This is a genomic window from Cryobacterium sp. Hb1 (genome assembly GCF_004403585.1).
In the GTDB taxonomy this organism is placed as follows: domain Bacteria; phylum Actinomycetota; class Actinomycetes; order Actinomycetales; family Microbacteriaceae; genus Cryobacterium; species Cryobacterium lyxosi.
In genome coordinates this window covers 1-57,671 of sequence record NZ_SOHI01000032.1, presented here as the reverse complement: position 1 = coordinate 57,671, position 57,671 = coordinate 1, and the positions used below count along the sequence as shown (strand labels likewise).

The 57,671-nt window shown below is 63.1% G+C and carries 48 protein-coding genes and 2 tRNA genes (1 of these 50 running past the window's edge); 43 read left to right on the top strand and 7 right to left on the bottom strand.

Features of this window, described 5'->3' with window-relative positions:
* Window positions 1-191: the 5' portion of a 30S ribosomal protein S20 gene (gene rpsT / locus E3T38_RS14175; protein ID WP_092339797.1), read on the bottom strand. The gene continues 73 nt to the left of window position 1, outside the view; only the first 191 of its 264 coding nucleotides appear in the window; its start codon is at window positions 189-191; its stop codon lies beyond the left edge, outside the window.
* A gap of 244 nt (window positions 192-435) precedes the next feature.
* On the bottom strand, window positions 436-1,173 hold the full coding sequence (locus E3T38_RS14170) for an alpha/beta fold hydrolase (RefSeq protein WP_198417359.1): 738 nt from the start codon (window positions 1,171-1,173) through the stop codon (window positions 436-438).
* A gap of 235 nt (window positions 1,174-1,408) precedes the next feature.
* On the opposite strand from E3T38_RS14170, the gene lepA reads away from it, so the two are divergent.
* Genes lepA through hemW form a run of 3 tightly spaced genes read left to right on the top strand, consistent with a single transcriptional unit; the run spans window position 1,409 to window position 5,189 of the window.
* Window positions 1,409-3,259 (top strand): translation elongation factor 4, encoded by a 1,851-nt coding sequence (lepA, locus tag E3T38_RS14165; protein WP_104196351.1) that lies wholly within the window; start codon window positions 1,409-1,411, stop codon window positions 3,257-3,259.
* A gap of 5 nt (window positions 3,260-3,264) precedes the next feature.
* The gene (locus E3T38_RS14160) at window positions 3,265-3,915 is read left to right on the top strand and encodes a DUF1990 family protein (RefSeq protein ID WP_134548781.1); all 651 of its coding nucleotides are present in this window, start codon (window positions 3,265-3,267) and stop codon (window positions 3,913-3,915) included.
* A 50-nt stretch (window positions 3,916-3,965) separates the two neighbouring features.
* The gene (hemW, locus tag E3T38_RS14155; protein WP_134548780.1) at window positions 3,966-5,189 is read left to right on the top strand and encodes a radical SAM family heme chaperone HemW; all 1,224 of its coding nucleotides are present in this window, start codon (window positions 3,966-3,968) and stop codon (window positions 5,187-5,189) included.
* Here the strand turns inward: hemW and E3T38_RS14150 are convergent.
* Window positions 5,186-5,593, bottom strand: coding sequence for a DUF4870 domain-containing protein (locus tag E3T38_RS14150; RefSeq protein ID WP_241984493.1), 408 nt, complete (start codon window positions 5,591-5,593; stop codon window positions 5,186-5,188). The two genes, hemW and E3T38_RS14150, sit on opposite strands and share 4 nt — an antisense overlap.
* A 463-nt stretch (window positions 5,594-6,056) precedes the next feature.
* Here E3T38_RS14150 and hrcA point away from each other — a divergent pair, with 463 nt between their 5' ends.
* From hrcA to E3T38_RS14105, 9 genes are all read left to right on the top strand, one after another.
* Window positions 6,057-7,076 carry a heat-inducible transcriptional repressor HrcA gene (gene hrcA, locus E3T38_RS14145; RefSeq protein WP_134548779.1) on the top strand — a complete coding sequence of 340 codons (1,020 nt, stop codon included), beginning with the start codon at window positions 6,057-6,059 and terminating at the stop codon, window positions 7,074-7,076.
* A 79-nt stretch (window positions 7,077-7,155) separates the two neighbouring features.
* Window positions 7,156-8,262: a molecular chaperone DnaJ gene (dnaJ, locus tag E3T38_RS14140; RefSeq protein ID WP_134548778.1), complete on the top strand. Its 1,107-nt coding sequence runs from the start codon at window positions 7,156-7,158 to the stop codon at window positions 8,260-8,262.
* A gap of 1 nt (window position 8,263) precedes the next feature.
* Window positions 8,264-9,004: a 16S rRNA (uracil(1498)-N(3))-methyltransferase gene (locus tag E3T38_RS14135; RefSeq protein ID WP_134548777.1), complete on the top strand. Its 741-nt coding sequence runs from the start codon at window positions 8,264-8,266 to the stop codon at window positions 9,002-9,004.
* A 19-nt stretch (window positions 9,005-9,023) separates the two neighbouring features.
* Window positions 9,024-9,401 carry an HIT domain-containing protein gene (locus E3T38_RS14130; protein WP_134548776.1) on the top strand — a complete coding sequence of 126 codons (378 nt, stop codon included), beginning with the start codon at window positions 9,024-9,026 and terminating at the stop codon, window positions 9,399-9,401.
* Entirely contained in the window at window positions 9,388-10,491 is a 1,104-nt protein-coding gene (locus tag E3T38_RS14125; RefSeq protein ID WP_370449043.1) for a PhoH family protein, read from the top strand. Before E3T38_RS14130 ends, E3T38_RS14125 begins: the two co-directional genes overlap by 14 nt.
* Complete coding sequence (gene ybeY, locus E3T38_RS14120; RefSeq protein WP_134548775.1) at window positions 10,488-10,952, top strand: rRNA maturation RNase YbeY; 465 nt, start codon at window positions 10,488-10,490, stop codon at window positions 10,950-10,952. Before E3T38_RS14125 ends, ybeY begins: the two co-directional genes overlap by 4 nt.
* The gene (locus tag E3T38_RS14115) at window positions 10,952-12,283 is read left to right on the top strand and encodes a hemolysin family protein (RefSeq protein WP_174775250.1); all 1,332 of its coding nucleotides are present in this window, start codon (window positions 10,952-10,954) and stop codon (window positions 12,281-12,283) included. Before ybeY ends, E3T38_RS14115 begins: the two co-directional genes overlap by 1 nt.
* On the top strand, window positions 12,280-13,197 hold the full coding sequence (gene era, locus E3T38_RS14110; RefSeq protein ID WP_134548773.1) for a GTPase Era: 918 nt from the start codon (window positions 12,280-12,282) through the stop codon (window positions 13,195-13,197). The genes E3T38_RS14115 and era overlap by 4 nt, the downstream gene beginning before the upstream one ends.
* 426 nt (window positions 13,198-13,623) lie before the next feature.
* Window positions 13,624-14,505 carry a universal stress protein gene (locus tag E3T38_RS14105; protein WP_134548772.1) on the top strand — a complete coding sequence of 294 codons (882 nt, stop codon included), beginning with the start codon at window positions 13,624-13,626 and terminating at the stop codon, window positions 14,503-14,505.
* A gap of 1,085 nt (window positions 14,506-15,590) precedes the next feature.
* Here E3T38_RS14105 and E3T38_RS14100 read toward each other — a convergent pair.
* Window positions 15,591-15,878, bottom strand: coding sequence for a PadR family transcriptional regulator (locus tag E3T38_RS14100; RefSeq protein ID WP_134548771.1), 288 nt, complete (start codon window positions 15,876-15,878; stop codon window positions 15,591-15,593).
* A 243-nt stretch (window positions 15,879-16,121) separates the two neighbouring features.
* On the opposite strand from E3T38_RS14100, the gene E3T38_RS14095 reads away from it, so the two are divergent.
* From E3T38_RS14095 to leuA, 4 genes are all read left to right on the top strand, one after another.
* The gene (locus E3T38_RS14095; RefSeq protein ID WP_134548770.1) at window positions 16,122-17,342 is read left to right on the top strand and encodes a calcium:proton antiporter; all 1,221 of its coding nucleotides are present in this window, start codon (window positions 16,122-16,124) and stop codon (window positions 17,340-17,342) included.
* Between the two features lie 378 nt (window positions 17,343-17,720).
* Window positions 17,721-19,073: an esterase family protein gene (locus E3T38_RS14090; RefSeq protein WP_134548769.1), complete on the top strand. Its 1,353-nt coding sequence runs from the start codon at window positions 17,721-17,723 to the stop codon at window positions 19,071-19,073.
* A 14-nt stretch (window positions 19,074-19,087) separates the two neighbouring features.
* Window positions 19,088-21,619 carry a DUF2156 domain-containing protein gene (locus E3T38_RS14085; RefSeq protein WP_134548768.1) on the top strand — a complete coding sequence of 844 codons (2,532 nt, stop codon included), beginning with the start codon at window positions 19,088-19,090 and terminating at the stop codon, window positions 21,617-21,619.
* A 173-nt stretch (window positions 21,620-21,792) separates the two neighbouring features.
* Window positions 21,793-23,559 carry a 2-isopropylmalate synthase gene (gene leuA, locus E3T38_RS14080; protein WP_134548767.1) on the top strand — a complete coding sequence of 589 codons (1,767 nt, stop codon included), beginning with the start codon at window positions 21,793-21,795 and terminating at the stop codon, window positions 23,557-23,559.
* 100 nt (window positions 23,560-23,659) lie between these two features.
* Here the strand turns inward: leuA and E3T38_RS14075 are convergent, their stop codons facing one another.
* Window positions 23,660-24,337 carry a hypothetical protein gene (locus tag E3T38_RS14075; protein WP_198417358.1) on the bottom strand — a complete coding sequence of 226 codons (678 nt, stop codon included), beginning with the start codon at window positions 24,335-24,337 and terminating at the stop codon, window positions 23,660-23,662.
* Window positions 24,338-24,778: 441 nt separating this feature from the next.
* On the opposite strand from E3T38_RS14075, the gene E3T38_RS14070 reads away from it, so the two are divergent.
* The 4 genes from E3T38_RS14070 (at window position 24,779) to E3T38_RS14055 (ending at window position 30,324) form a co-directional block, all read left to right on the top strand.
* Window positions 24,779-25,102, top strand: coding sequence for a hypothetical protein (locus tag E3T38_RS14070; RefSeq protein WP_134548766.1), 324 nt, complete (start codon window positions 24,779-24,781; stop codon window positions 25,100-25,102).
* 128 nt (window positions 25,103-25,230) lie between these two features.
* Window positions 25,231-26,208, top strand: a complete 978-nt coding sequence (locus E3T38_RS14065) for a beta-1,6-N-acetylglucosaminyltransferase (RefSeq protein WP_134548765.1) — start codon at window positions 25,231-25,233, stop codon at window positions 26,206-26,208.
* Complete coding sequence (locus E3T38_RS14060) at window positions 26,205-29,150, top strand: oligosaccharide flippase family protein (protein ID WP_134548764.1); 2,946 nt, start codon at window positions 26,205-26,207, stop codon at window positions 29,148-29,150. Before E3T38_RS14065 ends, E3T38_RS14060 begins: the two co-directional genes overlap by 4 nt.
* A 1-nt stretch (window position 29,151) precedes the next feature.
* A complete protein-coding gene (locus E3T38_RS14055) occupies window positions 29,152-30,324 on the top strand; it encodes a glycosyltransferase family 4 protein (protein ID WP_166805527.1) in 1,173 nt (390 codons plus the stop codon).
* Window position 30,325: 1 nt separating this feature from the next.
* Here E3T38_RS14055 and E3T38_RS14050 read toward each other — a convergent pair whose 3' ends face one another.
* Window positions 30,326-31,417, bottom strand: a complete 1,092-nt coding sequence (locus E3T38_RS14050; protein WP_134548762.1) for a glycoside hydrolase family 16 protein — start codon at window positions 31,415-31,417, stop codon at window positions 30,326-30,328.
* A gap of 380 nt (window positions 31,418-31,797) precedes the next feature.
* Here E3T38_RS14050 and E3T38_RS14045 point away from each other — a divergent pair, with 380 nt between their 5' ends.
* The 18 genes from E3T38_RS14045 to E3T38_RS13965 all read left to right on the top strand — a co-directional run bounded on the left by E3T38_RS14045 (window position 31,798) and on the right by E3T38_RS13965 (window position 52,842).
* A complete protein-coding gene (locus E3T38_RS14045) occupies window positions 31,798-34,086 on the top strand; it encodes a hypothetical protein (RefSeq protein ID WP_134548761.1) in 2,289 nt (762 codons plus the stop codon).
* Between the two features lie 425 nt (window positions 34,087-34,511).
* On the top strand, window positions 34,512-35,363 hold the full coding sequence (locus E3T38_RS14040; RefSeq protein ID WP_198417357.1) for a glycosyltransferase family 2 protein: 852 nt from the start codon (window positions 34,512-34,514) through the stop codon (window positions 35,361-35,363).
* Window positions 35,360-36,406, top strand: coding sequence for a glycosyltransferase family 2 protein (locus tag E3T38_RS14035; protein ID WP_134548760.1), 1,047 nt, complete (start codon window positions 35,360-35,362; stop codon window positions 36,404-36,406). Before E3T38_RS14040 ends, E3T38_RS14035 begins: the two co-directional genes overlap by 4 nt.
* Window positions 36,403-37,737 carry a glycosyltransferase family 2 protein gene (locus tag E3T38_RS14030; RefSeq protein ID WP_134548759.1) on the top strand — a complete coding sequence of 445 codons (1,335 nt, stop codon included), beginning with the start codon at window positions 36,403-36,405 and terminating at the stop codon, window positions 37,735-37,737. The genes E3T38_RS14035 and E3T38_RS14030 overlap by 4 nt, the downstream gene beginning before the upstream one ends.
* A gap of 6 nt (window positions 37,738-37,743) precedes the next feature.
* Entirely contained in the window at window positions 37,744-38,484 is a 741-nt protein-coding gene (recO, locus tag E3T38_RS14025; protein WP_134548758.1) for a DNA repair protein RecO, read from the top strand.
* Window positions 38,481-39,314, top strand: coding sequence for an isoprenyl transferase (locus E3T38_RS14020; protein WP_241984492.1), 834 nt, complete (start codon window positions 38,481-38,483; stop codon window positions 39,312-39,314). The genes recO and E3T38_RS14020 overlap by 4 nt, the downstream gene beginning before the upstream one ends.
* A 51-nt stretch (window positions 39,315-39,365) precedes the next feature.
* Window positions 39,366-40,088: a DsbA family protein gene (locus tag E3T38_RS14015; protein ID WP_370449042.1), complete on the top strand. Its 723-nt coding sequence runs from the start codon at window positions 39,366-39,368 to the stop codon at window positions 40,086-40,088.
* Window positions 40,085-40,225: a hypothetical protein gene (locus tag E3T38_RS16785; RefSeq protein WP_166805526.1), complete on the top strand. Its 141-nt coding sequence runs from the start codon at window positions 40,085-40,087 to the stop codon at window positions 40,223-40,225. Before E3T38_RS14015 ends, E3T38_RS16785 begins: the two co-directional genes overlap by 4 nt.
* 132 nt (window positions 40,226-40,357) lie before the next feature.
* Complete coding sequence (dusB, locus tag E3T38_RS14010; protein WP_134548756.1) at window positions 40,358-41,536, top strand: tRNA dihydrouridine synthase DusB; 1,179 nt, start codon at window positions 40,358-40,360, stop codon at window positions 41,534-41,536.
* A complete protein-coding gene (locus E3T38_RS14005; RefSeq protein ID WP_134548755.1) occupies window positions 41,529-42,779 on the top strand; it encodes a deoxyguanosinetriphosphate triphosphohydrolase in 1,251 nt (416 codons plus the stop codon). The genes dusB and E3T38_RS14005 overlap by 8 nt, the downstream gene beginning before the upstream one ends.
* A gap of 167 nt (window positions 42,780-42,946) precedes the next feature.
* Window positions 42,947-44,812 (top strand): DNA primase, encoded by a 1,866-nt coding sequence (gene dnaG, locus E3T38_RS14000; RefSeq protein WP_134548754.1) that lies wholly within the window; start codon window positions 42,947-42,949, stop codon window positions 44,810-44,812.
* A 220-nt stretch (window positions 44,813-45,032) separates the two neighbouring features.
* Window positions 45,033-46,661 (top strand): ABC transporter substrate-binding protein, encoded by a 1,629-nt coding sequence (locus E3T38_RS13995; protein ID WP_134548753.1) that lies wholly within the window; start codon window positions 45,033-45,035, stop codon window positions 46,659-46,661.
* 96 nt (window positions 46,662-46,757) lie between these two features.
* Entirely contained in the window at window positions 46,758-47,849 is a 1,092-nt protein-coding gene (locus E3T38_RS13990) for an ABC transporter permease (RefSeq protein WP_134548752.1), read from the top strand.
* A 2-nt stretch (window positions 47,850-47,851) separates the two neighbouring features.
* On the top strand, window positions 47,852-48,934 hold the full coding sequence (locus tag E3T38_RS13985) for an ABC transporter permease (protein ID WP_134548751.1): 1,083 nt from the start codon (window positions 47,852-47,854) through the stop codon (window positions 48,932-48,934).
* A complete protein-coding gene (locus tag E3T38_RS13980) occupies window positions 48,934-50,631 on the top strand; it encodes an ABC transporter ATP-binding protein (protein ID WP_174775249.1) in 1,698 nt (565 codons plus the stop codon). The genes E3T38_RS13985 and E3T38_RS13980 overlap by 1 nt, the downstream gene beginning before the upstream one ends.
* A gap of 5 nt (window positions 50,632-50,636) precedes the next feature.
* Entirely contained in the window at window positions 50,637-51,539 is a 903-nt protein-coding gene (locus tag E3T38_RS13975; RefSeq protein ID WP_134548750.1) for an ATP-binding cassette domain-containing protein, read from the top strand.
* 230 nt (window positions 51,540-51,769) lie between these two features.
* A tRNA-Asn gene (locus E3T38_RS13970) sits at window positions 51,770-51,842 on the top strand.
* Window positions 51,843-51,966: 124 nt separating this feature from the next.
* Window positions 51,967-52,842 (top strand): sensor histidine kinase, encoded by an 876-nt coding sequence (locus tag E3T38_RS13965; RefSeq protein WP_134548749.1) that lies wholly within the window; start codon window positions 51,967-51,969, stop codon window positions 52,840-52,842.
* A gap of 41 nt (window positions 52,843-52,883) precedes the next feature.
* On the opposite strand, the gene def is transcribed toward E3T38_RS13965, so the two are convergent.
* Window positions 52,884-53,456, bottom strand: coding sequence for a peptide deformylase (gene def, locus E3T38_RS13960; RefSeq protein ID WP_134548748.1), 573 nt, complete (start codon window positions 53,454-53,456; stop codon window positions 52,884-52,886).
* A gap of 40 nt (window positions 53,457-53,496) precedes the next feature.
* Here def and E3T38_RS13955 point away from each other — a divergent pair, with 40 nt between their 5' ends.
* The 5 genes from E3T38_RS13955 (at window position 53,497) to E3T38_RS13935 (ending at window position 57,555) form a co-directional block, all read left to right on the top strand.
* Window positions 53,497-54,411, top strand: a complete 915-nt coding sequence (locus E3T38_RS13955; protein WP_134548747.1) for a DMT family transporter — start codon at window positions 53,497-53,499, stop codon at window positions 54,409-54,411.
* A gap of 155 nt (window positions 54,412-54,566) precedes the next feature.
* Window positions 54,567-55,847: a glycosyltransferase gene (locus tag E3T38_RS13950; RefSeq protein ID WP_370449041.1), complete on the top strand. Its 1,281-nt coding sequence runs from the start codon at window positions 54,567-54,569 to the stop codon at window positions 55,845-55,847.
* A 39-nt stretch (window positions 55,848-55,886) separates the two neighbouring features.
* Window positions 55,887-55,960 (top strand) — tRNA-Ile (locus tag E3T38_RS13945).
* Between the two features lie 171 nt (window positions 55,961-56,131).
* Window positions 56,132-56,368 (top strand): AlpA family transcriptional regulator, encoded by a 237-nt coding sequence (locus E3T38_RS13940; RefSeq protein WP_134548746.1) that lies wholly within the window; start codon window positions 56,132-56,134, stop codon window positions 56,366-56,368.
* A complete protein-coding gene (locus E3T38_RS13935; protein WP_134548745.1) occupies window positions 56,368-57,555 on the top strand; it encodes a site-specific integrase in 1,188 nt (395 codons plus the stop codon). The genes E3T38_RS13940 and E3T38_RS13935 overlap by 1 nt, the downstream gene beginning before the upstream one ends.
* Window positions 57,556-57,671: the final 116 nt, after the last annotated feature.

Genomic DNA, 57,671 nt, shown 5'->3' with positions numbered 1-57,671 from the left:
TTGCTGACGGCCTTGTCGAGCTTCTTGGAAGCAAAGGCGAGACCGACGACGGCCTTGTCCTTGTCGCCGGCGGCAATCGCGGTACGAGTCGCGCGAATCGCGGACTTGAACTCGCTCTTGACGGCCTTGTTGCGCTCCTGGGCCTTCTTGTTGGTGCCAATTCGCTTGATCTGCGACTTGATATTTGCCACGTTGTTTACGCTTTCGTTAGGTTCTAGTACGGACAGCCGCTCAGCGGGTAGAGGGCGCTCGAGCGGCGAAAATCGTGCGGGGTGGGACCCGACACGCAAGCCAACCACTAACAGTACCAGTAATCACCTGCACTCCCAAACGCGCCCCAGTCGCCTGAGAGATGGCCGCGCCCGATATAGGCGGGCGCTACGCCGGTGACCGCGGCGCCCAGCCGCATCGGGCACGCACACGGATGCCGCGACCTCAAACCGGGCGCGGCCGCGCCGATACCTGACCGGCGACCCGCAACAGGATCGTCGTGAAACGCTCGGGCTGAGCCAGGCTCGCCAGATGCGTCGCCCCGTGCACTACAACGACCTTCCCGTTGCGGCAGGCGGCGAGGAAGCGCCGCTCGTTCAACCGAAAATGATCGAGCGCGCCATTGACCAACCAGATCGGCCCCGGATACGCGGCCAGGCTGGCCAGCGGAGTCAGGGTCGAGGTCGCGCGCAGCCCGGAATCCATCACGTCGAGAGCGGCGCCGCCCGCGAGTACGTCGTGTGCCCCGGCGGAAGGCAGCATGAGGTGCACCATGGTCTCGTGCAGCCATAAGCCCCGATCGGGCAGGCGATGAATCAAACGGGCCAGCAGCCGATACCCCTCGAGCAACATTCCCTTCGGCACGGCGCTACAGCCCGCAGCAACTAGCCCGACCACCCGATCAGGGTGCTCTCCGGCGTAGGCCACGGCGTAGTAGCCGCCGAGCGAGAGCCCGACCAGCAGCGCCCGGCCGCCGAGGTCCGCCACCCCGTCGTCGATGGCAGCAAGCGCGGCCGGCACCGTGAACGGCTCGCTGATCCGCTCCCCATGTCCCGGCAGATCAATCGCAAGCACAGGATACCCGGCCGCACGCAACCGCTCCTCTTGAAAACGCCACATCGTGGCCGAGGTGCGGATGCCGTGCACGAGCAGAACCGGCACAGGGACCTCGGGAGTCGTCATGCCCGTGAGCCTAGCCAGCCGCGGGGCCAGTCAGCTGGGCGTCTGCCTCGGGCTGCGCCACCTTTGTTTGAGTCGCCCGAAAGGTTGGCCCAGACGACAGCACGCTGGTGACCCTCACGGGGGCGCAGTCCACGCCAGGCGGGGCTAGCATGCCGGTGCAAAGTTGCCCGCCCGTTCGACGCCACCGGTCGCGTCGAACGTCAACGCGCACCGAGCGTGGAAGAATGGGTGGACTATGTCACCTCGAGCCCTTCACGCGCTGGAACCGGCCGCCACAGCCCCCGAGTTCATCCGCAACTTTTGCATCATCGCCCACATCGACCATGGCAAGTCGACGCTCGCCGACCGGATGCTGCAGATCACCGGCGTCGTCGACGAGCGTTCCATGCGGGCCCAATACCTGGACCGCATGGATATCGAGCGTGAACGCGGCATCACCATCAAGAGCCAGGCCGTGCGCATGCCGTGGGAGCTGGACGGCGTCACCTACGCGCTGAACATGATCGACACCCCCGGCCACGTCGACTTCACCTACGAGGTCTCCCGTAGCCTTGCTGCCTGCGAGGGTGCCATCCTGCTCGTCGACGCGGCCCAGGGCATCGAAGCCCAGACCCTGGCCAACCTCTACCTCGCCCTCGAGAACGACCTCACGATCATTCCGGTGCTGAACAAGATCGACCTGCCGGCCGCCGACCCCGACAAGTACGCCCGCGAACTGGCGAGCCTCATCGGGGGCCGGCCCGAAGACGTGCTGCGCGTGTCCGGCAAAACCGGCGCCGGGGTGCAGGAACTGCTTGACCTCGCCACCACGATGATTCCGGCCCCGAAGGGCAACCCGGATGCTGCGGCCCGCGCCATGATCTTCGACTCGGTCTACGACAGCTACCGCGGCGTTGTCACCTACGTGCGCATGATCGACGGGCACCTGAAGGCGCACGAAAAAATCCAGATGATGTCGACCAAGGCGACCCACGAGATCCTCGAGATCGGCGTCATCTCGCCCGAACCGATCGAGAGTAAGGGACTCAAAGTCGGCGAGGTCGGCTACCTGATCACCGGCGTGAAGGACGTTCGACAGTCCAAGGTCGGCGACACCATCACGACCGCCCTGCGCCCGGCGACCGATGCGCTGCCCGGCTACAACGAACCGCAGCCCATGGTGTTCTCCGGGCTGTACCCCATCGATGGCAGCGATTACCCGGCGCTGCGCGAGGCCCTCGACAAGCTCAAGCTCTCCGACGCGAGTCTCGGCTACGAGCCGGAGACCTCCGTCGCCCTCGGTTTCGGGTTTCGCTGTGGCTTCCTCGGTCTCCTTCACCTTGAGATCATCACCGAACGCCTCGAGCGTGAATTCAACATCGACCTGATCACGACGGCGCCAAGCGTGCCATACGAGGTCACCACCGACGACAAACGCACCGTCACGGTGACCAACCCGAGCGAATACCCCACCGGAAAGATCGCCAAGGTGCTCGAACCCATGGTCAAGGCCGCCATCCTCGCGCCCAAAGACTATGTCGGCGTCATTATGGAGCTGTGCCAGAGCCGCCGCGGCACGCTTCTCGGTATGGAATACCTTGGCGAAGACCGCGTCGAGATTCGCTACACGATGCCGCTGGGTGAGATCGTGTTCGACTTCTTCGACATGCTCAAGGGCCGCACCGCCGGCTACGCCTCACTCGACTACGAGCCCTCCGGCGAGCAGGAAGCCGACCTCGTCAAGGTCGACATCCTGCTGCAGGGCGAGCAGGTTGACGCATTTTCTGCCATCGTTCACCGGGACAAGGCCTATGCCTACGGCGCTCTCATGACCGGGCGCCTGCGCAAACTTATTCCGCGCCAGCAGTTCGAGGTGCCCATCCAGGCCGCGATCGGCGCCCACATCATCGCCCGCGAGAGCATTTCGGCGATGCGTAAAGACGTGCTCGCCAAGTGCTATGGCGGTGATATCTCGCGCAAGCGCAAACTGCTGGAGAAGCAGAAAGAGGGCAAGAAGCGCATGAAGATGGTCGGCCGGGTCGAAGTTCCCCAGGAAGCGTTCATCGCGGCACTGTCGGGGGACATTGAGACGAAAGATAAGAAGTAAAACAGATGCGCAGGGCTACTTTCACCGACGCCGCCGTCAGCTACGCTGCCATCGGCGGCACGCTGGCGCCCGACCTGATGAGCTATCCGCCCAAGGGTTACCGCCCGATGGAACAGAGCGTGAAGCTGGGCAGTTCCCACGAACGGTTCGGAGCCGCGACCAAGTTGCTGATGACGTGGGGAATCCAGCGCGGCAGCGGCATGGAGGTGACCGATCTTGAGAACGGTACCGGCGTGCAGTACACCCCGGTCACCTTTCAAGCCGACGGCACCCCGGCAGCCGGGCAGCAGCATCCGGTCAATGAAGCGACTTTCGCAGACGACGGCACGCCATATATCGCCAACGGTATGACCGCGACGTTGAAAATGAAGGTCTGGTTCTTCGCCGTGACCGCGCCGGTGCGCGTGGTCTACGTTATCGACGAGGCCGCCCGCATCGGGTTCGCGTACGGAACTCTGACCGGTCACCCCGAGAGCGGCGAGGAATCCTTCATCGTCGAACACCGGGACGACGACTCGGTCTGGCTGACCATCCGCTCCTTCTCGCGGGCCAGCACCTGGTACTACCGCCTGGCCTGGCCGGTGCTTCGCTTTCAGCAGGCGAAATTCACCAAGCTATACCTGCGGGCCCTGCATCCCGTCGGCGCGATCAAATAACGCGCATCAAATAACGCGCAACAAATAACAAACGTACTGGAGCTTTACCCATGGCCGGACCCCACCCCGTCGGCGACCCAGCACCCGCCGACGGACTCCTTCCCGCGTCTGCGGCCGTCAGTGCGGCCGAACGCGATTTCGGTGTGTACCTGCACGTGCCGTTCTGCCGGGTGCGCTGCGGCTATTGCGACTTCAATACCTACACGGCGACCGAACTGCGCGGCGTCAAACAAAGCGACTATGCCAGCCAGGCCGTGCTCGAGGTCGATGCGGCCGCCCGCATCCTCACCGCGTCGGGCGTGCCGGCACGCGAAGTCGCCACGGTGTTCTTTGGGGGAGGCACGCCGACTCTACTGCCGGTGACCGACCTGACCCGCATGCTCGCTGCGGTGCGCGAGCAGTGGGGCCTGGCAGACGGCGCCGAGGTCACCACCGAAGCCAACCCAGACTCGGTCGACGCCGCCTACCTCGGTGCCCTCGCTGATGCCGGCTTCACGCGCGTGTCGTTCGGCATGCAGTCTGCCGTGCCGCACGTGCTCGCCACACTGGAGCGCACCCACGACCCCGAGCGGGTGCCGCTCGTCGTGGAGTGGGCCCGCGCCGCCGGGCTCGACGTGAGCCTCGACCTGATCTACGGCACGCCGGGGGAGTCCCTCGCGAATTGGCGCACGAGTCTCGAACAGGCGCTCAGTTTGCATCCCGACCACGTGAGCGCCTATTCGCTCATCGTCGAAGACGGTACCAAGCTCGCCCGGCAGATTCGCCGCGGAGAGATCGCTCCGACCGACGACGACCAGCAGGCTGACTTCTACGAGTTGGCCGACGAACTTCTCGCCGCCGCCGGGTACGACTGGTACGAGGTCAGCAACTGGGCAACGAGCGACGCCCACAGATCCCGGCACAACCTCGCCTACTGGACCGGCCAGGACTGGTGGGGCGTCGGCCCCGGCGCCCACAGCCACGTCGGCGGTGTGCGCTGGTGGAACGTCAAGCATCCGGCGGCCTATTCCGAACGGATGCGGGGCGGCCTGTCACCGGCCGCTGGCCGAGAGACGCTCGACGCGCCGACCCGTGAGCTCGAACGCATCCTCTTGCAGAGCCGGATCCGCTCCGGAATCCCGGTCGCATCGCTGTCGGCGGCGGGGCGCGTCGAGGTCGCCGGTTTGATCGCCGATGAACTCATCAATGCCAGAGCCGCCCTTGCCGGAACAGTAGAACTGACCCTACGCGGGCGACTCCTGGCTGACGCCGTGGTGCGGCGCCTCAGCGATTAGCTGAAGAATTTGATGGTGAGCGGGTAGGCGTAGCCCTGGCCGCGATTGGCTGCCAGCGCGGCCAGGATCGAGAAAATGATGCCGAGGGCGAAGGCGACCGGCAATATCAGGTATCCGATCAGGATGCTCGTCAACGCGGTTGCGACCACATAGACGATCGTCAGGGTGATCTGAAAATTCAACGCCGTTGCGCTGTGCGCGCGAATGAACGGACCACGATCGCGCAGCATGAGGTAACCGATAAGGCTGGGTAGAAAAACGAGCAGAATGCCGCCGACGTGAATCAAAGTCGCCCACATCTTCTCGTCCGCCGGGCTCATCGGCCGGCGAGGGATATTTTGCGAGTAGGGATTTTGCGGCGGGGTGGATTCATAGGGATTCGTGCGCGGATCGTTCTCGGACATGTGGTCTCCTGTTCGAGTAAGTTGAACTGGTCGTGGCGCTTCCGACGCTTAGTCGCCGGAGCCACTCATACAGTCGTGCAGTGGCCACGCCTGCCCCCTCCAGACTAACCGTGCCAGTGGGGAACTGACCGGAATCGACCACGGATATCGGTAGTTTCGGCCGTCCCGCGGCTTTTTCGACCTTCGGTTCACGATTGTTTGGGCCGTTCAAAGATTGTGACTGTGGATCGCTCATGATCGTCCCCTTCACCATACGTGTTGGGCAGAATACGCGTAATTAAACCCTCGCTTCGAACTGCTGGCAATGGGTCTGTTCAGGCAGCCGCGATATGATTAGCAGTCAGTGGATGCGAGTGCCAACGATGTGCTGGCAAACGTACCTTCCCGTGTGACCCTCAGAGCGCGCGGTAAGCGGCATCCGCAGAACTCAAGCTGGACCTCACGAATCAGGAAGGTGGGCGCAATGGTTTCCGACCGTGGCCTCGATGTGTTGCGCGTCATCGTGCAGGACTACGTTGCCTCTCGTGAACCCGTCGGCTCCAAATCCATCGTTGATCGGCACGCCTTCGGCGTCTCCGCTGCGACCATTCGTAACGACATGGCCCTCCTCGAAGAAGAAGACCTGATCGCGGCGCCGCACACCTCGTCGGGGCGCATCCCCACCGATAAGGGCTACCGAGTTTTCGTCGACCACCTCGCTGATCTGCGGCCACTCACGCCGGCGCAACGTCAAGCCATTGAAACCTTTCTGGGTCACGCCGCCGACCTTGACGAAGTGCTCGTGCGCAGTGTACGACTGCTCTCCCAGCTCACTCATCAGGTCGCGCTCGTGCAGTATCCCTCTGTGTCTCGCGCCAAGGTACGGCACATCGAGTTCGTGCCGCTGACCGAGACGCGCATCCTGTCGGTGCTGATCACGGATTCTGGCGGGGTGGAACAGCGCGTGATCGATCTGCCGTGGGCGCTCGATGAGCAGACCCTCGTCGAGGTGCGCGCCCGACTCAATGTTGCTGTCGTTGGACTCGGCATGGCCGAGGCCAGAGCCGCCCTCGCCGCGAGCGTGTGGCCGGGCGCGCCGATGTTGCAACCGCTCATCGACCTCATCACGAGCACCCTCGCCGACCAAATCGGCGCCAACCGCCAGGATAAACTGGTCATGGCCGGGGCAGCGAACCTTGTGCGCACCGAGGAAGATTTCTCCGGCAGCATCTACCCGGTGCTCGAAGCCATCGAAGAGCAGGTGGTGCTGCTGCGGCTGTTCGGCGAAATGGAGACCGACCAACACGGAGTTTCGGTGAGCATTGGCCGGGAGAACGCGGCGTTCGGCCTGCCCGAGGCAAGCGTGTTGACCAGCGGCTACAGCGCGAACGGCAACCTCGCCCGCCTGGGCGTGCTTGGTCCCACGCGCATGGATTACTCCAATAACATGGCGGCGGTGCGCGCCGTCGCTCGCTACCTCTCCCGCCTGCTCGGCGAGACCTAAAGCTGTTGCCGCCTCGGCGGCAGAGACCACATCACCAGAACCAGAATCATAATCATAAAAAACTCAAGGAGAGCCACCTTTGGCTGACCACTACGAAGCTCTCGGCGTTGACCGCGACGCAACCACCGACCAAATCAAAAAGGCCTACCGCCGCCTTGCCCGTGAACTGCACCCCGACGTGAATCCCGGCGCTGAAGCGTCGGAACGGTTCAAAAGCATCACCCATGCCTATGACGTGCTGAGCGACGCGAAACAGCGTCAGAAATACGACCAGGGTGGCGGTCAGAACGGCGGGTTCGACGGCCAGAACTTTGGCAACTTCGGCGACATCTTCGAGACCTTCTTCGGTGGGGGAGGCGGCAACAGCCGCGGTCCGCGGTCCCGCCGCGAACGCGGCCAAGACGCTCTCATCCGGGTTGAACTCGACCTCGATGAGGTCATCTTCGGCACGCACCGCGACCTTGAGGTCGACACCGCGATCGTTTGCGACACCTGCAAGGGCTCCTGCTGCGCCCCCGGTACATCACCGATCACCTGCGACATCTGCCACGGGACCGGCAGCATCCAGCGCGCCGTTCGGTCTCTGCTCGGCAACGTGATGACGTCGAGCCCGTGCGGCTCCTGCCGCGGTTACGGCACTATCATCGCGACGCCGTGCATGACCTGTTCCGGGCAGGGCCGCGTGCGCGCCCGACGCACGGTTCCGGTGGATATTCCGGCCGGAGTCGACACCGGCCTGCGCTTGCAGATGCCCGGCAGCGGAGAGGCCGGTCCGGCCGCCGGCCCGAACGGTGACCTCTACCTCGAGATGAAGGTGCGCCACCACGACGTGTTCAGTCGCGACGGCGACGACCTCATGTGCTCGCTCGACGTGTCGATGACGAGTGCGATTCTCGGCACCAACGTCACCGTGAAGGCTCTCGACGGTGATATCGAGGTGGAGATTCGCGCTGGTTCGCAAAGCTCAGAAGTGCTCACGATCAAGGACCGTGGTATCACCAAGCTGCGAGGCAGCGGGCGAGGCGACCTGAAGATCGGCATCCACGTGCTTACGCCCACCAAGCTCGACCACAAGGAACGCGACCTGATCGAGCAATTCGCTGCCCGCTATGCAGCGCCAGCGCCCACCCTGAGCCAGTACCAGCAGGGCTTGTTCGCGAAGCTGCGCGACCGGTTCCTCGGCTGACGTGGCACATTTCTATCTGCAGGAAACGCTCCGGGCGGCGCAGTGTCGCCCGGGGGAGGTCGTTTCCGTTGATGGCGCCGAGGCACGGCACGCGGTCACGGTCAGCCGGGTTCGTCCCGGAGACCGGCTGCGCTTAGGCAATGGAGCCGGGTTGCTGGTGCAGGGTACGGTGCTGACAGCGGAGGCTACGGCGTTGACCCTGCGCGTGGATGACGCGAGCGAGACTGCGGCGGCGACGCCGCGCATCCGTTTGGTACAGGCCCTCGCCAAGGGTGATCGGGACGAGCTTGCCGTTCAAGCCGCCACCGAACTCGGTGTCGACGGCGTCATTCCCTGGACCGCATCACGTTCCATCACCAAATGGGAGGGCCCGAAGATAGCCAAAGGCCACGAACGCTGGATCAGCATTGTGCGCGAGGCCAGCAAACAGTCCATTCGGGCTTGGTTGCCAGAGGTCGCACCGCTCGCCAGCACCAAACAACTGGCCGTGCTCGCCGCCACCACACGGATGCTGCTGCTCGAGCCGACTGCGAGCGGTCGCCTCACCGAGGTGGCCGCGCCCACCGACGACCGCGACATTCTGCTCGTTGTTGGGCCCGAGGGTGGAATATCCCCGGCCGAGCTGCTCCTGCTGGAACAAGCCGGCGCGACCCAGGTACGCCTCGGTGACACCGTGCTTCGCACGTCGACTGCCGGTCCCGCTGCCCTCGCAATCCTCAATGCGACCTTCGGCCGCTGGTAGCGCCGCTTAAGATAGAGGCATGTCTTATTCCGGTTTCGAACCGACCATTTTCAGCCGCATCATCGCGCGTGAGATTCCAGCGACGATCGTCGCCGAGACCGAACACATCATCGCGTTCCTCGACATTGCTCCGAAAGCTCCGGTGCACGTTGTCATCACCACCAAAGACCCGCAGTATCAGAACGTCGTCGAACTGGCCGCAGGCAACCCGGTGCTTCTGGCCGAACTCGTCTCGGTAGCCGAGCGCATCGCTGCCGAACGAACCAACGGGCAGTTCCGCCTCGTCTTCAACACCGGGGCGGCCGCCGGCCAGACCGTGTTCCACGTACACGCCCATGTGCTGGGCAGTCAGGAACCGACCGAATCCCTAGGGGAGGACTCGCTTGGCGCCCTCTGAGCCTCACAACGCGAATTCCGGCTACTCCGCCGCCAGTGACACCACCGAGTTGCGCTTCACCATCGATGGCGTTGCCATGGTGCGCCTGCTCGGGCCCGAAGATCGCTATCTGAGTATCATCGAGACTGCCCACCCCAAGGTGGACGTGCACGTGCGCGGCAACGAGGTCACCCTGAGCGGCACGGCTGGCGAGGTGGCGGCAGTGCGTCGGCTGATCGAGGAACTGCAGCTGGCACTGCGCACTGGCCATGATCTCGGCGAGACCGAGGTCGCCACGTCAGCGCGGATGCTCGCTGCCGACAGTTCGGTGAGTCCATCCGCCCAACTGGGCGCTCCCATCCTCACAGCACGGAACAAGAGCATTCGGGCCAAGTCGATCGGGCAGAAGGACTATGTCGACGCGATCGACGACAACACGATCGTATTCGGCATCGGCCCGGCCGGAACCGGCAAGACCTATCTGGCCATGGCCAAAGCGGTGCGGGCGCTGCAGAACAAAGAGGTCGAGCGCATCATCCTGACTCGCCCGGCCGTGGAGGCTGGGGAACGACTGGGTTTTCTGCCCGGCACCCTTACCGACAAGATCGACCCGTACCTGCGCCCGCTCTACGATGCGCTCGGCGAAATGCTCGACCCCGAGCTCATTCCCAAATTACTCGCTGCTGGCACGATCGAGGTGGCACCGCTGGCCTACATGCGCGGGCGCACCCTCAACGCGAGCTTTGTCGTGCTCGACGAAGCCCAGAACACCACGCCGGAGCAGATGAAGATGTTCCTGACCCGCCTGGGGTTCGGCTCGAAGATGGTCATCACCGGAGACGTCACCCAGATCGACCTGCCGGCCGGCACGAGCGGCCTGAAACTGGTCACGCGCGTGCTCGACGGGATCGACGATATCCATTTTGCTTACTTGACCAGCGCCGATGTCGTGCGGCACTCGCTAGTTGGGCGCATCGTCGATGCCTACACCGAGTACGACGCGCAGAAGCAGGCCCTTCGCCAAGAGACGGCTGAAGCCCGAGAATTTGCCACCCGTGGCCCCCAGCGCACGAGCGCTTCGGGCCGCACCCCGAAACGGAGTTCCAGTTGAGCATCGAAGTGAACAACGAGTCGGCTATCCCGGTCGATGAAGCCGCCATTTTGCGCCTCGCTGCCTTCGCGCTCGACACCATGCACGTGCACGCCGATGCCGAGCTTGCCATCGTGCTCGTCGATGAGGGCGCCATGGAACAGCTGCACGTGCAGTGGATGGATGAACCCGGCCCCACCGACGTGCTGAGCTTCCCGATGGACGAACTGCGCCCCGGTACCGAGGAGGAGGAAACCCCGCCGGGTCTGCTCGGTGACATTGTGCTCTGCCCGCAAGTCGCCAAGGAGCAGGCGGAAACCGCCGGCCACAGTACTCTCGATGAACTGCTGCTGCTCACCACCCACGGCGTGCTGCACCTGCTCGGCTTTGATCACGCTGAACCGGCCGAGGAGAAGGAGATGTTCGGTATTCAGCGCGATATCCTCATCGCTTTCGCCATGCAGGAACGACAACGCCACTGATGCACATCGTCTGGTTCATTTACCCGGCCGTGGTCCTGGTCGTTTTTGCCGGACTGATGGCCGCCGTTGACGCCGCGATCATGACTCAGTCCCGGGCGGACATCGCGAGCATGGTGGCGCATCATCGCGCGAAACGGTCGTTGCAGGCCATCGCCGACGATGCCGGCGCGCACCTGAACGCGATCAATTTCATTCGGATCACCGCCGAGACCACGGCCGCCGTCCTGGTCACCCTGGTCTTCGCGACCACGATCGAGGCCGTGTGGCTCGCTTTGCTGCTGTCGGCGCTCATCATGACCTCGGTGTCGTTTGTGCTCGTCGGTGCCAGCCCGCGCAGCGTCGGACGGGCCCATCCGGTCGGCTTGCTGGCCGCGACTGCGTTGCTCGTGCACGTCGGACGCGTTCTGCTCGGACCCATAGCGAACGCCCTCGTCGCCCTCGGTAACCGGGTCACGCCCGGGCGTACCAAACTCGCGACATTCACCTCCGAAGACCAACTGCTCAGCATGGTGGACGAGGCCACCGAGCTTGATGTGATCGAAGAAGACGACCGCGAACTCATCCACTCCATCTTCGAGTTCAGTGAGACGGTCGTGCGTGAGGTGATGATTCCGCGTACCGACATGATCACCATCGACGCCGACGCCAGTATCGACGCGGCGATGGGCCTGTTCCTGAGCAGCGGCACGTCGCGCCTGCCCGTGTTGGATGGTGAGGTCGACGACGTCGCCGGCATTCTCTACCTGCGCGATGTGGCCCGACTGGTCTTCGAGCGGCCGATCAACGCGCTCCAGCTCACCGTGGCCGACCTGGCTCGGCCGGCCGTGTTCGTGCCGGAGTCGAAGAAGGCCGACGACATGCTGCGGCAGATGCAGTTAGAGTCCAATCACCTGGCCATGGTCGTCGACGAGTACGGTGGAATCGCCGGACTGCTCACCCTCGAAGACCTGATCGAGGAGCTCGTCGGCGACATTTCCGACGAGTACGACCGTGACGTGGTCGAGGTCGAAGACCTCGGTGATGGGCATTTTCGGGTGAGTGCTCGACTGCCAGTCGACGAACTGGGGGAGCTGTTCGATCTCGAACTCGACGATGACGACGTCGACTCGGTGGGTGGTCTGCTGGCCAAAGCCCTCGGGCGACTTCCCGTTGCCGGGTCGGTCGCTTCGGTCAGTGGGCTCAACCTCACCGCCGAGCGCACCGAAGGCCGCCGCAAGCGCATCAGCACCGTGCTGGTGGAGCGAGACCAGGCGTTGATCAATGCGCAAACAGCATTCCTCACGGTAACGAACAACAGCACAGTGTTTGAAGATGAAGGAGAACGGTCATGACCGGAGCAACCGAGCCCCACCCGAGCGGGTACCGAGCAGGATTCGTCTCGTTCGTGGGACGTCCCAACGTGGGCAAGTCCACCCTGACGAACGCGCTGGTGGGCGAGAAAGTTGCGATCACCTCGTCGAAGCCGCAAACCACCCGCCGCGCCATTCGCGGTATCGTGCACCAGAAGAATGGCCAGCTCATTCTGGTGGACACCCCCGGAATCCACCGTCCGCGCACCCTTCTCGGTGAACGACTCAACAGCCTCGTCACCGCGACCCTGGCCGGCGTCGACGTGATCGGTCTCTGCATCCCGGCCAACGAGCCGATCGGTCCGGGAGACAAGTTCATCAACGAGCAACTGGAGGCGTTCCCCCGTGCAAAAAAGGTCGCCATCGTGACCAAGATTGATGCGTCCTCCAAAACCAACGTCGCCAACCAGTTGCTCGCTGTTTCGCAGCTGCGGGACTGGGAGGCGATCGTTCCGATTTCCTCCACCAGCCGCATCCAGCTGGACATTCTCGCGACCGAACTACTGCGCCTGCTGCCGTACGCGGATGCCCCGCTTTACCCAGCTGACGCCGTCACGGACGAGACCCTGGAGTCGCGCATCTCGGAGTTCATTCGTGAGGCAGCCCTCGAGGGAGTCACCGACGAGCTGCCGCACTCGATCGCCGTGACCATCGACGACATCATCGAGCGCGACGACCAGGAACTGGTCGAAATCTACGCCAACCTGTTCGTGGAACGCGACAGCCAGAAGGGCATCATCATCGGCAAGTCGGGCAGCCGGCTCAAAGACGTCGGTACCCGCGCGCGTAAGCAGATCGAGCCCCTTGTCGGTAAGCGCGTTTTTCTGTCGCTGCGTGTGAAAATCGCCAAGGAATGGCAGCGCGACCCGAAGCAGCTCGGGCGCCTCGGTTTCTAACGCGCAAACTGGTCACTTTGGGTGCTGCCCGAAATCGTCATCTCGCCTTTGCGGCCTGACCAACCTGGTTACATTGTTCGAAACCCATGGCGCCGGTTACCCGGTCTCGGATCGTCCCCGTTAGGCTCGTTGCGACAGCTATCGAGTGGCGCGCGGCTGTCAGGGTTGCCCGTTCGCGGCCTCTGCTCTGAAAAGCCGTGTCCGTTGCAGCGGAGGCCTGTTCAGGCAGGTTGTTTGTCAGGTCGTCGGCGACAGACCATGACACCGCATGTTCAGGCAGTGCCGGCATCCTGATTGGGTTGATGTGTGACGCCGCAGATCGGGTTACACGTATTTATCGTTTTTTTTCGGTAACTGTGTTTTAGTGAGACCGTGAAGTGATAGCCCGGGCACCAATTCTCCCTGAGATCGAGGAGAGCAAACGATATGGTCGAGACAATTGTTCTCGCAGTAAACGGCGGCACGGGAAGTCCCGCTGCGCTCGACTGGGTGATCGAGCGTGCCCGCACTACTCAGGTATCCCTGGAACTCACCACCGTTATTGATCTGGCCAGATTGCCGCCGACCATTACGAAGGACCGGGTTCTTCCCGCTTACGAGCAGATGTTGATGGATGCCGCGAATCGGGTGAAACGCGACGCGCCCGCCGTGCAGGTGATGACGTCGGTACGACGAGGCGCGCCGCGCCGCGAGCTGTTGATTTCCGCCGCGGATGCCGACCTGATGGTTATCGGTACGCGTGAGGCCGCAGGCTCCCTCTACGGAACATTGCGCCACCAGATCGCCGCCGGTGTGACCTGCCCCCTCGTTATCGTGCCCACAGATTGGACGCCTTGTAACGGTGCCATCGTCGTCGGCGTGGATGACGACGAAACCTCTCACCTTGCGGTGGACTTCGCCGCTCGGGAAGCTGAGCGGCTCGGCCGTGAACTGTCGGTCGTGCATGCGTGGCGCATCCCCACCCTGCTCGCTCTCGGATGGTTGAGCGCTGGTGCTAGTCCTTATGACGAGATACGGATGGCACACGCTGCAGTTTTGGCAGGAGTAGTCGAATGGGTTCGCGCCGAGCATCCGACCGTGATAATTCGAGACACCCTCGAACACGGATCTGCTGCTGTGGTCCTCACCAACGCGGCTGAGTACGCTGAAATGGTCGTGGTGGGAACCCACGGACGGGGGATGATGACGGGGCTGTTACTCGGCTCGGTCGTTCACGACCTGCTGATCAGTATGCCGTGCCCGGTCGTGGTCATGCCGCACCTAGCCGACATACCTCCGCTCGTACCGAACGGCAAGCTGGATAAATAGCGACTCCGCCGGAGCGGCCGGGTGGAGATATCGAATTCCTAGATCCACAGTCGCGGGGGGAACGTCCGCAGGAGGTCCCCGTGCGGGCAACATGTTGAGCGTGGGTGCAAAATCGTAGAGCGTCGGCCGAAAACCAGCCCGATAAGTTCCAGATAGCGCTCAGGCGTTCGCGCCGTTCAGGCGCTGCCGAGTCCCAGCCCCGATAGATATCAGTCAGGATGTCGGGGGTGCCGCCTTTCACGCCTGTCGCTCGGTTAGCCTCGAACGTTGATGATTCCCGCTTGCGAGCAGGACTGGGGCTGGTCCCGCACGACACCTGCGGAGTCACCGAACCGTACCGGGTCCAAAACGCTCGCCACCCAGCCTCGGTTAGGATCGGCTGCCATAAAGAATTCACTGGTCGACCACGTTTCCAGCATGGCCTCTGCCGCAGCTTGCCGTTCGGCATCCTGCTCGGCTCCTGCTCGGCCATCGCCGTCAGGTATTCGGATTCCCACGCGCACAGCCAGGTGTACTGGGCGACAACGTACCCCGCGCCCGATTGCATCACGCCGGTCGAGTTCGTGCCCGAATCCAAACCTTCCGGCACGCCGGCTGGATAAGCGGCACCCGCCGGGAGCGGATCCTCCATCGCTTCGATGGCTGCTTGATACTCGAAGTAGCCCGTCCCCGCAGTCACCCGAGCAGGACCCTGAGGATTGGCATTGACCACAGAGGTGACCTCGCCGGCCGGGCCCCCGACAGGGACGGGAGCAACAACGAAGAGGAGCGGAAGTAGCACGATCAGAAGGATGGCCGCGGCAACGGCCGAGACCACAATCGCGACGGTCCGGCGGACCCTCCGCTGACGACGCTGGGAAGCCCCTGAAGACGGTACACCGTCGAGCTCCTGCTCAAGAATATCGGCTGGTGAGCCAAAGCTGGACAGGGCCGCTGATGCGTCCGCATTCGACAGTTCTACCTGCACACGTTCGCGCAGGTGAGCGGCAATCTACTCGCGCAGCGTCGCCCGTCGAGTGCCTAAGAGCGACCCCGCAGCTGCGTCGAACTGGCGCAAGTACTGGGTAACAAGCCGGTGGTCGGCGTCAAGCGTCATCGCGCGTCCTGTCATTGTGCTTCTTCGGAATGGTGGCCAGGAGCGACGTGACGGAAGCGGAGAATTGCTCCCAGTCCTCTTGGAAGGACTCCAACTCCTGATGGCCAACCTCCGTGAGTTGATAGTACCGGCGTGGCCGATCGGTGTCGTTGGCTTCCCAGTAGCTCGTGACGAAACCAGCATCGTGCAGTCTGTTCAGAAGCGGGGAGACCGTTCCTCTTGCGGGCCACCCTGAACCCTCTGCACCGCGCAGCGGGCGCGGTGTAATCCGATTCATGTCTCAAGTGTCGCAAAACCTCAGCGTGTCGAAACGTAGCGGATATGAGACGGACCGGTGGTGATTTCCCGCGCGATATGGTCGTTGCGAGACACTTGGGTGTAGATCTGAACCCGGTTATATCCGGTGGAAACCACGCTTCTGGTATCGTCTCTTTGGTGAATGCACGCTGTGTTCATGCGTCACGGGACGACCTCGGATGCCGCGGTTTGTAGGGGGACGGCCTCCGATTAAGGCAGGCTCATGCCCATCAAGCGCCACGCGGATTCTCACACCCCGACCGAGGCCCGCTCGAACGATGGATGGCGGGCGTTGCTGAGCCGATCAACGACGATGACCCTCGCGATCGCATGGCTGGTCTCGATCGGCGTGCTGACAGTCGGCCATGATCTTGTCGCCCACCCGCCGAGTGTGGCAGTCGCGGTGGGCGTGTTCCTGATCATCCTCGCGGCGATCATGGTCGCCGCATTCGGAGTCGTCCACCAGGCCGAGGTGCTGGCCCGCAAGCTGGGAGAACCATTCGGTACGCTGGTTCTGACCTTGACCGTCGTCATCATTGAAGTCGTCCTCATTTCCTCGATCATGCTTGGGCCGTCGGGATCGTCGACGATCGCACGCGACTCGGTGTTCGCCGTCATGATGATCATCATCAACGGAGTCATGGGTCTGTCCCTCCTCCTCGGCGGCATGAAGCACGGCCCGCAGCGCTACAACATGGAAGGCGCGTCGGTCTACGTTGCGATGATCGCCGTGTTGTCGCTGTGCACGCTCGTGCTGCCAAACTTTATAGTGTCCACTTCCAACGGGAGTCTCGTGCCCGCGCAGGCTATCGCCGTCTCGGTGCTGGCGGCGGCACTCTACGGGTTCTTCATCTACCTGCAGACGGGGAAGAACCGGGCGTTGTTCACGCAGCCCAGCCACGCCCAGGCGATCTTTGGAAGCGTCACTACCGCCGATATTCCAAAACCCCGCTTCGACTCTCGTGCGGCCGCTGTCGTCGGCCTGGGCAGGGGCGAGCTGGTTCGGCGGGTCCTCCTGCTGGTCGGTACCGTCCTGCCGATCGTGCTGCTCTCCCACGACCTTGGGATCCTGGTCGAGGCCGGTATCGCGGCCACGGGCGCTCCAGTCGCGTTGGGCGGGGTGATCATCGCGATCATCGTCTTCACGCCAGAGGCGATGACGGCAGTTCGGGCGGCGCTGGCTGACGAGGGCCAACGTACCCTCAACCTCGGACTCGGGGCGTTCGTGTCCACGGTCGGGCTCACCATCCCGACCGTACTGATCATCGGCTTAGCGACAGGCCAAGAAGTCATTCTTGGGGAATCGAGCGCAAACATGGTGCTCATCGCAGTGACACTGGCAGCAAGCATCATCACCTATTTCTCGCCGCGCACCACTGCCCTCCACGGAGCTGTCCACCTGGTGTTGTTTGGCATGTTCGCCGTACTGCTCTTTGCCCCATAACTCTCTTTGCCCCATAACTCCGCCATTTCGGTCGAGCGAAATTCCCGACGCCATCGGGATGGAAGCCGGGCGACACGATGATCACGTCCGGCATCTGTGCTCCCAGCTGTGCAGACACCTCCCGCAGGTCACCCTGCACAAACGGCACTCCGAGCACCGTGAGCAGGTCGAATCGTTCGTCGGGCCCGGTTGACGCCAGCACGAGCACGTCCGCGCCGAGTTCAACGAGGGTGTCAGCGACAGCGAAACCGGGTATCCGGTCAACTCCTGTGCGTGGGATGTCACTCGGCTATGACTTGGCCGGGTGCCGGCTGGTAACTCAGCGATGCCAGCCCACGAAACGTGCGGGTGGTGTCAAAGTGATTCCGGAGGCTCTCAATGAACTCGTTGTTTTCGGCTTTCAGCCCGCTCGATATCAGTCTTATCGACGCGCCCGTACTGGGAACGCTCTACGCGGTCACCGGACTCACGCTGCTGCTCGTGCTGCTCGGCCCCACAGGCGTGCGTCGCGCCGTGATCACCGTCATTGGCGCCGTCGTCGGTGCGTTCGGCGGTTGGGCCCTGGCCTGGTTTATCACTGACGTCTGGGACCCTTGGGGTGTCTCGTTCTCGACCGGAACCGGTCTGTGGACCGCTGCCCTGGGGGCGAGCCTTGCCGTGGTCGTGCTAAATCTCAGCGGCCAGGTGCGGTGGCGCCGCGGCGTCGCCGTTGGCGCCATCGGACTCTGTCTGCTCAGCGCTGCGGCGGGAATCAACGCAGATGTCGGTGAATTTCCCACCCTGCGTGTCGCCCTCGGGCTCGCCAGCTACCCGCCCCTTGACGCGGCCCTCGCAACCGCGCAGGCCCGCGCTGCCCAGACTCCACCCGTGCATCCCGACCCAGCGACTGTGGCCAACAGCACGGCATCCAACGTGGGCGGCGTCGTCGGCACGGTCACCATTCCGGCTACCAGCTCGGGTTTCGTCTCCCGCGACGCGCTGGTCTACCTGCCACCGGCGGCGCGTCGCGCGAACCCGCCGGCCCTGCCGGTGGTCGAGATGCTCTCCGGGCAGCCGGGCAGCCCGAGCGACGTGTTCACGTCCGGTCGGCTGGCGGGCATTCTCGACACGTACGCGCGGGCGCATTCCGGTCTCGCCCCCATCGTTGTCGTTCCCGATCAACTCGGCGCGCCGGGCCGCAATCCGATGTGTGTCGACTCGGCGCTCGGCAATTCGGCCAGCTATCTCACCGTCGACGTTCCGGTTTGGATCAGGTCGCACCTGCACGTCACTGCCCAGCCCTCCGGGTGGACCATCGCCGGTTTCTCTCAGGGCGGCACGTGCTCCATCCAACTCGGCGCTGCGCACCCGGAGCTGTACAGTACGATCTTGGACATCGCGGGAGAGCTCGTTCCCAAAAATGGAAGCGAGGCGCACACCGTGCAATCCGGTTTTGGTGGCAGCGCTTCCCTCTACGCGGCGGCTGCGCCCTCCGCTATTCTCGCCGCCCAGCAACCCTACGCCGAGCTCGGTGCCATCTTTGTGGTCGGCGACGACGATATACGCTTTCTGCCGGGGGTGCACGCGGTAGCGGATGCCGCCCAGCGCGCCGGCGTCGTTACCCACCTGTTCGAGTCACCCGGTACGGCCCACGACTGGCGAACGGTTGACTACGCCTGGACCACGGCCCTGCCGATCATCGCCGCACGTACCGCATTGCTCGTGCCGACCGTGATTGCGACGACGAGGTGACCACCAACGACATCATGAGCGACGCAACCGCCCTCGACCCGCCCGGGCGCGAACCCGCGAGGGGCTCCGCCCTGCGATCGCTTTACCGATGGTCCAGCCAGCGACCCTTCGTCATCTCCTATGCCGTCGCACTGCTCGCGGTGGGCCTCGCAACGGGAGTAGTCGCCGGACCGGCGCGCGGTATCCGTCTGCTGTTCGGCACCGGCTACGAGTCGGTCATTGAACGCGGGCATTGGTGGTCTCCGCTCACCTCGGTGTTCTTTGTCGACAATGGCGGCGAACTGTTGTTGGCGCTGGCCGGCGCAGTGGTTCTGCTGGGTTTCGCCGAACGGCTGATGGGAACCCGCCGCACCGTCATCGTCTTTCTGGTGACGTCGATTCTCGGTGCCGCAATCGGCCTCGGCGCCCAGTACCTCGGTGTCGCCGGGGGCGAAATGTGGTCGCGCGGCGTGAGCGAGTTGTGGGCCATCGACCCCTTCACTCCCATGTTTGGCAGCGCCATGGCAGCCAGCTACTTCGTCGGCCCGCTCTGGCGGCGCCGCATCCGCGTGCTCGGGCTGTCGACGGTGCTCGTGCTCGTGCTCTATTCCGGCCAGCCCTCCGACCTCTACCGCCTGCTGGCCGCGGTTGTTGGGCTTGGTGTGGGGTGGCTCTGGCGCCCGTCACTCCGGGTGGCGTCGTGGCGGCGCAGTTCCGACCACGAAACCCGCACTCTGCTGGCCGCCATCGTTGGTATGGTTGCCGTCGGTCCGGTCGTCACCATCTTTTCCGGCGCCCGTTTTGGGCTGCTCGCACCGCTTGGGCTGCTGCTCACCCAGGACGTACCGAGTGCTGGGGAGGTCATCGACCGCTGCCGGCTGGGCGATATCACCCGGCAGTGTGTGCAGGAACTCAGCCTCGAACGTATCGGCGGGGCCGGCCCTGTGCTGGTCAGCCTGCTGCCGCTGCTTACCCTCGTGGTGGCAGCTTTCGGGCTGGCTCGCGGACGGAGATTCGCCGCGTGGCTGGCCATCACGATCAACGTTGGATTGGCGATGCTCGCCGCCTGGTACTACGGGCTGCTGCCGATCTCCGGGCAGGCCTACGTATGGCAATGGCAATCCGGCCGGTACTTCGAAGTCACGCTCATCCTCGCCGTGTCGGTGCTCGTGCCGCTCGCCGTGGCCGTCGTCATCCTCGGCAATCTGCGCCGCTTTCCGGTGGGCTCTCGCACGGGCCTGCGTCGCCGATTTCTGCTCGTCACGGCTGGAAGTCTCACCGCACTCGCCGCGTTCTATCTCGGGATCGGATGGCTGCTCCGCGATCACTTTCGGCCCGCGGTAACTCTGCTCGACCTGCTCGCGGACGTGCCTGAGCGGTTCATTCCGGTCGGTTTCCTGCGCCTGGAGCGAGTGTCTTTTCTTCCGACCGACCCTCTCTCCACCGCCCTGTATGACGGTGTCGGCGCTGCATTCTGGATCGTCGTCTTCGTGGGGGCGATCGTCTGCCTGCGGAGCGCCTCCGTCGGCCAGACCGCCGATGCACCAAGTCGACTGCGCTCGCTCCTCTCTGAGCATGGCGGCGGATCGCTCGGCAGTATGACCACCTGGGCCGGCAATTCGCTGTGGTTCACCTCGAGCGGGCGTACGGCCATCGCCTACCGGGTGGTCAACGGCATCGCCATCACGACCTCCGAGCCGGTCGGACCACGCTCCGAGGCCGTTGCCGCCGTCGCTTTCTTCGCTCGCATGTGTGACGACAACGGCTGGGTTCCGGTTTTCTACTGCGTGCACGAGAACTGGCAGGGCGTTTTCGCCTTGATGGGCTGGCCGAGCGTGCAGGTGGGGGAGGAGACATTGTTGCGGCCGAACAGGTGGAGCACGACGGGAAAGAAATGGCAGGACATCCGCTCGTCGATCAATCGCGCCGACCGCGCCGGGGTGCGAGCTGAGTGGACCAGCTACCGGTCGCTCTCGTTCGCGGCAGCTGCCCAAATCGCCGAAATCTCTGAGCAATGGGTTCAAGAGAAGGAACTCCCCGAACTCGGTTTCACCCTCGGTGGCCTTGACGAGTTGCGTGACCCGGTGGTGCGCCTCATGATCGCCGTCGACGCTGAAGACCGCGTGCACGCCGTGACGAGTTGGCTGCCGACCTACCGGGACGGTGAAATCGTGGGCTGGACCCTCGACTTCATGCGGCGCCGTCCCGACAGTATCAACGGCGTCATGGAATTTCTGATCGCCCAAACTGCTGAGCGCATGCGGGAACGCCCAGAGATTGAGTTTCTCAGCCTGTCGGTGGCGCCGCTCGCTCCCTCATCCGGCCCTCGGCAGGGCGGTATTGCCACCGGTCTGCTCGAGTACCTTGGTCGCACACTCGAGCCGGTGTACGGATTTCGATCATTACTGGCGTTCAAAAGCAAGTTCCAGCCCGAGTATGCGCCGGTCTTCATGGCGTTCCCCGACTCGGTCGCGCTGCCGGAGATTGGGCTCGCCCTCGCCAAAGCTTATCTGCCCAGTCTGTCGATGCGGGAAGTGGTCACTCTGGTGCGCGGACTCGGCCAATAGCATCCGCTTGCCGGGGCCTTCGTCCATGTGGTCGCAACCGTGCCAAACGGTGCTAGCCTGAAAATGTGTTGAACGGTACGCTCCTCCTTAGCTGCCGCGACGAGTCCTAATCTGAAGGCCTCCCTCGTCGCGGCGTTTGTCGTTGGCTGTACGACACCACGAGGAACAGGATCATGAAGAACAATCAGACCGCATCCACCCTGCCGATCCACCGCTACCGCCCGTACCACGAGCAGTTCGCCATTGAACTGACCGACCGTACCTGGCCGAGCAAGCACATCACGAGCGCCCCGCGCTGGTGCGCGGTCGACCTGCGGGACGGCAACCAATCCCTCATCGATCCGATGAGCCCCGAGCGCAAGCGCATCATGTTCGACCTGCTCGTGCGCATGGGCTACAAGGAGATCGAAGTAGGTTTTCCGTCGGCGAGCCAGACCGACTTCGACTTCGTACGCAGCCTCATCGACGAGAACGCCATTCCCGACGACGTCACGATCCAGGTGCTCACCCAGGCGCGAGAGCACTTGATCAAGCGCACGTATGAGTCCATCACGGGCGCCAAGCAAGCCATCGTGCACTTCTACAATTCCACAAGCATCCTGCAGCGCGAGGTCGTTTTTCGTGAAGACAAGCAGGGCATCATCGACCTGGCCCTGTTCGGGGCGCGTCTGTGCAAGCAGATGGAAGCGACCATTTCCGGCACGACCATCTACTACGAGTACTCCCCGGAAAGCTTCACCGGCACCGAACTTGACTTTGCCGTGGACATCACTAATCAGGTCGTCGAGATCCTCGCGCCCACCCCGGAACGCAAAGTCATCGTCAACCTGCCGGCCACAGTCGAGATGGCCACCCCGAACGTGTACGCCGACTCCATTGAGTGGATGAGCCGTCACCTGACCCAGCGCGAGAACATCCTCATCTCGCTTCACCCGCACAATGACCGCGGTACCGCCATCGCCGCCGCCGAACTCGGCTACCTGGCCGGCGCCGACCGCATCGAAGGCTGCCTGTTCGGTAACGGAGAGCGAACCGGAAACGTCGACCTCGTCGCCCTTGGCGTCAACCTGTTCACCCAGGGCATCGACCCGCAGATCGATTTCAGCAACATCGATGAGATCAAGCGCACCGCGGAGTACTGCAACCAGCTGCCGGTTCCGGAGCGCAACCCTTGGGCTGGCGATCTGGTCTTCACCGCCTTCAGTGGATCGCACCAGGACGCCATCAAAAAAGGCTTTGAAGCCATGGACGCCGACGCGGCCAAACAGGGCTGCACCGTCAACGACCTGGTCTGGGCCGTTCCCTACCTGCCGATTGATCCGAAGGACCTCGGTCGTAGCTACGAAGCAGTGATCCGGGTCAACTCGCAGTCCGGCAAGGGCGGCGTCGCTTATCTGCTCAAGACCGACCACGCCCTCGACCTGCCCCGCAAATTGCAGATCGAATTCTCTGGCGTCGTGCAGGCCAAAACCGACGCCGAAGGCGGCGAGGTGACGAGCGAGCAGATCTGGGACATCTTCAACGACGAGTACCTGCCGGCCACGATCAAGAACCCTGAAGCCAAGTGGGGCCGGTTCGAACTGCACTCGACCCGCACGTCGAGCGACCTGTCGGGCACGGTCGACCTGTCGGTCGAACTGCGCGACGGCGACACCGTGGCGCCGGCCACCGGTTCCGGTAACGGCCCGATCAACGCGTTTCTTGGGGTGATGGCAGAGCGTGGTATCGCCATCACACTGTACGACTACGTGGAGCACGCCCTCTCGGCCGGCGGCGACGCGCAAGCGGCCGCCTACGTCGAGCTCGACGTGAACGGCAAGCGCTACTGGGGCGTCGGCATCGACGCGGACATCTCTACCGCGTCGCTCAAGTCGGTCGTCTCCGCCGTCAACCGCGGCATCCGCGCTGAGGTCGATGACCTGGAACTGGCCGCCGTCTGACGCCGTAGCATCCGTTTTTTCGCACACACGAAAGCCCAGTCCCGCTAGTACGGGGCTGGGCTTTCGTTGCACCATCCGGGTGCGGTCGGTGGGCCGGTGATCAAGCCAGCGCGGGCAGATGCACCGTTCGGTCTGCGCGCTTTGTTCCCAGCAGCACGGCGCAATCGTTGATCGCGTGTTCGAGCAGGTTATACAACCGGGCGTCCGGGTCGCCGATGCAGGCCTCTCCGATACCCTGCACGGCAACGCGAATGATCGTGTCGGCGGTGCGCGCCGTGAATTTGGTGCGCGTCCACGAATGCACACTACCGATGAAGCCGCGTGCCCAGTGCTCGGCATCGGTCGCTTCATCGAGGGCGGCCCGAATAAGGGGGCGCACCTGCTCGGCCAGCGCCGGATCAAGAACGGATGCGGTGCGCTCGCAGGTGAGCACACCCACCGCGAGCGCGCGCTGACGTTCCAGGCTGGCCACTGGAAGCGCTTCGCAGCCAGCCCGCAGCGCGATCATGACTTCAACCCGCTTGTCGGAACCGGTCAGGCCGATAACCGACGGAATCAGCAGTGCCAGCCGCGACCTGGCGTCGTCTGAACTGCAGTCGTTGACCATGCGCGCCAGCGAGGCGAGCTCCGGATGGGTACATGCTGGGTGGTCGCTCCAGGACTCGCCAGCGAGGTAGGAAGCGAATTCCATGAAGCACGCTCCGCTTTTGGGAGTGCGATGTTTGCCACGCGAAAGCACGGGCATAATGTCGGGCAGGCTGCCCTGGACTGGTTTCATGAAAACCTCCATACCACGGGGACTATGTGCCCTCAAGTCTCCCCCCGTCCGGTCTGAAACACCAGACCCGAACCGACTCCGCTAGTAAATTATGAGGATTTATTATGTCATGCCTGCCCACTCCCCGGATGGGGGCTGCCGGTTCGGTCGCTGACGCGTCAAGATCGTGCGTAAACCCACCCTTACCCTCGTGCGGCGTTCACCCGAAACGTTGCATTCTTTGCCCCAGGACCCGAAGACCTGACAGGATTCCATGCTCCGCGCCACCCCCAGTCGTCTGGCCAGCGCATGACGACGACCGCTGTTTTTGTGCGGGCTGTCGATAGGGGCGGTCCCGGGCGCAGAGGGCCACTTCGACGCCACTGGTCCCGACGCCGCTGGATCCGCGTGGATATCTGTGCGATCTGTGCTGGCCTGGATTCTTCTGGGGCGACTCTCAACATGGTGACGCACCCGGACGACGACGTCGTGTATCAAGGCTCCAATCGGATGGGCGACATGCAGGTCGGTCGGTGCGTGCACACGGTCTCTGTCACCGCCGGCGATGAAGGCCGTGCCGACGGGTATTGGCAATCGCGTGAGGAGGGGATCGCTGCGAGCTGCGCCCAGATCATCCAGGTCAAGAATGCGTGGACCAGAACGGATGCCGGAGTGCCGGGACACCCGATCGTGTGGTTCTCGATCGGGTGGTGCTCGATCGGGGCGGTGAAGGGCGCAACCGTGAGAATCGGCTTGGCTGAGATCGAAGCGTGGACACCCGGATAGGGCGACTGCGACGCGGACCGAGTCCGCTGCATCGCTAGCCGCCCAGCAGGCCCCCCACGTACCGAACCGTCAGTGTTGCCGGTAACGCAGTACAGCCCCGTGATACCCGCACACCCCGACAGGATCCCATGCACCGCGTTCCCCCCGTTTCAGCTGACATTCCGGCACTCGTCACCCCGGGCTCGGTGTCAGGCGATCTTCCGGAGGCTTCAGCGTTGCTCGCCTGTGTGATCCTGGCGCACACCGATCCCGTGCACGTGCGGCGGCTGATCGACGCGCTTGATCCGTTTCCTGTTTTTCTGCACTGCGATTCTCGGGCGAGCCCACGCGTTTTTGCTGCCATGACTACTGACCTTCCGGAGCGCTGCACGGTACTACCGCGAATGAAGACGGGCTGGGCGCGGTGGGAAAATGTTGCCGCCGAGCTCGCGGGGTTCCGCGCGGCATTGGAATCGACATTCGCGACGCACGTCGCTTTGCTCACCGGAGCCGACTATCCGTTGGCCTCGGTCGAGGAGTTCACTGACACGCTTACTGCCTGTGCCGGTCAATCGATCACCTACATCAACCCGCTGCCCTACGACGGTTGGGGAGCCAGTGGGGGGCTTGATCGGTTGAAATTCCGCCACTGGGCCGTGCGAAAGCACATGATCCGAATCCCAATTCCCCGCCGGCTTCCGCCCGACGTCGTCTTGTCCGGAGGTTCGCAACTCAAGATTTTGTCTCGTGCCCACGCGCAGACCGTGGTCGACATCGCGGATCGTCGACCCGACCTGGTTCGATTCTGGCGCCGCAGCTGGGTGGCCGACGAGACCTTCATACCCTCGCTGCTCGGCACGGCTCAGTTTTTTCCGAACTGGTCCAACGAACATATTCGTGCCACGCCCTGGTGGATCGGGTGGGATGGGACTCGCCGCAAGAGCCCACCGTGGCTCGGCACCGAACAGACCGATGCCGTGCTGTCCCGGCGGAACTTCGACCAACAAGAGCTCCCGAGCTTATTTGCGCGAAAATTTACGACTGGTATGAGTGATCAAATCCTGGATGCAATAGATGCCAGCCGGTCATTCTCGGCCCCGGCCGCAGTGGCGAGCGGGGCGTCGTGACCACGATTGATCCCGGTGCGGCGGGCAGGCCTGTGCCGGTGGCACCTCACGCTGAGCCAGAACCGGCTGCTTCCTCGCACCTCTTCGGCCGGGGCCTGCTGTACGTCGTGGTGTGGTCTCTGCAGCTCGTTGCCGGCACGATCGTGTCGCCCATTCTGGCCCACGTGATGGGACCGGCTGAATTCGGCGCCCTCGCTTCCGCGATCGCACTCCACCAGGTGTTGAGCGTTCTGGCGCTCATCGGGCTCGACCAGGCACTCGTGTTGCAGCGGGGCGAAGACGGTAATACCGATCGGGCTCGCGGCATCATGGCGGTGGGCATCGTGATCGCGCTCGTCGTCGCAGTGATCGCCGGTGGTACGGCGCCACTCTGGCGGGACGCCCTCGGCTTTGGTGATTATCCCGCGCTGGTCTTCGCCGTGATCCTGTGGACTTTCCCTGCGGCGACGGTGCAAATCGTTCTCGCGCTTCTGCTCGCGGAAGACCGTCTGGGCCCGTTCGCAATTGTCAGTGTGCTGGCGGCCGTTGGTGGGTTGGTGGTTGGCGTTGTCCTGCTCCTGACCGTGCGCAATGACGCGGCTACGTACGCGATCGGCGGCGTCGTGAGCCAGACCCTGGCGATGATTATCGGGCTCATCGTGGCTAGACCGGCGCTACGGGGATTGCTGGACTGGCCGGTGGCCTGGCGTGCGATCAAGCTCGGTGTTCCGCTCGCGCTCGGCGGCTTGGCAATTTTTGTGCTCAACGCGGGCGATCGAATTGTAATTCAGCGTATTCTCGGGCCGGAGGAAGTCGGGCGGTACCAAATCGCGTACGTGGTGGGTTCGGTCGTTATTCTCCTGCTCACCTTTACCAGTTCGGCCTGGACGCCGCGTTTCGCGGCCCTGCGCGATGAAAGCCAGCGCTGGCTCCTCGCGGTTCAGTCCCGTAATGAGCTCTATCGGCTGCTCATGCCAATGGTTGCAGGTGTGACCCTGGCAGCGCCGGCCTTGCTGCGAATTGTGGCTCCTTCCAGTTTTCGTCCGGAACCCCTCACCCTCATTGTCTTCGTGGTTTCGATTTCCGCGTTCCCCGTTGCGGCGAGTGGCGCAACCGGACGACTCCTCATCACACTGCGGCGGGGAAAGACGATTGGCCTCATCGCCATCGTCGCGGCGGCCGCAAACATCGGCCTCAATATTGTCCTGGTGCCGTTTTACGGCATTTTGGGGTCTGCTCTGGCTACCCTTCTCGCGTTCGCTATGCTCGCCGCTCTCCAGCGCTTAGCTCTGCCAGATCGCCCGGCCTTTGCCCGTCCGCCCACTCGGCTGATCTGTGCGGTGGCTGCCACTGTTCTTATCGCAGGCGGGTCAGTTCTGCTTCCGCAAACCTCTGGCTGGAACGCGGGCCGGTTTGTCATCGCCGTGCTGTGCCTGCCCTGGTTCCTCGGAGCATTGCGACGGGTACGGGCCGTCCCCTCCGAACGAGCTGCCATTGTCTCGCCACGTCTCTCTGTCCGCGCCGACTTTTCCAATCCTGAGGAGCCACTCTTGCCCCACACAGTGCAATTCGCCCCAAACCCAGCCCTGCCAGCGGATCTTGTGGACTTGCCCCCCCATGCTCCCGGACCGTGCCGGATCATCGCGGTAGACGTGGACCAGCCATTCCCCGAGCTGGACGTGGAAAGCCGGTACGAGCGTGCGCTCGTCGTTTGTTGGCGCGCAGGCCACCCCGTTGGGACGGCTTACGTTGAGCTTGGCGGCACGAGTGCACCCGTGCTTGACCAGATGCAGCACCTGATCCAAAAAACCCAACCGGTCGGTTCCCGGAGTTCGCGACCGATCGCCGATACGGAACTTCCGAGTATTACTGTCGTGGTGACGACAACCGTGCGTCGTGTGCCAGAGCTGCGACTGCTCCTGGATTCGTTCAAGCGTGTCGACTACCCGTCGGTGGAATTTATTGTCGTTGACAACCGTCCAGTGATCGGCGAAGGTGACCCGCTTCCTGAACTGGTCAGGGGCCGCACTAACCTACGAGTGATTCGCGAAACCCGCCCTGGCGTTTCCGCCGGCCGCAATGCGGGAATGGCGGCCGCTACCGGCGACATCGTCGCCTATGCCGACGACGATGTGCGTGTGGATTCCCAGTGGTTGCGCGCCTTGGGTCGCCGTTTTGTACTCCAGCCGGACGTTGACGCGGTGACAGGGTTGATCCTGCCAGCCGAGCTGGAAACGCCCGCGCAGATTTGGTTCGAGCGCTACTACGGCGGATTCAGCGGGGAACGAACTTTTACTGCCCTCACCCTTGCAGCCGAACCCGGGCCGGTGCGAGCCTTGCGCGGATCACGCATCACTGTGCGCACCATGGATGGCGCGCTGGAGCGCCGCGTTTCGCTCTACGGGGTCGGAGCCTTCGGGGCCGGAGCGAACATGGCGTTTCGTCGCCGGGTGTTGGAACGGTTGGGGGGCTTTGACACCGCGCTGGGCACTGGCACTCCGGCACGCGGAGGAGAAGACCTGGCGACACTGATCGATGTGCTCTGGTCCGGAGGAAAACTGGCCTATGAACCAGCAGCTGTGGTTCACCACAGGCATCGGCGGGATTATCCGGGACTCGTCAGCCAGTTCCGGGGGAGCGGTGTCGGCTTTACAGCCATGTTGGTGTCGTTGATTCAGCATGATCGTCGTCACCTGCTTTCGATAGCCTGGCAACTCCCACAGGCTGCGGCGCGCATTCTCCAGCAGGGATCGACTCGTATACGCGGCGGTCGGGTCGCCCGCTCAAGATCGCGCGGGCCTGCCCACGTCGAAGTGGGCACTGGCGGGTATCCGAGATCGCTCGTCCTCACCGAACTAGGCAATTACTGGCGCGGTCCAGCTGCCTACCGGCGCAGCCAACGAGCAGATCAAGCGTGGTCGAAAACATCTGCTGAGGCCATCCATGTCGAGAGCCGGGTGTGACATGGACGGAAATCTGAATATCCTGACGGCGACCACCGCGCTGGCAGCTGTCGGAGGCGTCGAAATGTGCGTTTATCAGGATTCGACGGCGTTACTACAACGTGGGCACCGCGTGCAGGTTATGTATGAACTCGATGGAAAACAACATGCCGCACTCGAAGACGCGGGCGCACGCATCGACGGCCCGTTCCGGTTCGGCTTCGATCCCAGACATGCCCTGCGTGACCTGGGTCGATTCTGGCCTGCCGCCAAACTGGTTCGGAGATCGCGCGCCAACGTGTTGTGGCTCAACCGTCCCGAACATATTATTTGGGCTCAGGTCGTGGCTAGATTCGCGGGAATTCCGATTGTCTGTCATCTGCACCACGCTCCGAATTTCCGTTGGACCCGTCTCTTGAACGTTGGGGTTGCCCATTTCATCGCCGTCTCCCGATTTGAACGCGAGCGATGGATCGACCGGGGCATTCAGCAGGAACGAATTACCGTGTTACACAATGCGATTCTGGCGACGGACTATCCCGTGGGCGGTCGCGAGGAACAGCACGACGCCCGTCAAGTGCTGGGTATCGACCGAGATGTGCGTGTGGTGCTGTTCTGTGGGCGAATCACCGCGGGCAAGGGGATTCTGACGTTGATCGAAGCCTGGCAACGCCTCAACTATGCGCCAGGACGGGCGCTCCTCGTGCTGGCCGGTCCGTTGGATGCAACGGAGGCTCCAGCTGTGGAGCATGCCCTCGCCGGGCTGACTCCTGGCAGCTATCGCCTGTTCCCCGTGCAATCACAGGTTCTGCCGTTCCTGCATGCCGCCGATATCATCGTGGTTCCTTCGCTGGATGCCGAGCCCTTTGGCCGCATCGTTATCGAGGGGATGGCAACCGGTCGACCGGTCATCGCATCTCGCAGCGGCGGCATCGCAGAGATCTTGTTCGGAACGATGGAACGCTTCCTGGCCACGCCAGGCGCGGTTATGGAGTTCGTGGCGCAGATTGATGCGCTCCTCGATTGGCGCCGCACCGAGCCGCTGCTCGGTGCGGCCTGCCATGCATGGGTCGAAGAGAACTTTCCCTATGCCGAACACGTGAACAGCCTCGAGCAACTGCTTCAGCGATACAGGCGGGTCAGGAAACCCGGACGTCTCACTGGCCGTCGTCGTACGTCGAAATTGGCGGGTTGACCTATGGAACGTAGTTGTAGATCGTGGCCCAGTCGATCAGTAGGTGGCCACTCGTCGATGCCGCCGGCGTCACGCCGGTCGTGGCGACCTGCATCACCCAGTGCAACGGCTTGGTGGGAATGTTTGTTGTCGTCGAACCGACTACGGTGCCATCGATGATGAAGCTGAGCCGCTGCGGTGTCCAATCGATGGTGTACGTGTGCCAGTCGGAGTATTTTGCCGAAGTGTTGACGACCAGGCAGTTATTAGACGGGCTGCCGAGACAGTGATTGTAACCCTTCACGACGTCCGTGAGTCCGCTCTCCGGAAAGTCGATCTCACCATCGTTCCAGTTGTCGCTGTCAGGCCAGAGCAGAAAGCCCGTGCCATAACCAGCGGCCGGGTCGGCCTTCATCCGCACACTGAAGCGCCCATAAACTTGGCCGCCCCACTGACCGTTCACGAGGGGGACCGGGGCCGCGCCGAGGGGACGACCGTTTTCCGTGTGCAGGAGCAAATCCAAGTTACCGTCCTGAGCCGAAATGATTCGCTGGTCGTAGTCGCCCATTTTCGAGGTATCGGTGAATCCGGTGTAACTGAGCCATTTCGAACCATACGATCCAGGGAACGAACCTCGTGCCAGCGGTGCCGTGAAATCCTCGGTGAAGGTCTGCTTCCAGCCGGTGAGATCCCCGACCGGCATGGCGACGCCGCTCGGGTTTGTGATCGTGGGCACCGGAGCTGGAGTCGTGCTCGCCGCTGCCACGGTGAAGTATCTGACCGGGCCGATGTCGGTCCAGCTGCCGCCAACGTTCACGCAGGGCCAGTAGCTGTAGGTACCCGCAGCGAATGTGGCAGTTTTGGCCCAGGAAGTGCCCGTGCTAGTAAGGAGCACATTGGACTTCAGCGGAAAGTCGACGTTTACCTTCGACGCACTGCGGGCACAGATTCCAACTCGTGTGGCGGTGACGGATTGGCTACTTGCTATTCGCGCGGTCGCACGCACGGAGGTTCCGGTTACGGATGCCGTCACGCTCGTGGCCGTGTAGCTCGTGGCCGCGAAGGCCGGAGGCGCCGCGGTCAGGCTCAGTGCGACCAGAATGCCCGCGGTCAATGCGGCGGTCAGCGTGCGGGCATGCCGAATAGTGCCCTGATGTCTGGATATGGTGGTGCTCCTCGCGTGGTCATGACTACTAGAGACCTAGCCGATGGCCAACTATCGGCCCGCCGTCGGAACCTCGGATGGTTCCCTGTCTCCAACGCGCTTTGCTCGAATTTTCTCCGCAAAAGAGACGCGTTTTCTTTCGTGAGGATGAATCTAACACGGTCTCGAGCATTGTGGGTAAGAAATTTTTACGGATTCTCGGTACTCCTTTCCCGTTCCCTTTCCCGTTCTCATCGTTCCCTTTCCCGTTCCCGTTCTCACCGTTTCCCTGCCGACCGTCGAGCTTCACCTGCCGGTCGATACGCCGGACGTTACCAAGGAGTCTGTCCATGAAATCACCCCAACTCACCGCGCCGCCGGTTGACGGTGTCGCTGGCGAAATTTCGTCGCCTCGCACTCTGCGTCACGCGGGTTCGCTGCGTGCGCCGACCGGCCTCGGCCTACGGGCCGGTGGTCAGGTACTCCTGACCGCCCGTGCGCGGCTCTGGATCGCCGCCACGGTACTGATGACCCTACTGATCGCTGCAGTCGCGACCGTTTTTGACCTTGGTCCACTACGTACCGTGACGGTGAGCCTGTTCCTGCTGGTTGAACTGGGCATTGCACCGCTTCTCCTAATTGGTCGGATGTCCGTTCTCTGGTTCGCATTGTTGTCGGTTGTGACGAGTCTGGCCACGACTACCAGTATTGGTTTCATGATGTCGGTGACCCACCTGTGGTACCCAGTTGAAGCCCTCGGGATCGTGATTACCGTGACAATTCTGTTGCTCGCGCTGTCGTTCCGGCGGGATCTTGTCCTGGCGCGTGGTGAGGGTCGGGAAACTGATCGAGCCGCACGCACTCCCATTGGACAGGCGTTCCTGGTCTCGTTCCTGACTCCGGCTCGGTTGATCGCAGCCGGGACAACCGTAGGGCTGATCCTGGTCATCGTCGCAGCGGCCAGCGCTCCCGGGAACCCATCGCCCGGAGGCCTGTTCAGAGCACTCGGCCCTGCCTGGTACCTGGGACTGGGCGTCATCGTTCTCTGCGTGGTCGGCGCCTATCGACTGCGAACGAGTCCGGTCGTTCCCATCGTCACGTTGTCCGCGGTCGTTGTGCTGTCCCAGGCTATTGCGTATGGCACACCTGCCGTAATGTCGGCAGCCAGGCACATCGGCATCGTCTCCTACATTCGTGCCAATCAGGGCGCACAACCGGAGTTGGATATCTATCAGGCGTGGTCGGGACTGTTCGCCGGTATCGCTTGGCTGTGTGACGCCGCTGGCATCGCAGATCCGATCGGCGTGGCGACCTGGTGGCCCGTATTGCTCAGCCCAGCGCTCACGCTCGGCGTTGCAGCACTCGCGAGTCGCTGGCTGTCTGGTCCGTTTCGTATCTGGTTTGCAGCCGTGGTGTTCACGCTCACCAGCACCCTCAACATCATCTATTTCTCACCGCAATCGGTCGGCCTGCTGTTTTCGCTCACGATATTCGCTCTCGCAGTCGTACCGCGCCGAATTGGAAAACGCGGGTCATTCGGGCAGATGCGACCACTCGGATATGGACGGCTGGGCCTCATCTTCCTTCTCTCCTGCGCTATGGCGGTGTCGCACCAGATTTCGCCCTATCTCACGGTGGCGGGGCTCGTGGTGCTTGCCCTCTTTGGCTACGTACGACCCTGGTGGACTTCACTGCTGGTGCTTGCCCCGGCGCTGGGCTGGGCCGCCCTCAACTGGGGAGTGCTGGGCCGATTCATCTTCCTGGGCGCCATCGGTCGGTTTTGGGAGAACCTTCAACCGCCGGAGCATACTTTCACGCAACTTCCGATACCCCTCGTAACGAAACTCACTTTCTACGGCCCCGCCCTGTTCCTCGTTATTGTCGGGGTGCTCGCAATAATCTGCGTCGTGCGGGTGCGTACTCGGTATGCCTTCGCGCTCCTGGCCGCAGCGGCCAGTTCGGTCAGCTTGTTTGCCGTCACAAACTATGGTCAGGAGGGTGTCTTTCGGGTCTCGTTGTTCGCCGCACCCTGGCTTGCCATACTCGTGGCTGGCCTGGCATGGCGGGGTCGAGGGGTAGCCAATCGACACCGTGGGAACCGCTGGTGGCCATTGTGGCCCGCTCGAACGTGGACTACGGCAGGACTGTCGGTGACGCTCGTTGCGCTGCTGGGCATGAACGTTTATGGACAGACAGCCCTGGACTGGAATCGAGTGATGGCCCGCGATACCGTCGAAGCGCTCGACGTCTACGAAGCGACGGCCCCTGACGGCGCAATGATGATGCTGACCGGAACGGGCAATGCCACCCCACAGGGCGGCAGCGCACGCTATTTGAGCCTCGGCTATCTATCCCGCGAAGCACTCGGCGGATATCCGTCGGGATCCGCCGACTATGACGCGGACGCCGACGTCGTGCTGCTCACGAAAAGTCTCGTGACGAACTGGCCGGCAACGCGGCATTACGCTTTGGTATCAGAGTCGATCGGCGCGTACGACGAACGCTATGGGTTTCAGAGTTATGCGCACTATCAGGATTTGTCGGCGGCAATGGCAGCATCCAGACTCTGGGTACCAATCTTTACCGGAGAGACAACAACGCTCTACCAACTGCGCACATCGGAGGCGCCGATCAGCTAGCCCGTCGGCGAGCTCGCTTTGTCGTGGCCGCCGTGAACCGGGCGCATTCGCCTGGTTCGCAGCGGCTACAGTCCGTGCCGCGCCGGTAGTGTTCGTGGGCGTTTCGTTCGTGACCGCAGGTGCACAGCGCGTCCATGGGGTTACCACTGGCGCTGTTCCTGCTCTCGGCTGCTTCAGTCATATGAGGCTCTCTTTCCGGGTTCTTAAACGAGCCACCTTACGAACCAAAACCTGCGCAGGCGTGATCATCGCACAGTTGGGGATATAAATGAAGCCCCAGTTGGGTGGCTTGTCACGTATTACTACAGCGCTATCCTGAGACTGCTCGGTGAGTAATGCTCACCGAGTAGTTCGGGGCGCATCGTTGCCGATGCCGCTGGGCTTTTTCCTGAATACCGCAACCCGAAAGCTGACAGGACACACTTGTGAAGGATAACTCCGCAGTACCCACGCACCATAACCCGCGTATTTCCATCGTCATTCCCGCGCGAAACGAAGCGCGAAATCTTGAAGTGATCTTGCCCATGCTTCCTCTTGTTCACCAGGTGATTCTGGTCGACGGCGCATCCGTCGACGGCACGGCCGATGTCGCTCGTCGGGTGCTTCCCAAAATCGAGGTCATTCATCAGACGCGGCGGGGCAAGGGCAACGCCCTCGCCTGCGGTTTTGCCGCAGCGACCGGGGACATTATCGTCATGTTCGATGCGGATGGTTCGGCGGACAGCGCCGAGATTCCGGCATTTATTGCGGCGCTGACCGCTGGCGCCGATGTGGCCAAAGGGAGTCGGTTTCGTCCAGGAGGAGGAAGCCACGACATTACCCGATTCCGTGGCCTGGGCAATCACTGTCTCAATCTCCTGACGAACATTCTGCTGCGTACTCGCTATACCGACCTGTGTTACGGCTACAACGCTTTTTGGCGGGACATTCTTCCCCACCTCGACCTTCCCGACGTCGCCCTCAAGCCGCGCTCAGACGGGCGCATGTTTTGGGGTGATGGGTTCGAAATCGAGACCATTCTCACCTGCCGAATGGCAGCTGCCGGCCTGATTGTGACCGAGGTTGCCAGCTTCGAAAAACTGCGCATTCACGGTGTGAGCAACCTCAATGCTGTCAGTGATGGATTGCGCGTGCTCAAGACGATTCTGGACGAACATCGACGAGCGCGCCGCGCCGGCCCGGCCAGGTCGATTGAACGTACCCGCGTCCGCGCGAGCCGCTCCGTGCCTGCCGTTCACTTAGCCCTGGTGTCGAACCCCGCTGAGGAAGCTGCGTGAGCGCCACGCCACGTGACGTGAGCATCATCATTTGTGCGTACACCCAACTACGTTGGGATGACATTGTCGCCTCGGTGACGTCAGCGACCGATCAACCAGAAGCGGCCGAAGTCATTCTGGTGATCGATCACGAAGAGACACTCCTCAAACGTGCCCAGTTGCGCTGGCCAGAACTCCGTGTGATCCCCAATACCGAGCGTCAGGGATTGTCGGGAGCGCGTAATACCGGGGTGGCCGCGGCGCGGGGCCGGATCGTGGCGTTCCTCGACGACGATGCCGCTGCCGCCGACGACTGGTTGAGTTGGTTGGTGCAGCCGTTCACTGATCCCGACGTTGCCGCAGTCGGTGGCCGAGCCGATCCCGTCTGGCCACACGCAGACGCGCCGCGAATCCTCCCACCGGAACTGTTCTGGATCGTCGGCTGCAGTTATCTGGGCCTGCCCACCACGCGATCGGATGTCCGCAACGTGATCGGCTGTTCAATGGCTTTTCGCCGCGCAATCCTGATCAACCTCGGCGGTTTCAACGTCGACACCGGCCGGGTCGGCCGGGTTCCGCTTGGCTGTGAGGAAACTGAACTGTGTATCAAGGTTCATCAAGCGGATGCGACGGCTCGGGTCGTTTATGAACCGCGCGCCGTGGTGCGTCACCGGGTGAGTACGGACCGCACCGGCTGGTCGTATTTGATTCGGCGGAGCTTCTTCGAAGGCATTTCCAAGGCCGTACTGAGCAGGCACCTCGGTTCGGGTGATGCCCTCGCCTCGGAGACGTCGTACACGCTGCGGGTTCTTCCACGTGGAATCGTTCGGGAACTCGGCAGTATCGGCCGGGGTGGCGCTGCCCGCGCAGCGGCCATCGTCCTCTCGTTTGGAGCGGCCGGTGCCGGGTATCTCCGTGGCACCCTGGGCCATCACAGCGGGACGGTGCTCGCGCCGACACCGGCGCATCCAGCCCCGAGCGCCCGGGTCGTTGAGACACCTTCGTTCATCACCCCCAACAGCGCTGAAGCGGCACTTATTCGGTCGCGCGAGACTGCGCGATGAACCGGCAGGTACTCCAGCCGGCCATGGCAAGCGAGCAGGGGCCGGACTGGCCGGGGGCCGTCTGGGTCGGAGAGATCGACGCGGCGACGATCGACGCGGCGACGATTGCGGCGGCCGACGCGGCGGCATCCGTTCTGCTGGCTTGTTCTGCGGGATACTCCCGGGCGCGTTTGCTCGTGCGTGACGGTGCCCGAATTCGTGGATTTATCGACGTGCCGATAGAACAGGGGAAGGTGGGCTTTGACGTCATGCGCGACCGTATCGCCGATCTCGCGCCGGCGCCCGACGTCTGGATTCCCCGCGCGCTTCCGACCTTCACTGTGGTGGTGTGCACGCGGGATCGCCCCGCGATGCTGCGCGAGGCGCTCCGCTCCATCGTGAAATTGGACTATCCGCATTTCTCCGTCATCGTGGTCGACAACGCCTCGGCCACCAGGGCAACCCAGGATCTGGTCGCCCAAGAATTTCAGTCGGGTCTCGTCACGGTTGTGGTCGAGCCGGTGCCGGGCCTGTCGCGAGCGCGCAATGCCGGACTCCGACACGCCACCGGAGATTTTGTGGCCTATACCGACGACGATGTAGTGGTGGATCGGAACTGGCTGCGCGGACTGGCGGCCGGCTTCGCACGCGGCGATGACGTCGATTGTGTCTGTGGGCTGGTTCCAAGTGGTGAGCTGCGCACCGAGGTGCAGTTGTACTTCGACGGCAAGGTCACGTGGTCGCGCAACCTGTGCCCGCGAAAGTTCAGCCTCGCGAGCCCACCGATCGATCTCCCGACCTTTCCGTTTTCGGTCGGAGAGTTCGGCACCGGGGCGAATTTTGCGCTGCGCCGTGTCCGCGGCCTGGCCCTCGGCGGATTCGACACGGCTTTTGGCGTGGGAACCCGCACCGGCGGCGGCGAAGACCTCGACCTATTCACCCGGGTGTTGTTTTCCGGGCGCAGCCTGGTGGTGGAACCGGCGGCGATTGTCTGGCACCGCCACCGCGACGACCTTGCCGCGCTGCGCATCCAGGCGCGCGGCTACGGAATCGGCCTCGGCGCGTGGTTGACGAAGATAGCACTGAACTCACGAACGGCCGTTCTGGCGGTGGCCCGATGCCGATCGGCCTTTTCCGTTCTGCACGCGAAAGCTCCCCAACGGACACCCGACTCCGGTGTGCAGACCCTCGCGGGGGTCGGCTGGTACGAGATCGCCTGCATCGCGCAGGGTCCGTGGCAGTACTTTCGGCAACGCTGGGCCGGTGAAGGCGTGCTGCCGGTCGAGCTGCGATGCTCGGCGCACGACACCGAGCTCGCGATGCGCCGGGAAGGAGTCACAACAGTGGGATGATTGGATGTGCCTGTCTACCGAGATGAAGCCGTCGTGCTGCGCACCCACAAGCTGGGTGAAGCCGACCGCATCGTCACCATGCTCACTCGGCAACACGGCAAGGTGCGCGCAGTCGCCAAGGGAGTGCGGCGCACCGGCTCCAAATTCGGGGCCAGGCTCGAGCCGTTCATGGTCGCCGACGTGCAGCTCTATGAGGGCCGCAGCCTCGATATCATCACCCAGGCGGAGTCACTCGGCTCGTATGGCGCCCTGATCACCGCCGATTACGGAAGCTACACCGCCGCGAGCGTCATGGTCGAGACCGCCGACAAACTCACCGAATCCGAGGGATCGCTCCAGCAATACCTGCTGCTCGTCGGCGCGCTGCGATCGCTGTCCCGGCAGGAACACGGTTCCCACCTCACCCTCAACTCCTACCTGCTGCGTGCCGTGTCGATGGCTGGCTGGGCACCGAGCTTTCAGGACTGCGCCCGGTGCGGCGCACTCGGTGAGCTCAGTGTGGCTGGTCAACACAGCGCCATGGTCGTGCAGATGGGCGGCATCGTCTGCGACGAGTGCGCCGCACCCGGATCGCCCCGGCTCGATGCGGAGACCATCGACCTGCTGAGTGCATTGCTGACCGGCGATTGGGAGCACGCCGCCGAGTCGCCCGAACGCGCCCAGAGCCAGGCGGCCGGCGTCGTCGCCGCCTACACCCAGTGGCACCTGGGCCGCGGGCTGCGCTCGCTGGAACACGTCGCTCGATGATGGCGAGCCTGTTCGGTCTCAAAGGTTCAGCGCACGCCCCGTTCACCCACCGAGGCGCTGTCGCGTTCAAACCGCTCGACTGGACCGGCCTGTACCCGCCCGAGCTGCCCCGCAAGGTCGTGCCGGAGCATGTCGCCGTCGTCATGGACGGCAACGGTCGCTGGGCCAACGGGCAGGGCCTCACCCGCATTGAGGGGCACAAGGCCGGCGAGGCCGCCCTGCTTGACGTCGTCGCCGGGGCCATCCAGATCGGCGTCAAACATCTCAGCGTGTATGCCTTCTCCACCGAGAACTGGAAGCGTTCGCCCGAGGAAGTACGTTTTCTCATGGGCTTCAACCGCGACGTGCTGCACCGCCGCCGCGATCAACTCAACGAGTGGGGCGTGCGTATCAGGTGGGCCGGGCGCAAACCGAAGCTGTGGGCATCCGTTATCAACGAACTGCAGTTCGCCGAGCGGCTCACCGCCGGCAACGATGTGCTCACCCTCACCATGTGCGTGAACTACGGCGGTCGCACCGAACTAGCGGATGCCGTGCGCGCTCTGGCCGAGGACGTTGCCGCCGGCAGGCTGAAGCCGTCCGGTATCACCGAGAAGGCCATCGCCCGGCAGTTGTATGTGCCGGAACTGCCCGACGTCGACCTGTTCGTGCGCAGCTCGGGGGAGCAGCGCACGAGCAACTTTTTGCTCTGGCAGAGCGCCTACGCGGAGATGGTCTTTCTCAATACGCTGTGGCCGGATTTCACTCGGGTCGACCTCTGGCACGCTATTGAGCTCTACGCTTCGCGCAACCGGCGCTACGGCGGCGCAGTCGACACTCCTACGGCCTGAACACCGCCGGCAATGGTCCGCACGGGGAATACGCAGACACCAGCCCCCGTTGTGCTGAAAGTGACTGACACGAATACGAGCGCTGCGACCGCATCCACAACAAGCCCACTAACCGGCGTCGACCCCATCAAGGTCGACATCTGGTCGGATGTGCAGTGCCCCTGGTGCTACATCGGTAAACGCAAGTTCGAGGCGGGCGCAGCCCAATTCGACGGTATCGTCGAGGTGGAATATCACAGCTTCGAGCTTTCGCCCGACACCCCGGTTGACTACGCCGGCACACCGTCTGAGTATCTGAGCGAGGCAAAAGGCATGTCTGCCGGCCAGGTCGCCGAGATGCTCGAGCGTGTCACCGGCATTGCCGAGAGCGTGGGCCTGCACTACGACTACGACTCGGTGCACCAGACCAATACGGTCATCTCCCACGAGTTGTTGCATTACGCCAAGGCACACGGTCGCCAAATCGACATGAAAGAGCGTCTGCTGAAGGCATACTTCGTCGATGGGCGTCATATTGGCCGAATCGAGGATCTAGCCGATCTGGCCGCGGAAATCGGCCTTGATCGCGCGGACGTCGTGCGGGCCCTGACCGCGCACGACTTCCTGGCCGACGTGAAAGCGGATGTCGCGCTGGCTACTGAATACGGCATCCAGGGAGTTCCGTTCTTCGTCATCGATGGCAAGTACGGCATCTCCGGCGCGCAGGATCCTGCTACTTTTACCCAGGCTCTCAACCAGATACTCACCGAAAGATCAGAGGAGAAAATCGCATGAGCGACACCAACACCGCCATCGTCCCGCCGCTAGACACCGAACCAGCCGGTCGACCCACCATCCAACTCCTCGGACAAACCGAAGCGAACACCGACGAGGCTGCCGGTTCGTGCTGCGGTGGCGGCTGCTGCAGCTGATCTAGACCCAGCGCGCACAGGCGCAGCTGTTGCACGGTCCATTCCCTGCGGCAGCTGCGCTTTTGTGTGCCGTGTGGCCTGCCGCCGCGGCCGATTCGCGGATCCTCTGCTTTCTGGGAGAATTGAACCAACATGACTTTACGCACCCCAGCAATCGGTGGGCCGGCGCCGTCAGCGGTCGAACCGCTGAGAATAGGCTCGCTCACGCTCGACGTGCCCGTGGTGCTCGCGCCGATGGCCGGTATCACCAACACGGCGTTCCGCCGGCTGTGCCGCGAATACGGTGCCGGACTGTTTGTCAGCGAGATGATCACCTCTCGCGCACTCGTGGAGCGCAACGCCGAGACGATGCGGCTGATCACCCACCACGAGAGCGAAACGACCCGTTCCATCCAGCTCTACGGCGTCGACCCGAAAACCGTGTCCGAGGCCGTGACCATGCTCGTCGCGGAGGACCGCGCCGATCACATCGACCTCAATTTCGGCTGCCCGGTACCCAAGGTCACCCGCAAGGGCGGGGGAGCGGCCCTGCCCTGGAAGATCGGTCTGTTTCGCCAGATCGTCGAAGCTGCCGTCACCGCGGCCGGCCCGATTCCCCTGACCGTGAAGATGCGTAAGGGCATCGACGCCGACCATCTGACCTATATTGAGGCCGGCAAGGCCGCTGCCGGGGCCGGCGTGTCATCCATCGCCCTGCACGGGCGCACGGCAGCCGAGTTCTACTCCGGCCACGCCGACTGGTCGGCCATCGAGAAGCTCAAGAATGCCATCAGCGACGTGCCGGTACTCGGCAACGGTGACATTTGGTCAGCCGACGACGCCTTGCGCATGGTTCGTGAGACCGGATGCGACGGCGTCGTTGTCGGGCGCGGATGCCTGGGCCGTCCGTGGCTGTTCGGCGACCTCGCTGCGGCGTTCCGCGGCCAGCAACTCAAAGCTGAACCCGGTCTCGGCCAGGTCATCAATGCCTTCCGCCGCCACGCGGAACTGCTCACCGAATACTTCGATAGCGAAGATCGCGCTTGCCGCGACATCCGCAAGCATGTTGCCTGGTATTTCAAGGGCTACCCGGTGGGCGGCGACCTGCGCGCGAGCCTTGCCATGGTGCAATCCCTGGCGCAGCTCGACGACCTGCTCGGTACCCTCGACGCCTCGTTGCCCTACCCGGGCGCCGATGTCGAGGGGCCGCGTGGTCGCGCGGGAACACCGAAGAAACCGTCGCTGCCCGAGCATTGGCTCGAATCGCAGGATCTTGTCGGTGCGCAACGACTGAATCTGACCGAGGGCGAAGGGGATACCAGCGGTGGCTAACAAAACCGGATACAGCGAGACCGACGAGGCGCGTTGGCTTCCCGAGGAGCATTATTCGCGGCGCAGCGACTTCGCCCGCGACCGGGCACGCCTGCTGCACTCGAGCGCGCTGCGCCGCCTCGCGGCCAAGACGCAGGTGCTCAGTCCAACGGCGGGGCTTGACTTCGCCCGAAATCGGCTCACCCACTCACTCGAGGTCGCTCAGGTCGGGCGAGAGATTGCGTCGCGCCTCAACGTCGACCCCGACATCGTCGATACAGCCTGTCTCGCACACGACATCGGGCATCCGCCCTTTGGGCATAACGGCGAGAAGGCGCTCAGCCTGTGGTCCGAAGACATCGGCGGTTTCGAGGGCAACGCCCAGACCCTGCGTCTATTGACCCGGCTGGAACCCAAGGTGTTCGGGCCCGATGGTCACAGCTACGGCCTCAACCTCACCCGAGCCAGTCTCGACGCGAGCTGCAAATATCCCTGGCCCGAGAGCTCCTCGGTCTATGACCCGAGCGGGCGCGCCAAGTTCGGGTTCTACCAGGACGACATCGCCGCGTTCGAGTGGCTGCGCGCCGGAGCGCCCGACCGCCGGCTCTGCATCGAAGCACAGGTGATGGATCTCTCCGACGACATCGCGTACAGCGTGCACGACTTTGAAGACGCAATCGTCAACGGCTACGTCGACGTGGCCGCCCTGAGCAGCCGCACCGACCATGACGAACTCCTCGCCACCATGTCAGAGTGGATCGGCGACGCCACCAGCGCCGATGACCTCGCCACCGCATTCAACCGTCTCGACTCTCTCGATGGCTGGATGGAGTCCTGGACTGCCGGACGCCGCGACCAGGGTCGCCTCAAGAACCTGACGAGCCAGCTCATCGGTCGTTTCAGCGGTGCGGCTGTGCACGCCACCAAGGAGGCGCACCCCGGTGCGAATATGCTGCGCTTCGGGGCTAACGTGGTCGTGCCGCGCGAGATCCAGGCTGAAATCGCGGTGCTCAAAGGCATTGTGGCGGCATTTGTGATGACCCGCAACACCCGCAAGCCCATCTACGTGCAGCAGCGGCAGGTGCTCACCATGCTGGCTGAAACCCTGCACCAGTCCGGCGACGAGCACCTTGACCCGGGCTTTCGCGAAGACTGGCATGCTGCCGCCGATGCTGCCGCCCGAAAGCGCGTCGTCGTCGACCAGGTCGCCAGCCTCACCGACCAGTCAGCACTGGCCTGGTACGAGCGCCTGGTTCAGGGCTAAAACTCCCCCTCCCGACACCCCCCTCCCGACACCCCCTCCCGACACCCCCCTGTGGACGGGGCCCGGGCCCGGACCGTGGGCCCAGTCTATAAACTGGGCCCACGGTCCGAACATGGGCCCGGGAACGGGCGACGAAGCCCGTCGCCCCGGGACGATAGAATTTAGGCATGGCTGGACTGATTCGACAAAGTGATATCGAAGAGGTCAAGGCCCGCACCAATATCGCCGACATCGTCGGTGATTACGTCACCCTGAAGTCCGCGGGTGTCGGCTCGATGAAGGGTCTCTGCCCCTTTCACGACGAACGCAGCCCGAGCTTTCACGTACGTCCCCAGGTGGGTTTCTACCACTGCTTCGGCTGTGGTGAGAGCGGTGATGTTTACTCCTTCCTGCAGAAAATGGACCACGTCAGCTTCAGTGAGGCCGTCGAACGCCTGGCCGGTCGGGTCGGCCTCGACCTGCACTACGAAGACGGTTCCGGCGCAGCTCCCGACCACGGTAATCGTGCGCGACTGCTCGCTGCCAATCAGGCAGCATCCGATTTCTTCATTGAACAGCTCGGCAGTGCGGGTGCCGAGGTCGGCCGCGCTTTCCTGGGCCAACGCGGATTCGACGCCAACGCCGCAACTCGATTCGGGGTTGGGTTCGCCCCGAAAAGTTGGGACGAACTGACCAACCACCTGCGTGGCCGCGGGTTTACCACCGAAGAACTCACGCTCTCTGGCTTGGTCTCCAGTGGCGACCGCGGCATCTACGACCGCTTCCGTGGTCGCCTGGTGTGGCCGATTCGAGACATCACCGGGCAGACCATCGGCTTCGGCGCCCGCAAGCTGCTCGAGGACGACAAGGGCCCCAAGTACCTCAATACGCCCGAGTCTCCCGTGTACCACAAGGCCCAGGTGCTCTATGGCCTCGACCTGGCCAAACGTGATATCTCGCGCAGCCACCAGGTCGTGGTTGTCGAGGGCTACACCGACGTCATGGCCTGCCACCTGGCCGGAATCACCACGGCCGTCGCTACCTGCGGCACCTCATTCGGTGTCGACCACATCAAGGTGCTGCGCCGTGTGCTCGGTGACGATTCGGGAGTTGGCGAGGTCGTTTTCACATTCGACCCGGATGCCGCCGGCCAGAAGGCCGCGATGCGCGCCTTCAGCGAAGAGCAGCGGTTCTCCGCCCAGACTTATGTGGCCGTCGGCCCGGAAGGACTCGACCCCTGCGACCTGCGGCTGCAACGCGGTGACGACGCCGTACGGCGATTGGTCGACTCGAAGAAGCCCATGTTCGAGTTCATGATTCGGCAGATTCTCTCGCAGTACAATCTCGACACCGTTGAGGGCCGAACGGCGGCCCTGCGTGCCGCGGCTCCCGTGGTCGGCGATATTCGCGACCCGGTGCTGCGCCCCGGCTATACCCGCGAACTCTCCCGCATGCTGGGAGTCGACATGGGCGAAGTGGCCAAGGCGGTGACGAACGCCCAATCCGGGACGCGCGCCGCGGCGAGCGGCGCACCGAACGCACCGCGCCACGCCGGCACGATCGAAGTCCTGCCTGAGCGCCCGTTCTCGCTGGTCGAATTGCCCGGCGACCCGGTCACCCGGCTCGAGCGCGACGGCCTCATGGCGATGCTTCAGCGACCGACACTGATCGGCAGAGACATCCTTGACAGCGCGGTGCAGACATCCTTTGCGAACACGTCGCTCGCGGTCGTGCGCGATGCCATCGCCGCGAGTCTCTCTCATTTCGACGCGCCAGACTGGCTCGAGCGGGTGGTCTCCGAGGTGCCTGACACCTTCAAGAACCTCGTGCAGGAGCTCGCCATGGCGAATCTTCCCGAGCGCACCGAGAAAGATGTCGCCCGTTACGTACGCGACATCACGATCGTGCTCATTGACAAAGACCTGCTCAGGCTCAAGGCAGAATTGCTCGGGCGCCTCCAGCGAGCGGATGCCGCCGACACCGAGATGTACCGCACTCTTCAGCGCGAACTCGTGCGGGTCGAGGCCGAGCGCCGCGCCCTTCGCGAAGAATGACTGTGCAACCGGCTTTTTTCGCATCCTCGCCAGCAAATCGCAGCAAGGAACTTCACCCTGCAACACTTGAGGCCGAGTTTGTTGCAGATCTGTAAAGAAGCAGCCACAGATCGTTGCTATCTGCTACTTCTGTGCTACCTCTTGGCTAACCGCAAGGAACAGCTGCGCTCTTTTCGAGCGTTCCTGATCTAAGAACTTCTAGAGGAAGAGGACGACGGATATGACATCCGCATTCACTAACGGCAAGCGCGCTCTCGCTGCCACAGCCGGACTGACCGCCGCGGCGCTCGTTCTGGCCGGCTGCGCTTCGGGCGGTTCTACCCCCAACGCCGGGGGCACCATCATCCTCGGTACGACCGACAAGGTCACCACCCTCGACCCCGCTGGTTCTTATGACGCTGGATCGTTCAATGTTCAGCTGCAGGTGTTCCCCTTTCTCATGAACACGCCGTACGGCAGCTCCGAAGTCGAACCCGACATCGCTACCAAGGCGGAGTTCACCTCGCCGACGGAATATACCGTCACCCTCAAGCCTGACCTCACCTGGGCCAACGGCAATGCCCTCACCTCATCGGACGTGAAATTCAGCTTTGATCGCCAGCTCGCGATCGCTGCCGATAACGGCCCGTCATCGCTTCTCTACAACCTTGCGAGCACCGCGGCCGTGGACGACACCACGGTTGTTTTCACCCTCAAGGCTGCCAACGATCAGATCTTTCCCCAGATCCTGTCGAGCCCGGCCGGTCCCATCGTCGACGAAGAATCCTTCTCGGCCACGGAACTGACCGCCGACGACGACATCGTCGCCGCCAAGGCGTTCGCCGGACAGTATGAAATTGCGAGCTACGACTTCAATAACATCATCTCGTACAAGAAATTCGAAGGGTACCAGGGGCTTTGGGGCGCCGCGAAGAACGACGGCGTCAACGTGAAGTACTTCACCGACTCGTCCAACCTCAAGCTCGAGGTTCAGGAGGGCAGCGTGGACGTCGCCCTGCGCAGCCTGTCAGCTACCGATATTGACGACCTCCGCGGCAACGACAATGTGTCTGTTCTGGACGGCCCCGGTGGTGAGATCCGGTACATCACCTTCAACTTCAATACGCAGCCGTACGGAGCGACGACCGCCGAGGCCGACCCGGCCAAAGCACTGGCCGTGCGTCAGGCAGTGGCCGATATCGTCGACCGCGGCGAGCTCGCCGACCAGGTCTACAAGGGCACCTACACCCCGCTGTATTCCTATGTTCCCAACGGCTTGACCGGTGCGAACGAGTCCCTCAAGGGCCTCTACGGCGACGGATCGGGTGCGCCTGACCTCGACAAGGCTAAAGCGACCCTGGAGGCCGCCGGAGTCAGTGTTCCAGTCGATTTCAGCCTGCAGTACAACACCGACCACTACGGTCCCGGATCGAGCGATGAGTACGCGCTGATCAAGGATCAGCTCGATTCGTCCGGCCTGTTCAACGTCTCCCTGCAGTCGACCGAATACGTGCAGTACGTCAAGGACCGTACCACCGACGTGTACCCCGCTTACCAGCTCGGTTGGTTCCCGGACTACACCGACGCCGACAACTACCTGACACCGTTCTTCCTGACCAAAAACTTCATCAAGAACCACTACAGCGACCAGGAAGTCAACGACTTGATCCTGAAGCAGGCCGTCACGGTTGACCCGGCAGAGCGCACCGCGCTCATCGGTGAGATCCAGGACAAAGTCGCGGCCCAGCTGTCGACTCTCCCGCTGCTGCAAGGTTCGCAGGTCGCAGTCACCGGTACGGACATCACCGGCACCAAGGACACACTCGACGATTCGTTCAAGTTCCGCTACGGAGCGCTCTCCAAGGGATAATCGGCACGTCGGATAAAGTTTAATAGTCAGACCACCGGGGGTGTTCAGCGCGAATTCGCTGGATGCCCCCGATTCTTTTGCAATCGTGAGGTAGTTATGTCCATTGTGGCTCTGAAGCCATCCGCGCCGACCGGCGGACGCGCTTTGAAGAAGAAGACCAGTCAGGGCGGCGGAATCGGTCGATATCTGCTGATTCGGTTTCTTCTTATCATTCCCACGATATTCATCCTGGTCACCATGGTGTTCTGGCTCATGCGTGCAACGGGCGACCCCATCACTGCGGCTCTTGGTGGCCGTCTTGCGCCTGATCAGCTCGCCGAACGCATCCACGAAGCTGGATACGACCGCCCTATCCTGGTGCAGTATTTCGAATACCTCGGCCACATCTTCACCGGCAATTTCGGCACCACGATCAGCACCAACCGGCCAGTCTCCGAGGTTCTCCTCACCTATGGGGCTGCGACTGCGGAGCTGGTCTTTTATTCCCTCCTGGTGGCACTCATCGTCGGAATCCCGCTCGGCATGGTCGCGGCTTACTGGCGCGACAAGGCACCGGATGCCGTCCTGCGCGTGTTCGCCATCCTCTGCTACGCCACACCGGTATTCTTCGCCGGACTCCTGCTCAAGCTGGTCTTCGCCGTGTGGCTCAAGGTGCTACCCGTAGCAGGGAGAGCAACGACCGGCTCCGAACTGCAAATGGGGTTCCTGCCCAATAAGACCGGCGTCTACACGATCGACGCTTTGCAAACCGGCGACCCCGCGGTCTTCGGAGATGTTCTGGCCCACGCTGTACTCCCCGCTCTGGCCCTGGGGCTGCTGACGGCCGGAGTGTTCCTCCGGCTCGTGCGCACCAACGTCATCGGCACTCTCGGCACCGACTATGTGGATGCCGCCCGCTCGCGCGGTGTCAATGAATTTCGTCTGGTGAGCAAGCACGCCTACCGGCCAGCGCTCATCCCCATCATCACCGTCATCGGCCTGCAGATCGCACTACTGCTCGGTGGCGCAGTACTGACCGAAACCACCTTCGAGTGGAAGGGACTGGGATTCATCCTCATCGAATTCATCAAGGCTCGCGACTTCGTGGCCGTGCAGGGCATCGTCGCACTGCTCGCCGTCATCGTTGCCCTGTCCAACTTCATCGTGGACATCATCGCCGCGCTCATCGACCCGAGAGTGCGGTACTGACCATGACTGTTGAAACCACGCGCCCCAAAGCTCCGCTCTGGACCCGCCTGCCCGTTGTGCATCAACTCCGCCAGAGCGTCGGCCTGCAACGCGGCATGCTCGTGGCCGGCCTCGTCATCACCGGCGTCTTCATTCTGACCGCAATCTTCGCGCCACTGCTCGCGCCGTACGGCTACAGCCAGCTGCGCGATGACAGCGGCCCCTTCGGCGCCCAGCAGGCGCCCGGCGGCGCACACCTGCTCGGTACTACCGTCGGCGGCTACGACGTGTTTTCCCGTGTTATCTGGGGCTCGCAGACCGCGATCACCGTGATGGTCATCGCCATCGTGCTCTCGATCTTCGCCGGCGTAGCCCTCGGCCTCGTCTCCGGTTACTTCGGCGGATGGCTCGACCGGGTGCTCGTCGTCATCTGCGACGCCGTTTACGCCTTTCCGGCGCTGCTGCTGGCGATCGTCATGGGCATCGTCATCTCCGGCGGCCGCTCTGGTCTGTGGGGCGGAATCTTCGCCGCCGCGATCTCGATCACGGTTGTCTTCATTCCGCAGTACTTTCGAGTGATCCGCGCCGAAACCGTGCGCATCAAGGCTGAGGCCTACGTGGAGTCGGCCCGGGTGCTCGGTGCGAGCAACGGACGCATCATGTTTCGCCACGTTTTGCGCAACGCCACGCGAACCCTGCCCCTCATCTTTACGCTGAACGCTTCCGAGGCGCTGTTGACACTGGCGGGCCTCGGCTTCATCGGCTTCGGCATCGAGCCATCCTCGGCCGCCGAGTGGGGGTACGACCTGAACAAATCGCTGTCCGACGTCTCGAGCGGTATCTGGTGGACCAGCCTGTTCCCGGGGCTTGCCATCGTGCTTGTCGTTCTCGGCATCACCCTGGTCGGCGAAAGCCTGAACGACCTCGCCGACCCACGACTGCGCAGTCGACGTGCTCCAGGCAACACCGCCAGCGGCGGGATTGCTGCCACCAGCGTCGTCCCCGGCGGAACCCTCAATGCCGGACCTGGCGGTATCGACGGGCTTGAGGCCCGCTTGCCGGCTTTCGACGAACACCCGAACGACGACCCATACGAGGCCAAATAATGAGCTCCCTGCCCGACGTCGTCCGCATCGACAACCTCAATGTGACCTTTGCCACCGATGGCGGAGCGGTCACGGCCGTCGACGGGGTCAGCCTGCGCGTCGCCCCCGGCGAGGTTCTCGCCATCGTGGGGGAGAGCGGCAGCGGCAAGACCGTTACCGCCAAGACCATTCTGGGCCTACTCCCGGAAACGGCGATCGCCCATGGTGCCGTGATCCTCAGCAGCAAGGACGGGTCCACGTTCAATGACGTGCTCTCCGTGGGCAAGCAGAAGCTGCGCCAGCTGCGGGGAACGGATGTCTCCATGGTTTTTCAGGAGCCGTCTACGGCGCTGAACCCCGTGTACACCGTCGGCTGGCAGATCGCGGAGGGCATTCGGGCCCACGGTGAGTTCAGCCGCAAAGAAGCCCGCGCCAAGGCGATTGAGATTCTCGGCCGGGTCGGAATCCCCGACCCGGAGAGCCGCGTCGACTACTATCCACACCAGTTCTCGGGCGGGCAGAAACAGCGCGTGGTCATCGCCATGGCCCTCGTGCTCGACCCCGGGCTGATCGTCGCCGATGAACCGACCACGGCCCTCGACGTGACGGTACAGGCCGAGATTCTCGACCTGCTGCGACGCTGCCGCGACGAGTTCGGCAGTGCGATTGTGCTGATCACCCACAACATGGGCGTGGTCGCCGACCTCGCCGACCGCGTCGTCGTCATGTACGAGGGCAAAATTGTCGAAGAGGCCCCCGCTCAGGCTCTGTTCTCGAATCCGCAGCACGAGTACACCAAACGACTGCTCGGCTCGGTGCCGCATGTCGGTCAGGGCACATCGCGGGCTACCGCAAGGCTTGAGGCTCGCGAGGCTGACTGGGCAGCGGCTAAGCCGGTCGTTGTCGCCGACAACCTGAAAATTCAGTACCCAGGTCGGCTCGGCAAACCTGGTTTCACCGCCGTCGATGGAGTGAGCTTCACCATTCGTCCCGGCGAGGTACTCGGCCTGGTCGGTGAGAGCGGATCGGGCAAGACCACGATCGGTCGCGCCATGGCCGGACTGACCCGGGTGACTGGTGGATCCCTCACCGTGCTCGGCCATGAGATGAATGGGTTCAAGGAACGCGCCTTCAAGAAGGTGCGCAGTGACATCGGTTTCGTCTTTCAGGACCCGGCATCGAGCTTCAACCCGCTACTCACGATCGCTGAGTGCGTGGCCGAACCGCTCGTCGTACACGGGCGAGCAGCCAACCCCCGTGCCGCCCGTAGGCGCGTCAACGAGCTGCTCGAGGCGGTCCAGCTGCCGCGCGCATTCGGTGACCGCTACCCGCACGAGCTCAGCGGTGGACAGCGTCAGCGCGCGAGCCTGGCCCGCGGACTCGCGCTGGAGCCACGCCTGCTCATCGCGGACGAACCGACCAGCGCGCTCGACGTGTCGGTGCAGTCGAAGGTGCTCGAGCTCTTCGCCGAGCTGCAGAAAGAGTTCGGCTTCGCTGCGCTGTTCATCAGCCACGACCTTGCCGTCGTCGATATTCTCGCCGACCGCATTGCCGTGCTCTACCAGGGAAAACTGGTCGAGGAAGGAACCGGCGCTGAAGTACTCGGTTCCCCGAAGGATGCCTACACCCAGCGGCTGCTGGCGTCGCTGCCGGTTCCTGATCCGGCGGCGCAGGCTCTGCGGAGGGATGAACTTCGCATCCTGCGTGCGGCAGGATAGATCAGATGAGGCATGGCGCAGCATCCGTTCCCCCGATTCAAACGAGCGATCTGACCATCGAATACCCGCCGCACGGGGCGAGCCCGGCGTTCGTTGCGGTGCACGGGTTCACCCTGCGCATCGCACCGGGGGAGGTCGTGGGTCTGCTCGGTGAGAGCGGCTCGGGCAAAAGCACCCTCGCCCGGGTGCTCTCCGGTGACGCCTTCGTGAACGATGCCGCCGGCATCCGTCCGCAAATCACCGGGGGAGAGGCGACGGTGCTCGGGTTCGAGCTGCGCCGTATCAGCAAACGCAAGCTGACCCGGCTCACCTTCGGAGTGGGGCTGCTGGCCCAGGATGCCGCGGATACCCTGCCGTCGACCATGACGGTGGCCGAGATTGTCGCCGAACCGGTGCTCGAACGGGATCGACGCTATAACCGTCGTGCGCTCGGCGCCCAGGTCGCCACCATGATCGATGCGGTGCGCCTGCCGCTGGCTCTTCTCAGTCAGTATCCCTATGAGCTCTCCAGCGGTCAACGACAGCGGGTAGCGCTGGCCCGGGCACTCGTATACGGTCCGGCCCTGTTGATCGCTGACGAGCCCACAGCGGGCGTTGATGTACTGGTCCGGGACGCCGTGATTGACCTGATTAGCGAGCTGCAGCAGGAACGATCCTTTTCCGCGCTCGTGATCAGCTCCGACCTGGCCGTGCTGCAGCGGGTCACCAGTCGCATCGGTGTCATGCACCAGGGCGTGCTGGTCGGTCTCGGCACCATCGACGACGTCTTTCGAGACCCGTGGCACCCGTATGTCCGTGGACTCGCCGCAGCCTTGCAGCCTCTCGCAGACACTGCCGTCGTCGATGATGTGCGCAGCGTCGAGGTTGGCGACATCAGCGGTGAAACCGGTGGCGCGGCCGGGTACTGATCTGGGTCGCGATCGATCGCATCCGTTGTGAAGCGCGATCGGTCGCGATTGGTCCGACACGCCCGACCGGCTTTTGGAGCACCAGACTGCTCAACTGTTGGCCGTGGCCCACTTTTCGTGGCCTGCAAAGGCTTTTCGGTGGTCAAAATAAGAACTTAGAGCCAATCGGCAGTCGTCGTGGTTTTGGCACAACAAGAAATCTTGGTAAAGTAACAACGCTGTTCCAGTATTCCTCGATAGCTCAATTGGCAGAGCAGCGCACTGTTAATGCGCAGGTTCTTGGTTCGAGTCCAAGTCGGGGAGCGAAAGGCCACTCAGGGCTCCACCCCGGGTGGCCTTTTTTGTCGCTATGTTTTTGTTTCGACAGAAGGTTTTTTTCACCTCTTACATTGCGCCATGGTTTCGGCACAAGAAACGGCGGTCAGCAGTGGATTTCTCGCAACTTCTGGTACCGGCACTCGGCGTACTATCCGGGGCGCTGCTCGTGTTGTGGACCATCTCGTTGCTGCGCTCACGACGGGTCATCTTCGATCGCAATGCCGCTGAACGTGTGCGCATTGAACTGGAACTCTCCCTCGCCGAGCAACAGGGGCGCCTGGCCATCATTCGGGAGTTGCAGGATGGCGCAGTGCTCGCCATTGCCCGCCTCGTCACGCGGGCCGAGGGCGCCCGCTACATGGCGGAGAGCGATCCGTCAACGGCCGTGCGCGCCGCCACGGCGCTCGTTGATGATGGCCGGGTGGCCCTCGCTGACATGCGTCGCGTGCTGACGATCGTGCGCGAGGGCGAAACGGTCGGGGCATTACAGCCTGGCCCGCAGTCAACCCGCGACCTGTTTCGCGTGATGCGTGACGCCGGTCTGGTGGTCGGGTTCATCGAATCGGGCGAACGATTCGCGCTCAAGGCTGGTGCCGAGCTGGCCATCTTCCGAATTCTGCAGAGCGCCCTCTCAAACGCGCTCAAGCACGGCGGCGTTGGAACCGAAGCGCGCGTGTCGTTCACCTGGACCAGGGACGGCCTGCAATTGCTCGTCGACGATGACGGTATCCGTGCCGCAGCCCGTCGGGACGGCAAGGAAGCTGGCGAACAGGCTGCACGCACCCCGTACACGATCGAGGACGACCTCAAGGCCCTCAGCGAGAGCATCGCCGGTCCCGGCATCACGCAGATGCGGGAGCGCGCGCAGCTCTTCGGTGGTGTCTTCAACGCCGGAACGGTACCCGGACTGGGTTTCTCGGTGTCAGCCGTGTTCCCATCCCTGCGCTTTCACAACGGCGTGCACGGTGTAGACCTCAGCCGGTGACCTCGGTACCGCTCACAGTGCCTGATACTCGTGCTGGGGCGTTACCCCTCGAGGTTGTCGACCCCCGGGGTCCAGCTCAGGCCGGGCACGCCCCAACTCTTCTTACGTTCGATCTTGGCCGCCGCCTTCGCGTAGACGTGCTCGAGGCGGTCAACATATAGGGTGCCGTCGAGGTGGTCGTACTCGTGCTGGAAGATACGGGCGAGCCAGCCGTCCGCTCGAATCTCAAAGGGTTTTTGCTCGACGTCGACAGCGCGCAGAATGGCCGACTCTGCCCGTTTCAGTGGAAAACGTTCGCCCGGAAATGACAGGCATCCTTCGTCTTCGTCGACATCTTCGTCGTCCACGGGCTCGGCCGACACCGGTGTGATCCAGAGTTCAGGGTTGATCGCGACGCCCCGCCAGGACAGGTCATCGTCGTCCTGGTAGCTGTAGGTGAAGATGCGCAGCCCGACTCCCACCTGCGTGGCAGCCAGACCGACCCCTGGCGCAGCATCCATCGTCTCAAACATGTCCTTCACCAACGCGCGCAAATCGTCGTCGAAATCGACGACGGGAGCAGCGGGGGAGTGGAGAACGGGGTCACCTGAAATTACTATCGCGCGTACGGCCATTCCTCAAGAATATCGTCAAGCTTGTCGATAGGGTCGTCAAGTGACTCCTGACCTAACCGATCTGGCGACAGAAATCGCCATTGATCCGCGGCAGGCCATCGGCATTCCGCTGGCCTTGGTCGGCGCCGTCTTTCTCTCCCTCGGCGCTCAATTTCAGCATCGCGGCGTGAATAAGGTCGAGGCGCGCACCAAAGCGGTCACCGGCGGGCTCAGCGCGCGCCAGCTCACCCTGCTGCTAGCCCGGCCGTCCTGGGTGTTTGGAACTCTCATGCTCGGCCTGGCTGTTGTGTTCCAACTGACGAGCCTTGCCTTCGCGCCCATCATCGTCGTGCAGCCGCTCGGGGCGGTCGCCCTCGTCATCACCGCCGTCCTGAACGCCCGAGTCAGCAAGGTCAAGCTCAATCGGGCGAGCATTATCGCCATCTCTATGTGCGTGGGCGGGGTAGGCCTGTTCGTGACCGTGGCAGCGTTCACCGCCGTCGACAAGCCGGTCACCGATCAAAACCTGGTGACAATCCTCATCGTTCTCGCTGTCGTTCTGCTGGCCTTTGCGCTTGCCTTCGGGTTTCTCCGCCGCCGGTCACAGGCAATTTTCTACATTCTCGGTGCCGGCGTGCTCTACGGATTCGTAGCGACGTTGGCCAAGGTCGTCATCAATCGCACCCAGAACGGAAACTTTGATTGGCTTACGTTGACGTGCGTGCTCGGCCTACTGCTCGCCGCTGTGCTGGGAGCGTACTTCGTGCAGAACGCCTACGCGTCGGGACCACCGGATCTCGTGATTGCAGGGCTCACTGTTGTCGACCCGCTCGTCGCTGTCGGCATTGGAATCATCGTGCTGGGCGAAGCCAGCCAAGCACCGCCCGCAGCTGCCGTCGCCTTCGTCGTGGCCGGGGCAATTGCCATTTGGGGGGTTTTTCTGCTCGCGCGCTACCACCCTCAACTCGACCGCTGACTCGCGAAGAATTTTGGGCCCCCGCGGTGCGGGACACCGCTGGGTGGGCACGGTTTAGAATAGGGTTCGACTGCACCGCGTCATTTCCAGCGAGTGCACTCGAGATTTCCTGCCGGATGATGATCTCCGGCCCAACAACGTAGGGACCACTCCACTTGTCAGATTCGACCGACTTGCTGAGCAGCCCAACCCCGGGCAATGCGCCCGAGCGCGCCGCGAGTGTGCCGTCTGAAAAGCCGCGGATTCGTGTTCTCATCGCCGCCGACACTTTTGCACCCGATGTGAACGGTGCTGCTCGATTTGCCGAGCGACTGGCCGCCGGCCTGGTGGCACGAGGCCACGAAGTTCAGATCATGGCTCCCGCGGCGTCGCGCAAGCACGGCAGTTGGACCGAAATGCACGAGGGACAGCCGATGGTGGTGCATCGCCTGCACAGCTGGCGCTGGTACCCGCACGACTGGTTACGCTACGCCCTGCCCTGGCTGATTCGTGGTGAAAGCCGGCGCATTCTCAACTCTTTCCATCCCGACGTCGTGCACTTTCAGTCCCACATCAACGTCGGCCGCGGTGTTTCGATCGAGGCGGCCAAGCGCAACATCCGCCTGGTCGGCACGAATCACTTCATGCCCGAGAATATGGTGAAGTTCTCCCTCGTGCCGGTCGGCTTACAAGATCGCGTTATCAAGGCCGCCTGGCGTGCTGCCCGGCGCACGTTCGGCCGCGCCGCAGCCGTCACCACCCCGACCATACGGGCCGCACAGTTTTTGGAGAAATACACCGGTCTCACCGGTGTCCATGCGATCTCCTGCGGAATCGACGCTGACAACTACGCACCGAACTTCGAGCCGCGCACAAAGAACCGAATCCTATTCGTCGGTCGCGTCACCGGAGAGAAGCAGATCGACGTGCTCCTGCAGGCGGCAGCGCTGTTGTCACCTGACCTCGACGCCCGGGTCGAGATTGTCGGCGGGGGCGACCAGAAACGCAACCTGGAGCACCTGGCCGACACGCTCGGCATCCGCTCCCGTGTCACGTTCACCGGCTATGTGACGGATGACGAACTGCGCGCGGCGTACTCACGGGCCACGGTCTTCGCCATGCCGTCCATTGCCGAGCTGCAGAGTATCGCCACGATGGAGGCCATGGCGTCGGGATTGCCAATTGTGGCCGCCGATGCAATGGCGCTTCCACATCTCGTTCATGACCAGGCCAACGGGTACCTGTTCAAGCCGCGCGACGCGCGGGATCTGGCGGACAAACTGACCCTGGTGCTGACGGCTACCCCAGAACGCCTGGAGGCACTCAAGCGGGAGTCACTCAAACTCATTGCCGCGCACGACATCAAGCGCACTTTGAACACGTTCGAATGCCTGTATCGTGGGGAGCCGGTGAGCGATCTGGTCACCAACGGGGTTTCGTCGCAGACGCCGGGATAGTCACGTATTTGTGGGAACGACCGTTTGGTCGTTCTCTTTGGGGCGGTAGCTCAGCTGGTTAGAGCAGCGGACTCATAATCCGTCGGTCCCGGGTTCAAGTCCCGGCCGCCCTACTGCAATTTGAATCTGATCAGGGTTTCTTGTCTGTACCGAAAGGGCAAGACTTGATACACCCATTGTTTATCCATTGTTTATTCAAAAATATACAGCTTTCTCAGGTCCTCGTAAAGAAGGTGCACGACCCTGTTCGAGTCATCTGGGATGACCTCGAACACCTACGGGTTATGGACACTGAAAAACTCTTGGGGCTCGGTCTCGAGCCCGTTTTGACGACAAGTGAGCTCGCCGAATATGTCGGCGTGCAGGTGCAAGCCATCTATGACCTGCGCACCGACGGTCGTGGGCCCTCCGGCATTCGAGTCGGCCGGGAGATCCGCTACCGTATCTCCGATGTTCGGCGATGGCTCGACAGTCTGCACGAGCCTGAACCGGCTCTGGGCGATCGTGGGGGCGATCACTAGTGGCGGGTCGTCCACGTCTGCCGATCAGCACGTTCGGCTCGATCACAACCGTCAAGCTCGGCCCAGGACGGTTCAGGGCCACGACCGTCTTCCGTGACTGGGACGGACAGTCTCGACAGGTCGGCGCGACGCGTGAGAGTCGAAACGCGGCGCAGGCAGCGCTCAAGGTCGATCTGGCTGCGCGCCTGCGCACCGGTGGGGCAGGGGACTCGCTGACCGCGAGCTCGCCGTTTCCGCTGCTCGCCGAGGCATGGATGGAAGACGTGATGCTCGATGTCGACCGTTCCCAGGGTACGAAAGACACGTATCAGCGTGAACTGCGCGTGCTTGTCGTGCCGTTCTTTGAAAACTTCACGATTCGAGAAGTGACTGTTGGACGCATCGAGCTTTTCCTGAGGCAGCAGCGAGCGCAGTCGTATCCGCGAGCCAAGCACTCCCGCACGCTGCTCGGCATGATCCTGGCATTCGCGGTGCGGCGGGAGATCATTCCGCGCAATCCGATGAAGGAGACGTCGCGGATGAAGAGGCCGCCGCACACGCCGAAGGCGCTCACGACCGAGCAGATAGCCGCCATCCGCCTGGCAGCCCGCGAATGGCGCACGGAAGACGGCAGGATGGGGCCGCGATCCGACGGCCAGGTGCGCGACATCATCGAGGTGATGCTCGGCACCGCCACGCGCATCGGCGAGGCGCTCGCCATTCGGCAGTGCGACATTGACCTGGAGGGCGACCCGCCGCGGGTGCACATATGCGGCACGGTTGTGGTGCACAACAAAGCCGGCGTGCACCGTCAGGAGCATCCCAAGACCCACGAGTCGAACCGGGTCATTGGAATGCCGCCCTTCGCGGTCGAGGTCATCCGCCAGCGCTTGGCACTGCTCGATCCGGAGGACACGGAACATCTGCTGTTCTACTCGAGAGTGGGCACTCCACTCGCGCCATACAACGTCAGGCGCACGTTTCGGGAGATCCTGCGGAATGCCGGCCTCGAGGGCCTGAACATCACTCCGCACTCCTTTCGCCGCACCGGGGCGACGCTCCTCGCCAATGAGCTCGGCATGCAGGCGGCGGCCGACATGCTCGGGCACACCTCGACGTCGACGACGAAGGCCCACTACGCCGAGCCGGACCGCACGGTGAAGTCGGGGCCGGCGGAGGTGATGCAGCGGTTGGCGCCACCACAGTAGGAGTTTCAGAAGGGAACGGCGGATTCAACTGGTCGTCGCAACACTCGATTTTGTGAGGTGTTGTACGTGTGGTCGAAGTATGAGTTGGTGGAGAAGCAGGCGCGGTTCTGGGAGCT

What these genes read in the sequence shown, in the direction of transcription:
- E3T38_RS16785 (WP_166805526.1), top strand. Translation starts at nt 40,085, where the DNA reads ATGAGCGACACCAACACCGCCATCGTCCCGCCGCTAGACACCGAACCA.
- E3T38_RS14055 (WP_166805527.1), top strand. Translation starts at nt 29,152, where the DNA reads ATGGACGGAAATCTGAATATCCTGACGGCGACCACCGCGCTGGCAGCT.
- leuA (WP_134548767.1), top strand. Translation starts at nt 21,793, where the DNA reads ATGAAGAACAATCAGACCGCATCCACCCTGCCGATCCACCGCTACCGC.
- E3T38_RS13990 (WP_134548752.1), top strand. Translation starts at nt 46,758, where the DNA reads ATGTCCATTGTGGCTCTGAAGCCATCCGCGCCGACCGGCGGACGCGCT.
- def (WP_134548748.1), bottom strand. Translation starts at nt 53,456, where the DNA reads ATGGCCGTACGCGCGATAGTAATTTCAGGTGACCCCGTTCTCCACTCC.
- E3T38_RS14105 (WP_134548772.1), top strand. Translation starts at nt 13,624, where the DNA reads ATGGTCGAGACAATTGTTCTCGCAGTAAACGGCGGCACGGGAAGTCCC.
- lepA (WP_104196351.1), top strand. Translation starts at nt 1,409, where the DNA reads ATGTCACCTCGAGCCCTTCACGCGCTGGAACCGGCCGCCACAGCCCCC.
- hemW (WP_134548780.1), top strand. Translation starts at nt 3,966, where the DNA reads ATGGCCGGACCCCACCCCGTCGGCGACCCAGCACCCGCCGACGGACTC.
- E3T38_RS14045 (WP_134548761.1), top strand. Translation starts at nt 31,798, where the DNA reads ATGAAATCACCCCAACTCACCGCGCCGCCGGTTGACGGTGTCGCTGGC.
- E3T38_RS14170 (WP_198417359.1), bottom strand. Translation starts at nt 1,173, where the DNA reads ATGACGACTCCCGAGGTCCCTGTGCCGGTTCTGCTCGTGCACGGCATC.
- E3T38_RS13940 (WP_134548746.1), top strand. Translation starts at nt 56,132, where the DNA reads ATGGACACTGAAAAACTCTTGGGGCTCGGTCTCGAGCCCGTTTTGACG.
- E3T38_RS14075 (WP_198417358.1), bottom strand. Translation starts at nt 24,337, where the DNA reads ATGAAACCAGTCCAGGGCAGCCTGCCCGACATTATGCCCGTGCTTTCG.
- E3T38_RS14150 (WP_241984493.1), bottom strand. Translation starts at nt 5,593, where the DNA reads ATGTCCGAGAACGATCCGCGCACGAATCCCTATGAATCCACCCCGCCG.
- E3T38_RS14115 (WP_174775250.1), top strand. Translation starts at nt 10,952, where the DNA reads ATGCACATCGTCTGGTTCATTTACCCGGCCGTGGTCCTGGTCGTTTTT.
- hrcA (WP_134548779.1), top strand. Translation starts at nt 6,057, where the DNA reads ATGGTTTCCGACCGTGGCCTCGATGTGTTGCGCGTCATCGTGCAGGAC.
- dusB (WP_134548756.1), top strand. Translation starts at nt 40,358, where the DNA reads ATGACTTTACGCACCCCAGCAATCGGTGGGCCGGCGCCGTCAGCGGTC.
- E3T38_RS14020 (WP_241984492.1), top strand. Translation starts at nt 38,481, where the DNA reads ATGATGGCGAGCCTGTTCGGTCTCAAAGGTTCAGCGCACGCCCCGTTC.
- E3T38_RS13995 (WP_134548753.1), top strand. Translation starts at nt 45,033, where the DNA reads ATGACATCCGCATTCACTAACGGCAAGCGCGCTCTCGCTGCCACAGCC.
- E3T38_RS13985 (WP_134548751.1), top strand. Translation starts at nt 47,852, where the DNA reads ATGACTGTTGAAACCACGCGCCCCAAAGCTCCGCTCTGGACCCGCCTG.
- E3T38_RS14070 (WP_134548766.1), top strand. Translation starts at nt 24,779, where the DNA reads ATGGTGACGCACCCGGACGACGACGTCGTGTATCAAGGCTCCAATCGG.
- E3T38_RS14085 (WP_134548768.1), top strand. Translation starts at nt 19,088, where the DNA reads ATGAGCGACGCAACCGCCCTCGACCCGCCCGGGCGCGAACCCGCGAGG.
- E3T38_RS14095 (WP_134548770.1), top strand. Translation starts at nt 16,122, where the DNA reads ATGCCCATCAAGCGCCACGCGGATTCTCACACCCCGACCGAGGCCCGC.
- E3T38_RS14090 (WP_134548769.1), top strand. Translation starts at nt 17,721, where the DNA reads ATGAACTCGTTGTTTTCGGCTTTCAGCCCGCTCGATATCAGTCTTATC.
- dnaG (WP_134548754.1), top strand. Translation starts at nt 42,947, where the DNA reads ATGGCTGGACTGATTCGACAAAGTGATATCGAAGAGGTCAAGGCCCGC.
- E3T38_RS13980 (WP_174775249.1), top strand. Translation starts at nt 48,934, where the DNA reads ATGAGCTCCCTGCCCGACGTCGTCCGCATCGACAACCTCAATGTGACC.
- E3T38_RS14160 (WP_134548781.1), top strand. Translation starts at nt 3,265, where the DNA reads ATGCGCAGGGCTACTTTCACCGACGCCGCCGTCAGCTACGCTGCCATC.
- E3T38_RS14065 (WP_134548765.1), top strand. Translation starts at nt 25,231, where the DNA reads ATGCACCGCGTTCCCCCCGTTTCAGCTGACATTCCGGCACTCGTCACC.
- E3T38_RS14030 (WP_134548759.1), top strand. Translation starts at nt 36,403, where the DNA reads ATGAACCGGCAGGTACTCCAGCCGGCCATGGCAAGCGAGCAGGGGCCG.
- E3T38_RS14100 (WP_134548771.1), bottom strand. Translation starts at nt 15,878, where the DNA reads ATGAATCGGATTACACCGCGCCCGCTGCGCGGTGCAGAGGGTTCAGGG.
- E3T38_RS14130 (WP_134548776.1), top strand. Translation starts at nt 9,024, where the DNA reads ATGTCTTATTCCGGTTTCGAACCGACCATTTTCAGCCGCATCATCGCG.
- E3T38_RS13975 (WP_134548750.1), top strand. Translation starts at nt 50,637, where the DNA reads ATGAGGCATGGCGCAGCATCCGTTCCCCCGATTCAAACGAGCGATCTG.
- era (WP_134548773.1), top strand. Translation starts at nt 12,280, where the DNA reads ATGACCGGAGCAACCGAGCCCCACCCGAGCGGGTACCGAGCAGGATTC.